A 57,671-nucleotide genomic window follows, 5' to 3' on the forward strand; every position below is an offset into this window, starting at 1 on the left:
CTTGATGACGTCGGCCCCCAGATCAGCCAGCATCATCGTCAGATATGGCGCGGCCAGGATCCGACCGAAATCCGCCACCACAATCCCGGCCAGGACTCCCGCCGTTCGTTTCTCGTCCGTCATACCCGACACTCCACCACGGCCGGCCTCGATCGGCGATAATTTGAACCAGTCCCAGCAGGGTGCGGTACGTGCGGAAGGGATAGGTCATGCAGCATAGCGCCGCAGTACAGACCGTCGAACGCCGTCCTCGGTCCAGCCTCGAACGTGCTGCCCTGTGTGTCGTGTTGCTGTTGCTCCTCGCCAGCGGATGCGCGACGCAGCCACGCGACACGGCTTTCCGCTTCGAGGTGAACGAGGGACTGAATCAGAACTACCTGATCCGCGACGGCGACACCGCGGCACACCTGTTACTGCGTTCGGGGCGAAATCCACGCATCCTGACGGCCTTCCCCGCCGGGAACAGCGGTACCGGGGTGTGGTTCGGACCACTCGCGGAACCGGCCGATTGGCTGGTCGAGTCGCCGCCGAAAGCAAAGGCCGCCAGGGACTCTCGCGACCGTCTCCTGTCCGGGATAGAGTTCGAAGCCGCCATCACCGCACCGAGTCTGACGCCCAAGCAGGCGGTGCTGTCCAACGTCCGGGTGCTGCGCGACTACGACCAGTACGCACTGGTACCCGCCGAACTCGTCGTCGCCCCGGCAGCTTCGGGCAACACGGTGACATGGGCGCGGGACCGCCTCGACGGCGCGCCCGGCTATCTTCTCCGCCTCGATGTCCTCGACGGCGCGGTGACACCGGCGGGAACGATCACCGCCGGGGCGGACGGCCAGATCAAGCTCAGCGTCACCGCGGCGACCGGCGACACTCCCCTGACCGCGTTATCCGGATCCGCGCTGCTGAATGGCCGGGAGCGAAAGCTGGACGCCGCGAAGAACACTCTCACCTTCCTCAGCTACCGGGAGAAGTTCCTCGCCGGATCATGGCGCTTCAACACATATTTCGGTCGCGACACCCTGATATCGATGATGCTATTGAAGCCGGTACTGGCCCCCGAGGCGATCGAAGCGGGGATCCGCTCAGTGCTGGCTCGACTCGGCCCACGGGGTCAGGTCGCCCATGAGGAAGCCGTCTCGGAATTCGCTATGCTCACCCATCAGCGCGAAAACGGCACATTAAGCGACGCACCGATATTCGACTACAGCATGGTCGACGAAAACTTCCTGCTGGCACCCGTTGTCGCCGCCCATCTGCTCGACGATCCAGCAGGCGTCGAACGGGCCGCCGCCTATCTGCGCGCGCCCCTGGACAACTCATCGATCGGCCAGGAATTGGTCCGCAATCTGCGCCTCGTAGCCTCGAGCACAGCGGCTTTCGCACACGACCCTCGGTACGGCAACCTGATCGCCTTGCAGGACGGGCACGACGCAGGCCAATGGCGGGACAGCGGAATCGGTCTCGGCGGCGGCCGCTATCCCTACGACGTCAACGCCATTCTCGCGCCCGCCGCCCTCGAAGCGACCGCCCGGCTGCTCGACAGCGGAGCACTCGCTCCATTCCTCAGCGCCGACGACCGAATCCAGTTGTCCGACACCGCCGCCGCGGCGAAGACCTGGCGTGCCGAAGCGCCCCGACTGTTCACTGTGACCCGCGATGCCGAACAAGCAAGAGCCGCAATAGATTCCTACGCCGCGAAGATCGGCGTGCCCGCCCAAGCCGCGCTCGCCGCGCTCGACCAGGGCCCGGTCACCTTCCCCGCCGTCGCCCTCGATGCCAACGGCACACCCATTCCGATCCTGCATTCCGACGACACCTTCGACCTGCTGTTCGGCTCCCCGCCACCCGAGGTCCTCGACAAACAGGTCGGCACCCTGTTCCGGCCGTTCCCACTCGGGTTGATGACCGGGGCGGGGCTGGTGGTCGCCGATCCGGTGTTCGCCGATCCCGGCCTCCAGGCGCGATTCACCAACCACGACTACCACGGCACCGTGGTCTGGTCCTGGGTGCAAGCCGCGCTCGCAAGCGGTCTCGGACGCCAACTCGGCCGCACCGACCTACCCCAGCCCGTCCGGGACCGCCTGCTGGCCGCCCAGCACAGTCTGTGGCAGGTGATCGACGCCGCCGAGTCGATGGCGAACTCCGAGCTCTGGAGTTGGCGTTTCGAGAACGATCGGTACCGGATCGCGCCCTTCGGGGCCACCGAGGGGGACGTGACCGAAGCCAATGCGGCACAACTGTGGAGCAGTGTGTATCTGGCCGTCACGCCCCCGCCGTGAGCCTCAGGTCTGACGCAGCAGCACAGGCAACTCGACCAGCCCGCGGATCAGCAGGCTGGGTTGCCATCGCAGCGGGTCGCTGCGCGGCGCCAGCGAGAGTTCCGGGAATCGTTGCAGGAGTGCGGTAAACGCTATTTCGGCTTCCACGCGGGCCAGTGGGGCACCGACGCAGAAATGGATGCCGTGGCCGAAGGCCAGGTGGCCGGCGGAGTCGCCGGTGAGGTCGAGGTTCTCGGGGTCGTGGTAACGGGCGGGGTCGCGGTTCGCGGCGGCGAGAGCGACGTACACAAACTCGTCGGCCGGGATTTCGGTGTCGCCGACCAGGATCGGTTCGGTGGTGTAGCGCACGGTGGCCCAGTCGACGGGGCTGCCGAAGCGGAGGAATTCCTCCACCGCGGCGGGCACACCCGCCGGGTCCTCGCGTAGCGCGTCGAACTGAGATTTGTTGCGCAGCAAGGCATATGCGCCGTTGGCGATGAGGTTCACGGTGGTCTCGTGTCCCGCGATCAGCAGCAGGAACGCCATCGCGATCAGTTCCTGCTCGGTGAGCTGGTCACCGTCCGCGCGCGTTTGGGTCAGCCCGGAGAGCAGATCGTCGCCCGGATCGGTCCGTTTCGTCTGCACCAGCGCGGCCAGATACTCCGACATCTCGGCCGTGCAGCGCGTCCGCTCCGCCAGGTCGCTGCCCACCCCGACCATCACCTTCGTCCACCGCTGGAAGTCCTCTCGGTCCGCGAAGGGCACGCCGAGCAGTTCACAGATCACGGTGACCGGCAACGGAATCGCGAAGGCCTCCAGCAGATCGACCTCGTCGCGCTCGGCCATCTGATCGAGCAGGTCGGCGGCGATCTCTTCGATACGCGGCCGCAGCGCCGCTACCCGGCGGGTGGTGAAGGCCTTGTTGACCATCTTGCGCAGCCGGGTGTGGTCGGGCGGATCCGCGTTGAGCATGTGCGCGCTGAGTGCCGTCGCCTGCGAATCCTGTTGTATTGCCGGGTCTTTCTTGCGCATCACCTCGATGATCCCGGTCATGCTCTTGTGCAGGCGAGGGTCGGCGAGCACCGCCCGGCCCTCGGCGTATCCGATGACCACCCACTGCGGCATGCCCTCGGAAAACTGCACCTGCAGCACCGGTCCCCGCGCACGCCAGCGCCGGTAATACACCTGCGGGTCGCGGAAGAAGTCCCCGCCCACCGTCTCGATCCGGCCCTGCGCCTCAGTGTCGGCCATGCTGCCCTCCCTGCTAATCGCGACCCGGGATCGATCGCGCCCGCCCGTGAGCCGCCGACGGCAGGTCTCACGTCAACCACCGTACCGAACCGATCGGCCAATCCTGTTGGTCGCCAAGGGATTAACCTCCGGCACCGGACCAATGGATGACGTGTGAATTAATAGTCGATATTGCGCTAAAAAAACGACCGTATGGAATTATTGCACCGTCAAAAGCGCACGTGTTATGAAACCGACCGCCCGCCCCCTCGCGGCCCCGAGAAGTATGGGGCCGCCCCACTTCCAATTCCATTGCCGCCGTGCTGCGCCCGATGGTAGGGTCGCGATAGACGATGAGGTAAGTGCACCTCGAGGCAGGGGATGGTTGTATAGATCACTTGCCATATCGATGTAGTCGGGGGGTTCGAGCATGCGCGATAGCGACACGCGCGCATTTTATCACTGCGTCGGCATCGGGGTCGGTCCGGCAAATTTGAGTCTAGCGTCGTTACTGTATAACCACTCGGATATCTCGAATTTGTTTCTGGACAAGCGAGATTCGTTCGATTGGCACGACGGACAACAGCTTCCGAATGCGAGTCTGCAGGTCTCGATGCTCAAGGATCTGGTAAGTCTCGCGGATCCGACGAACAAGTTCTCCTTCCTGTCCTATCTCCACTCGAACGGCCGCATCTACCATTACATCAACGCGCAGTTCGATACGATGCCGCGCCGCGAGTTCCGCAACTATCTGAAATGGGCCAGCGACCTCAACAAAAACATCGTGTACGGCGAACGGGTCATCGGCATCGACTTCGACGACACCTTCGTCGTACGCACCGATCGCCGTTCGGTGCGCGCCGCCAACCTTTCGATCGGCATCGGCAGCCGTCCCTGGGTGCCGACCATTGCCGCAAATGTGCTGGGCGAGAGCCAATTCCACGTCAGCGAGATCGTGCGGCGCGCACAGCGGCTCGGCGGCAAGCGAGTCTGCGTCGTCGGCGGCGGACAGTCGGGCGCCGAGGCGGTGCTCGACCTGATCTCCCGCCACGAAACGGAGCGGCCCCGTCGCGTGTCCTGGGTGACCCGGCGCCGGAACTACTTCCCGCTCGACGACTCGCCGTTCACCAACGACTTCTACATGCCGAGCCATTCGGATTATTTCTCCACCCTGGAACGTAGCACCCGCCAGGAATTCAACGAGCAACACATACTCACCAGCGACGGGATATCCGAGGCGACGCTGCGCGAGCTATACCAACGCATCTACGTGCACCGATTCGTCGACGGCCTCCCCGATCTCACCGCACTCTATCCGAATCGCGAGGTCACCGACGTCGTCCGCGGCAATTGCGACGATTGGACGCTGCGCGTCTCGAATAAGAATCACCACGGCACCATCGGGCACATAGACGCCGACGTGATCATTTGGGCGACCGGTTTCCGCCCGGCCGCCATGGATTTCCTTGATCCGATCGCCCACCGGCTCGACCGCGAAGGCGACGAATTTAAGATCGATAACCAATTCGCGGTGCAATGGGACGGGCCCGCCGATCGAAATATCTTCCTGCACAATGCGGCCGCACAACAGCGCGGATTGCCGGACCGCAATTTGAGTTTGATCGCCTGGCGCAGCCAACGCGTGGTCGACCGCCTGCGTGGTATGCGCAGCGATGAGCAACTCGCCTCCTTCCTGGAATGGTCGGCGAAGCTGGCACCCGAGGACGTGGCGAAGGTCGTCCGGCGATGATCGACACCGACGTGGCCATCGTCGGCGGCGGCATCATCGGCTGCCTCATCGCCCGCGAACTGGTCACTCGCGCACCAGGTATGGCGATCACGCTGCTCGACCGCGATCTGGTGGGATCCGGCGCCAGCCGTCGCGCGGCCGGACTGCACTTCCCGCGCTGGGCGACCATGCGGGTGCGTGCGATAACCGCCGTCAGCCACGCGACCCCGCCGAGGCCGTCGCCGCGAGCGCCACGCATCGGCGGCGGTTCGACGAGCGCCCGGTCTTCGTCTTCTCCACTCCCCCGACCCCGAACGGGGACCTGCCCTTATCGGGAGCAGCTGCAACGGTTCTTCTCCGCGGTTATCCGGTCCGAAGCAGCGAATCCCCAAGCGGCACGGGCACTCTTCGACCCGAACACCGGAGCGTATCTCTACGAAGGTGCGGTCACCGGCGGCTGCACCGGCTGTGGCGCCACCACCGCGGGCAATATCTGTGAGCAGCGTGGCTGGACCGGATACCGACCGCGTTGGCGGTGCTGGTCGGCTGCGTGATGGCCGGGGCGGGCTTCGTCAGCCTGCGCTTGGTCACCGGGCTGCCGATGACCGCGCTGTCGCTGGGTCTCGCGGGCGTCGGGATCTCCATCAACGCGTTGGCCCTCAAGCAGCTCGCGGCGGCCGCCTCGGATCGGATGGCGAACCGGTCCAGGCTGTTCGCCCTGGTCAGCATCAGCATCAATATCGCGGCGGCCGTCGCGGCACCGGTCGCGCTGTTCTTTGTCGAACGCAAGCAGCACGGTTACGTGCTGCTTGCGGTGGCGGCCCTCTATTGCCTTGCCGGACAGGTGACGTTCGCGAACCGGGCCGCGCTGCCGATGGGCAAACGCGCCACCCGCGCCTGGTCGATCGGCGTCTATCTCGCGGTCCTGCGGGAGCCCGGCCTGCGTCCGTTCTTCGCCATCAACACCTTCTACTGGTTCATGTACGGCCAATTGTTCAGCGTGCTAGCGCTTTTCGTGACCGATACGCTGAATTCCCCCGGCCTCCTCGGCCCGCTGTACACCGTGAACGCGCTGATGGTGGTCACGCTGCAACTCGGCATCACCCGCCTCACCGGCCGGTGGACGAAGGGCAGTCACCTCAGCGCCGTTGTGCTGGCCAACCTCGTGTTCGTGCTCGCCTTCCTCACCGCGTTCGCACTGCCCGGCATCAGCGGCGCGATCGTGTTCGTCGTGCTGTTCACCACGGCCGAGATGATCTTCATGCCGAGCGGGGACGTGTTGATCGTCGGGCTGATCCGGGAGCAGAACCGGGCCGTCGGCTACAGCATCTTCGCGATCAGCACGGCGATGGGCGAGGCGCTCGGCGGCGGCGCGGGTGTCGCCGTCTACCGATGGCTGGCCGATCACGGCCACGCGCACCAATTCTGGCTGGCCGCCGCGATACTCGCCGCGGCGTTCTATGTGATTACCCAATGGTTGCGGCGAACCGACGCGGGCAAACACATCGAATGAACTACCTGATGGCCTTTCCGGCGGACCGAAGGTCGTTGTACCACTGCATATTTCGACCGAGCGCCTGGTTTTACGGACCGGCGCCGTCATCGTTCGATCATCGGTGAGGCGCCCGCGCTGACCTTTCCGGAAACGGACGTCATCGAAACATCATCGCGGCCTTCGGTGCCGCATGCCTCGCCCATTCGCGCCATAACATCTGCCCCGGAGTTCGACCGAGGCGAGGAGATCCGGTGAGTGCTGCCGGTGAGGCATTCCGATCCGATGTGAATGACGGGATGTGGGAGTCCTTTGCTGAGCAGGTGAGTCGGCAGCCGGGAGCGGCGGCACTCATCGATGGCGACGCCGCGCTGACCTATGCCGAGCTGGCCGAGCGGGCCGACGACTTCGCGGAGTGCTTGCGCGCCAACGGAGTTCGAGCCGGTGACCGGGTGGGTATTCAGCTGGCCCGTAGCCGTGCGGCGGTGGTCTCGATCCTGGGCACGCTCCGCGCCGGAGCGGCGTATGTGCCGCTCGATCCGGCGTATCCGGCGGCCCGGCTGGCGGCAATGATCGACGATGCCCGGCCTGCCGCGCTGGTGACCGCGGACGGTGTGGTCGCCTTGGCGGGTGGCGTTCCGCAGCCCGGCATTGCCTACGTGATCTTCACGTCGGGGACGACCGGGCAGCCGAAGGGTGTGCTGGTGTCGCGGCGGGCGCTCGCGGGCTTCTGCGCGGCCGCGATCGACCGGTACGGGCTCGGTGCCGATGATCGGGTGCTGCAATTCGCGTCGTTGAGTTTCGACGCCAGCGTCGAGGAGCTGTTCCCGGCGCTGAGTTGCGGTGCGGCCGTGGTAATTCGGGACGACGACATGATCAGCCGGCCGGATCTGTTCCTCGACCGCTGCGCGGCACTCGGGGTCACCGTGCTCGACCTGCCGACGGCCTATTGGCACGAGTTGGTCGCCGCGCTCGATCGCGGCGAGGCCGCGCTGCCTGCCACGGTCCGGCTGACCATCATCGGCGGCGAGGCGGCGCGACCCGATGCGGTGCGGCGCTGGCAGTCGGTGGCGGGTGCGGCGACGCGCCTGCTGAACACCTACGGCCCCACCGAAACCACTGTCGTCGCGACCGTCGCGGACCTCACCAGGTGGGTCGGCGAGGCGGTACCGATCGGCACGCCGCTGGACGGCGTGACCTGTCGAGTTGTCGATGCCGACGGCGATCCGGCCTCGACCGGTGAACTGCTGATCGGCGGGCGGATGGTCGCCGACGGCTACCTGAACCGGCCCGAGCTGACCGCCGAACGATTCCGGCCCGGACCCGACGGCACGGAATACCGGACCGGCGATCGCGTCCGCTGGCGCGGCGGTCAGCTGGAATACCTTGGCAGGCTGGATGATCAGGTAAAGATTCGCGGGTTCCGGGTCGAGCCGGGCGATATCGAGACGGCTCTGCGGGCGCTGCCCGCCATCGATGACGCCGTCGTGTCGGTCCATGAGCGGGCCGGGTTGCCGGTACTGATCGGCCATGTGCTGACCGCACTCGACACCGACCTGGCCGCCGTGCGAACGTCCCTGCTGGCGACGTTGCCCGCTTACCTCGTGCCCGCCGAACTCGTTCGGCACGTGCGGTTTCCGTTGACCCCGCAGGGCAAGATCGATCGCGCCGCACTGGTGCCGATGGTGGAAAACACCAAGCCGCCGTGGACGGGTACGGCGGACCAGGCGACGATCGCGACGCTGTGGGAGTCGCTGCTCGGCGTTCCGGTCAGCGGGCCGGACGACGACTTCCTTACTCTCGGTGGCGATTCGCTCAGCGCCGTGCGCCTCTGTGCCGCGTTGCGCCATGAACACGGTGTCGAGCTCACCCTGCGCGAGTTGTACGCGGAGCCAACGGTGGTCGCGGTCGCGGCACGGCTGGATCGGCGCGTCAGCACGGATGCGGGACCGAGCACGACCTTGCCGGAGAACGTGCCGCTGCCGCTGAGTCCGTGGCAACGCGACTTCTGGGTCGCCGAGCAGGTGTGCGCCGGGCTACCCGCGCACACGCTCGGCATTCGGTATCGATGGAACGAACGAGTCGAGGCGGCACCGCTCACCCGCGCGCTCGCCGAGCTCGCCCGTCGTCATCCGATGCTCAGATCCCGCTTTCCGGACGACGGTTCGGAACCGAGCATGGTGATCGATTCCGCGGCGACCATCCCGCTGATCGAAGCCGCGCCGGACACCGACGGCGTCGATCTGCGCCACGGTCCGATCGCCCGGGCGTTCCTGGTCGGCGACGACGAGATGGTGCTCGTCGTGCATCATCTCGCCTTCGACGGCTGGTCGGCGGGCGTCGTCGGGGCCGAACTCGCACAGCTGTATCCCGCCGCCTGCACCGGCACCGGCACCGGCCTGCCCGCCGCCACGCCGCTGCCGGACCTGGTCGCCCGAGCCGCCGCCGCGAAGTCCGATCCGTCGTTGACCGCCTACTGGCAGGCACGCTTCGACGACGCGGATCTCGACCTGGAGCCGCCCGCCGACCGTCCGCGGCCGGTCGCCCGATCCTTCGCGGCGGCACGGGTTTGCGCCCGCGTCGATCCCGAGCTGCTCGATCGAGTCCGGGCCTACGCGCAGAGTCGGCGAGCGAGCCTGTTCATGGCACTGCTGGCAAGTGTGCAGACCGTGCTGTCCCGCTACACGCGCCGAACCGACATCACCGTGCTGTCCCCGGTCGCCTGCCGGACCGCGAGTGGTTCGGAAGGCGTGGTCGGTCCGCTGCTGAACATTCTGCCGATGCGCGGCGACGTTTCCGGCGATCCGACGTTCGACGAACTGATCGACCGAGTGCGCGACGCGGTACTGCTCGACTTGGAGCATCAAGAGCTGGCCTTGCCGGATCTGATTGCCGCACTTGCCCGTCCGGGCAGCGGGAACCGGAATCGGCTCAGCCCGATCATGCTGACCGTGCACAACACTCCGGAGCTCGGCGATCACTCCGTCAGGTACGCGGGTGAACTAGCGCCCGCGGCGACGATGATGGATCTCGCTGTCGGGCTGGACTTCCCGGCCGATGGCGCGGTACTGAGCATCGACTACGCGACCGAATTGTTCGATGCCGCACGGATAACGGCGATGCTCGGCCACCTACTGACCGTGCTGACCGCCGCCGTCGACAACCCGGTCGTCCCGATCACTCGGTTGCCTCTGCTCACCGAGGCCGAACGGCGCCGGATCGTGCACGAATGGAACGACAGCGCTCGCCCCCAGATCGATGCGTCGACCATTCATCAGCTGTTCGAGCGTTGTGCCGCAACGACTCCGGACGCACCGGCCCTCACCTTCCGCGACAGCACCATCAGCTACGGCGAGCTGAACCAGCGGGCCAACCGGCTCGCCCGTCGGCTGTGTGCTGACGGGGTCACGCCGCGGGAGCGGGTGGCAATCCGCCTCGATCGTGGCTTCCAGCTGTTCACCGCGATGTGGGCGGTACTCAAAGCCGGTGCGGCGTACGTGCCACTCGACCCGACGTACCCCCGGGACCGGCTCGACTACATGCTCGCCGACTGTGGCGCGAAGCTCGTCATCGACGACGCGTACCTGACCGGCGAAACCCCCTCTGACAGCGACAATCTCCCGCTGCGCAACACTCCGGACGATCCGGCCTATCTCATCTACACCTCCGGCTCCACCGGCAAACCCAAGGGCGTGGTGGTGAACCACGGCAACCTGGTGCACGCGGTGGGGATGTGGCGGCACGCTTACCATCTGCGCCCGGAGTGGACGTATCAGCAGGCGGCCAGCTTCTCGTTCGACATGTTCGTCGGTGAGACGCTGCGCGCGTTGACCACCGGGGGCCGGCTGGTGATCGTGCCGAGGGAGACGCTGCTCGATCCCGCCGACCTGTACGAGTTGATGCGGTCCGAGGGTGTGCAGTGCACCGAACTGGTCCCCGCGGTATTGCGCACGCTGCTCACCCATGTCGAACAGCTCGGGCAGCGGCTGGATTTCGTGCACGTGCTGATCGGCGGCGGTGACGAGTGGCGGGTCCGCGAGTACGCGCTGGCGCAACGCCTCGTCGGCCCGGCGAACTCGGTGGTCAACGCGTACGGCGTCACCGAGGTCAGCGTCGACAACGTGTGGTTCGCCGGGACGGTGGATCATCTTCCCGGCAATGCCCCGCTGCCGATCGGAATCCCGTTCGCCAACAACAGGGTCTACGTCCTCGACGAGCATCGCGAGCCGGCGCCCGCCGGGATCGTCGGCGAGCTGTACCTCGGAGGCGCTGGCGTCACGCCGGGCTATCACGAGCGGCCCGCGCTGACCGCCGAGCGGTTCGTCACCGATCCGTTCGCGCCCGAACCCGGGGCACGGATGTATCGCACCGGCGATGCCGCGCGCTGGCGGCTCGACGGGCAGGCCGAGTTCCTCGGCAGGCTCGACGGGCAGGTGAAGGTCAACGGCTACCGGGTCGAGATCGGTGAGATCGAGGCGGCGCTCGGCGCATTACCCGAGGTGCTCGCGTGCGCGGTCACCCTGCACGCGCCGCCGTCGGGGCTCGCCCGGCTGATCGGTTACGTCGTCACCCGCGACGGCACCGACGCCGACGAGGCGGCTATCCGCGACGCACTCGCCGCCGAGTTGCCGACGCACATGGTGCCCGCGCGGGTCCTGACGTTGCCCGCGCTGCCGCTGACGCCGAACGCGAAGCTCGATCGCCCTCGGCTCCCGGCACCGCCCGATGACCTCGGATCGAGTGCCGGTCCCGCACCGCACACCCCCACCGAGCGGCACATCGCGGCGGTGTGGAGCGATGTGCTCGGCGTCGGCGAATTCGGCATCGACGACACATTTTTCGCGCTCGGCGGTGATTCGTTTCAGGCACTGAAGGTAATCCGGCGGATCGAGCCCGCGCCCGCGCTGATCGAGCTCTACCAGCATCCGACGGTTCGACGATTGGCCGCGCTGCTCGTCGAGCGCTCCCCCGGCGCGGTCACCGAACGTCGAATGTTGCACCGGCTCACTGACTCCGACGCCACCGCCGAGGGCGTCACGGTGGTCGCGGTGCCGTACTCCGGCGGCAGCGCCATCGCCTATCAACCGCTGGCCGAAGCGCTTCCGGCGCACTGGGCGCTCTACGCGGTGGAACTGCCCGGCCACGATCGCGCCCGCCCGGACGAGGAGTTGCTGCCCGCCGCGGCAGTCGCCGAGCGCGTGCTGGCCGAGCTGCCCGCGATCGCCGGGCCGATCCTGTTGTACGGGCACTGTCTCGGCGTCGCGGCGACAGTTGAGCTCGCCCGGCAAGCCGAGGCCGCCGGTATCGAGCTGATCGGTGTCGCACTCGGTGCGGGGTTCCCCACCGCGCGGCTGCCCGGCCGATTCTTCGACTGGTTCTACCGGCTCGTGCCGACCGACCGGCTCACCTCCGATCGCGAGTACCTGACCTATCTGCGCGGCCGGGGTGGGTTCGTCGACATCGACGACGCGGAGCAGCAGGCGTTCGTGCTGCGCAATGTCCGCCACGATGCCCGCGACGCCGAGGAGTACTTCACCGCCGCGTACACCGAACCGCGGCCTGCGCTGCACACTCCGGTGCTGGCGGTTGTCGGTGCCAAGGACCGGGTCACCGAGCACTACACGGAACGCCATCACGAATGGCGACATTTCAGCGATGGTCCGCTCGACCTGGCCGTGCTGCCGAGGGCCGGGCACTTCTTCGTGAAAAGTCACGCGAAACCGCTGGCCGAGGCGCTGGTTGGTTTCGCCGAGCGCGACAGCAAACCCGTTGCGCCGGTGCCTGTTCCGGCTGAGGGGCCGCCACCCAGTCTATCCAAGTTCGCCCTGGTCGCGCTCGGTCAGTTTATTTCCATGGTCGGCAGCGGGCTCAGCGCCCTGGTGCTCAGCATCTGGGTGTTCCAGCAGACCGGGTCGATCACCGACTTCGCCGTCGTCAACGCGATCGGGTTGTTGCCCGGCATCTTGGTCAGTCCGATCGCGGGAGCCGCCGCCGACCGCTGGGATCGACGCCGGGTGATGCTGATCAGTGATGGTGCCGCCGCTCTCGCGATGAGTGTGCTTGCGGCGCTGGTGTTTACCGGCGGTCTGCGACTGTGGCAGATATTTCTGGCGGTTACAGTCACCTCCGTCGCCGGGGCCTTCCAACGCCCCGCCTATCTCGCCGCCGTCGCCCAACTCGTGCCCAAGCGGTATCTCGGACACGCCAACGGCATCAGCCAACTCGGCGTCGGTGTCGGGCTGGTGTTCGCGCCGATGCTCGGTGCCGGGCTGATCGGGCTGATCGGGATCGCGGGCGTAATCCTGCTCGACATGCTGACTTTCACCGTCGGCGTCGCGACCCTGCTGCTGGTCCGGTTCCCGAATCTGATGTTCCATCGCCGGGAGGAGACGTTCCGCAGCGAGATCGTCAACGGCTGGCGCTACATCACCCGCCGCCCCGGCATGCGGGCCGCGCTGCGCTTTTTCGTCATCGACCACGCGTTCTACACCCTCGGCTTCGCCGTCATCACGCCGATGCTGTTGCTCGAACAGTCGCCGACGGTGCTCGGAATCGCCCTGGGCGCAGGCGGATTCGGCGGGCTGGCCGGAAGTCTCGTGATGGGTCTGTGGGGCGGCACCGTGCGCCGGACCAACGGGTTGATCATCTTCATGGGCATCGGCAGCCTCGGCATGACCGTCGTCGGGCTCGGCAGCTCCCCCGCCTTCGTCATCGCGGGCATGTTCCTGTTGACGTTCGGCGAATCGCTGGCCGAGGGGCACTGGATCGCCGTGGTGCAGACCAAGGTCGGCTTCGAACTGCAGGGCCGGGTGCTGTCCATCTTCATCACCGTGATGATGCTGACCATGCCGCTCGGCTACCTGCTGGTCGGCCCGCTCGCGGAACGCCACGTGCAGCCGCTGCTCGAGCCAGGCGGCCCGCTCGCCGGGACCGTCGGCCAGCTCATCGGGGTCGGTCCAGGCCGCGGATTGGCGCTGCTCGTCGTCCTCAGCGGGCTGTTGCAACTCGCCTGGGCGGTGCGCGGCTGGCTCGACACCCACCTGCGCCTGCTCGAAGACCATCTGCCCGACGCCCTGCCACCCGCCGAGATCGACTCGCGGGACGACCTGCAACGCCTTGCCGACGCTCAACTTCTCCGCTGAAAGGCCGACCGTGCCCGCCTCACCCCTGACCACCGCGCCGACCGACGCGTACGCCACGCCGCTCATCGACGCCGGTGCGCTCGTGCCAGGAACTCGGATCCTGATCAAAGATGAAACCCGTTACGCCTCAGGCAGTCACAAGGAACCGGCCGCCCGCGCGGTCGTCGCCCGTGCCCTGGCCGAGGGCTACCGGCGGGTCGTCATCGCGACGTGCGGCAACTACGGCCGCGCCATGGCCATGGCGTGCGCCGCGGCCGACATCGCCTGCACCGTCGTGCTGCCCACCGGATGGAGCGATGGCGGGACGTTCATGCGGGAGGCGGGCGCCGACGTGCACCTGGTTCCCGGCACCTATGAGGACGCCGTCGACGAATCCCGCATCCTCGCCCGCACCGAGGGTTCGATCGACGGAAACGTGGACGGTCCGTACGTGGACGCGGTGTTGGAGGGGCACGGTGTCGTCGTACACGCCCTGCGCGCCGCGCTCACCGAACCGCCTGCCGCACTCTGGATTCCGGTCGGCAACGGCACCACCATCATCGCGGTGCACCGACAGCTGCGCGCCATCGGCTGGTCGGTGCCGATCAACGGCGTCGGTTCCGCCGCCAACAATCCCGTGGTGACCAGCTGGCCCGGCGAATACCAGATGCTGCCCGCCGACGGCGTCGTCACCACCGATCACAATCAGCCGCTGGTCAATTGGCACGCACTGCAGGGTCCCGAGGCAATGGCCGCGGTGGCCGAGACCGGTGGCGCGGTGTTCGGGGCCGACGACACCGAACTGCTCGCGGCCCGGGATCTGCTGGCCGAGCACGGCGCCCGGCCGACGCCCTCCGGCGCCGTCGCCCTCGCCGGGCTGCTCGGCCATGCCCGAGATACGGCCCTCACCGGAACCCATGTCGTCCTGCTCAGCGGCCGCTGAGCTAAGTCGAGAAGGTCAGATGACCCACCCCGCCTCGGGCCTGCTGTTCGCGCGCGCCCGGACCACTGTTGCCGACGAGCGCGTTTTCCTCAGCAAACTGGTTTTACTCGCCGTGCTCGCCGCGCTCGGCGTGGTCCTCGCGCTGCGGCCGGAGCCGCTGGCGCTGATCGCCGGGGTGCTGCTGTTGGCGGCTATGTACACCCACGCCGTCGAATTGCAGCATCAAGCATTGCACCACTCCGCTTTTCGCGCCGCGTGGCCGCATCGACTGGTCGGCGTGCCCCTCGGCCTGCCGCTGTTCGTGGTGTACACCAACTATCGCGTCCGCCACCTACAGCACCATCGGTACCTCGGAACCCCAAGGGACACCGAGTTCTTCGGCTTCGATACCCGCAAGCCGCTCACCGTCGGGCTACTGCTGCGCGGCATGTTCGACTACGCGCGAATTGTCTTCGTCGTCCGCGACGTGCTGCGCGCCTCGACCGGGCGCTGGCGCTACGAACACGGCGACATCAGCGCGACCATGCGCCGCCGAGCCATCACCGAACATCAGATCCTAGGCGCGCTCCTCCTAGCCGTCATCGCCCTCGCGACAACCGGCCACCACGACCTCGTCCTGCGAATCTGGCTGCTCCCCTTGCTGTTCGCCGTACCGATGCACTTCCTCGTCGAACTCCCCGAACACCTCCTCTGCGACCCCGACACCACCGATGTCCTCCGCAACACCCGCTCCATCCGCGGTAGCCGCCTGAGCACCTGGTTCACCAACGGCAACAACCTGCACGTCGAACACCACGCCGCGATGTCGGTCCCCCTCAACCATTTACCCGCCCGCCACGACGAGGTCCGCCGGCGCGCACTCCACGTCGAACGCACCTACCTCGACTTCTACCGAACCCTGTGGCGAGCGATCCGTCGTTCCACAGTGCCGCCCTCGCCAGATCCCGCCGAAGACTACGGGACCAGCTCGGCTCCCGCCGACCCTGGTCGGTTGATGCGCACTGTGACCGATGCGGAGCCGTTGCCTTCGACGGTGACTATCCGCGCTCCGGGTGCCGACGTGACGGTGCCGCCGTCGGCGCGGACCTCGTAGCCGTTCGGGTAGTGCAGGTCGGAGACATAGATTTCGGTCGGGGCGGAAGTGGGTTTCGGGGTGTAGGTGTAGGCGAAATCGCCGGTGGCGGCGTCGAAGACGAGTCGGCCCGGGGTGCCCGCGGTAGCTCGAGGGTAGGTGCGGACCAGGTCGCGGCCGATGTCGCCGAGGAACGGGTCGGGTTTGGGGGCGCCCGGTCCGAAGATGGAGGCGTAGTGCCAGTATTGCCAGCCGATGAATCGTTCATCGGCTCGCAGCAGGGTGTTGCGTAGCACTGTTGCGTCGCCGTCGCCGAATTCGGTGACCAGCGTGGGGATTCCGGTTCGGTGGGTGAATGCGTCGATGTTGCCCCAGGTTTTGTCCTGCTGTACCGGGCAGAGCCCGCGTAGCTGTTCGGGGAGGCCGAGGTAGATCGCCAGTTGGCTCGGGATGCAGTAATCGTGCGGGGCGAAGACGATGTCGGGTGAGGTGATCGGCGGGTTCTTGCCGAGGTTCGACGGCATGGTCTCGTTCCAGGTCACGTTCGGCTCCCAGAACACCGGGATGCCGGCATTGCGGGCACGGACCGCGTCGGTCAGTTTCTGCATGGCCGCTTGATATTTGGTGTCGAAGCCGGGGCAGCCGTTCGGGAAGCAGGTGTGAAACGCCGAGCCGGGCCACGGCTCGTTCATCAGCTCGATGCCGAGCACACCGGCGCGTCCGTTCACCTTCGCGGAAAGCGCCGCGAGCGCCGTGCCGAGATAGTCGAGCACACCATTGCTGTTGTCCCACACCTCATCCCAGCCCCGATTCATGCTCGGCATCAGGTAGTACAGCGGGAAACCGGGATTGGGTTCCCAGACGGCCGGGCGCGATCGCAAAGACCATTCCGGGAATCCGTTGCCGCCCCAGATCTTCGACAGTCCGTCCTGATGGTTATCGAGCAAGGTGTAAATGCCGTGTGCCGCAAGCGTATCGATCACCGAGCCGATGCGATCGAGATAGGCCGCGTCGACGACACCGCGCGTCGGCATCAACCCGTCGAAACTCACACCGAGCCGCACGGTGTTGAACCCATGTCCCGCAAGCAGAGTCGCGTCCGCATCGGTCAACGTGAAGCCGTCGCCAGGTTCGATATACGGCGCCTGCTTATCGACGTTGTTGACCCCGTGCAGCAACACCTTGCGCCCCATCGCGTCGACGAGATAGCTCCCCTCGGCCTGAAGCCGGCTGATCGAAGCCCCCACCGGAGCAGACTGCGCCGGACCCGGAAGCGCAACCAGGCCCGCACACCCGATCACCGCCACCGCCGCCCCCACCGCCCATCGCCGCCCACGCGCCCGCACCCCGGCCATCGCCGTTCTCATGACTCCGCGCATTGGCATCTCCGCTCACGTGACCGATAACGCACTTGATGGTCACACGTCCAGTTCAAGCGAACATAGCCACAGCTACTCCCCAGTCGTCTGGGGACATCCCGGCCCGTTTAGGCTTGTTCCCCAAAAGCTTTCAGAAATGTCGCCGCCGCAGCATCGGCGATGACATGCAATTCGGCGTCGGGGACCTGGCGGGTGCCGACTCGCGATCGAGCGTCGATGCCGCCGGTGAGCAGCGCGGCGAATTGCATGGCCGCCAGTTCCGGATCATCGATCTGCAAGCTGCCCGCAAGCGAGAGCCGGGCAAGCCGGTCGGCGAGGGCCTGCGCGATCTGGCGCGAGACGTCGTCTACGACGTCGAGCAGATCGGGGAACTGCGGCGCCTCGGCGGCGATCAGCCGCCGCAGTGCGCGGGATTCCTCCTCGCAGTAGCACCTCGCCAGCCGGAATCCGACCTCCCGCACCACGGTAGGCAGGTCGCCCCCGTCATCCACCAATCGCGCGACGACCGCGAGGTTGGCCGCGAGAGCGGTGTCCGAAAGTGCCTGCACCACTTGCCGGAACAGCGTCTCTTTGTCTCCGAAGTGGTTGTAAACGGTGGCCTTCGCGACCTTCGCCTCAGCGGCAATCTCGTCCACTCGGGCCTGCGCGTATCCCGCACGAGCGAACACGGTGAACGCGGCGGCGAGCATGGCCTGCTGCTTGTCGATGCGGCCACGGGGCGTGGACGGCCGCTCGCGGGACGATTTCAGGGCCGCACTCATCCGCCCATCCTAAGACCGCCCTGCCGGGATTGGACACATGGTCCTGTTTATTTATACCCGTGAGTCTGACTAGACTCGCGGGTATAAATATCTGTACTTGTGAGTGCGTGAGGAGATCCCTGTGAAGACCGTGGTCATTACCGGCGGGACCGATGGAATGGGCAAGGCGCTCGCGCTGATCCACCTACGACGCGGCGACCAGGTTGTCGTCGTCGGCACCAACGCCAAGAAGGGGCAGGCGGTCCTGGATGCCGCCGACGAACTCGAGGCGGGCGGGCGCGCCGAGTTCATCCAGGCGGATCTGAGCCTGGTGGCCGAGAACCGGCGAGTGATCACCCAGATCGCCTCGACACATCAGACCGTGGACACCCTGGTGCTGGGTGCGCGATACTTCCGCGCGACACGATTCGTCACCGCAGAAGGCTTCGAAGCCAACTTCGCACTGTTCTATTTGAGTCGATACCTGCTCGGGCACGGCCTCGTGGCGCAGCTCGAGCAGACCAGCACGCCGGTAATCCTCGACCTATCCGGCCCCGGCGGCGACCTCTCCCGAATCCGCTGGGACGACCTGCAATTCGCACACGACTACCACCCCGACGAGGCTATGGGGCAGTGCGGGAAGCTCAGCGACCTACTCGCGGTCGCGTTCACGCGCCACTATCCCGACAGCCGCGTTCGATACGTTCTCCTGCACCCCGGCCTCACAGCGACCGCGTTCACCGGCGAATACGACACGGCAAGTGCCGAATTGGTGACCCGCATGCGAGAACGCGGCCAGCCGGTCGAAGCCGCCCTCGTCCGCATTCTGCGGCATCTCGACAACCCACCGCCCGGACCGCTGACCGCGTTCATGCAAGACAACCCGGTCGACGTACACGGCGAACCGTTCGATTCCGCAGCCGCCGACCGACTGTCCGAGCTCACGTCGAAACTGTTGCGTTGAGCCCTACGCCGATTCGCAGACTATTGGTCACGGGTCCAATTCATCTGAGTCGAATACAGGCGGTCAGAAACTGTGAAACCGACGCGGTCCATGGACCAAAATAAGAGCGAACACGACGTGAATACCGGTGATACACAGTCGGCCTTCGGTTTCCGTCGATGACATTTACCAGAAGTTTGCCCAATTTCTTATTGACAACTCATGGGATGTTTGTTTGCCTTGCTACACAATCGCTTCGGACCGCACGACGGTGACGGCATCAAGCACCACCACCTGCTAGACACGGTGACTCGCAGAACAAGATAGGACCCGATGCCAGCCCTGAGAAAGCGGTCACGACCGTCCGCACACGTCGATCCGGGTAATAGCGGAGCATGCTCGATACGTCTCGATGAATCGTCATGCCACCAGGTTGCGCACCGAGATCCGCTGTCCGCCGACGCATTGTTGGCGAACTTGCCCGCAATGAACGCCGCCGCCGATGTGCGCGAACTCGCCAAGTCGTTTCGGCAATTGGTGTGGCGTGCCCGCGAGGTGGAACTGCTGCAGGTACCCGACCGGCTCGCGGCAATGCGGGATGCCGGGATGTTCCTCTCGTCGCTGCAGCGGCACGGCGTCGAGCCGCTCGAGGCGGTGCCTGAGGCCACCGACACACTGCTGTCATGGGGGCTCTCGGTGGACATGGTCCCGCGCGACACGGTGCTGCACTACGGCGTCTGGAACCCGCGGGGCAAGCGTCAGCGCATGTTCCTCGGCGACCGTCAGGAGAACGTGCTGATCGATGCCGTCCGCGTCAGCACCCTGCTGATCGATGAAATCGCCCCGATGCTAGCGGGATCGGCCGAACTACGGCCGAGCGACGCCGCCTTCGGCGAGATCTGTCACGCGGCGGCGGACCAGTTGGAAACCCTGCCGGAGGTGATGAACGACGTCTATCGCAATGTCGACCCGGTCAAGTTCTATGCCGCCCAACTGGGTCCGTTCATGACGGACGTGACCGTCGCCGACCGCCAGTATTACGGCCCCGCACCCGTGCACGTCCCGCTCTACCTGATCGACCGCCTCGTGTGGTCCGCCGATCACGGCGACGCCGACCTCCGATGCTTTCAGAATGATCTCGTGAAATACGGCCTGCCCCAATGGCGCCGGTTGTTCGAGCTCACCGAGGGCTCCCCCTCGCTGATCACCCGGCTCGTCCGCGAATTCGACCGTCCCACCGGTCCCCCGGCCACCAGGGTCGCCGACGCGATGGACGGTGCGATCCGAATCATGAACGCGCTGCTCACTTTTCGCGGCAAACACAATCTCATGGCGGGCGGCGCCTACGCCGACACGTCCCGCTACGCGACCGCGTCGGCGGGCGTAAGCCCCGGCCTTCTCGACCACATCCTCACCCTCACCCGCGATGCCACCCACCACGCCCGCTCCCGTCGCACCGGCACCAGATCCTGAACGCGTTACTCGGCGTCCTCGTCCGCCCACCGCACGTGCTCCTGCTCCGCCCAGCTCTTCCTGACTTTCCCAGTGAGCATGCCGCGCATGGCTTCCGCGTCACGCAGCGCGTACATGAGGTGGCCGACGACGAGGATGCCGAAGGCCAGCGCGAACCAGTCGTGCATCAATGTCGCGCCGGTACGCCAGGCCAGGCGGGTCCAGTCCGGGAAGAACATGATCACGCCGGTGCCGAGGAGTACGAAGATCGAGCCGGCGCTCAACGCGGCGTTGAGTTTCTGGCCTGCGTTGAATTTGCCGACGTCTTCGCCGGACAGGCGGCGACCTTTGAAACGCAGCCACAACCAGTCGGCACGGGTGAAACGGTTGAGTCTCGACAGGTCGGAACGGTAAGCACGCGAAGCCAGACCGACAACGAGCGGCACCGGTAGCGCGAAACCGCAATAGACGTGGATGATTTCGACGATGTGACGGTTGCCGACCAGCACCGCGAGCGAACCGTTGTACAGGATCGCGGCGGTGAGGATGCAGATCACGACGAGCACACCGGTCAGCCAATGCACCCAGCGCTCGGCGCGGCTGAAGCGATGCAGGTCGCGCTCGGTCGGGTCAGCTGGTGGGATCATCGCTGCGCCCGTTCGACTGACCGACCCATCCGTCGATGGAGTAGCCCCGATGTTCCCAGTAGCCGGGAACGACGTCTTTGGTCAGCTCGATTCCGGAGAGCCACTTGCAGCTCTTGTAGCCGTACATGGGTGCCACGTACAGCCGAACCGGTCCGCCGTGATCGTGGGTGACCGGGGCGTCGAGCATTTCCAGCGCGACGAGCACGTCGGCGCGCCGGGCCTGCTCGAGCGTGAGGCTCTCGGAATAGGTGCCGTCGAAGGAGGTGAATCGCACCGCCTTCGCGGTACCGCTCACTCCGGCGTCGTCGAGTAGATCGACGAGCCGGACACCGCGCCAACGCACCTCGGGCACCCGCCACCCGGTGACGCATTGGAAGTCGCGCACCAGTTCCTGCTGCGGCATCGCCCGCAGATCGCCGAGCGTGTAGCTTTGCGGCGCGTCGACCAGGCCGGTGATGTCGAGCCGATAGTCGGACGCGTCGCGGTGCGGGACGCTGCTGGTGACGGAGTAGAAGCGAAAAGTGTTGCCCAGCGGGAAGAGTCCGACCAGGCCGGTCGGATCGCGGTTGCCGATCGGGCCGAGCACGGCCGAGAGCCCCTTCTGTATATATGTCCCGCCGAGCACGCCCGCGGCACCGGCGGCGAGCAGTCCGAACACCACCCGCCGCCCTACTGGCGCGCCGAGGCGCTCGGGATCGGGACTTTCCACTATGGGCACCTCTCCACTATCCACCGACTACCCTGGCAATGGACTGAGCGGCGCAACGAAAGGCAGCCTTATGCGCAGCCCCATTCTCGTCGCACTCGGCGTCATCATCGGACTCGCCGGACTCCTGTGGTCGTTGCAGGGCTTCGGCGTCGTCTCGGGCAGCCCGATGAGCGATACCGTCACCTGGTCGATCATCGGCCCGATCGTGCTGATCGCCGGGGTGCTGCTGGCCGTGTGGGGCTATAGAGGACGAGCTTCCCGCTAGCCATCTCTGGCCGAACATTCTTGCGCTACCAGCACATTCGGCCACTTCCCTGGCGAATTCGGCACTGGCGGTTGACGATGATTCAAGAGTGAGTGTACAGTCACTCACATGACAAAGCGCGGAGCGACCCTCTCCACCTCGGAGGTTCGACGGGACGCGGTTGTCGATGCGGCGATCACCGAGTTCGCACGCACCGGCTACCACGGCACGCCGATCAACAACGTGGCCGCGAAGGCGACGATCTCGCCCGCCTACGTCTTCAAGCTGTTCCCCGGCAAGATCGCCCTGTTCGTCGCGGCCATCGACCGCTGCTTCGAACTGGTCGAGCAGGCGCTGTCGGCCGGCGCGGCCCGCGCCGACGGTGCGAGCCCGGACGAGATCCTGTATGCGATGGGCGGCGCATATGCGCAGCTGATCGCGGACAAGAGCCTGCTGATGCTGCAGGTACACGCCCAGTCGGCGGCGGATATCCCGGAGGTCGCGGACGCGATGCGCCGAGGACTCGCCCGGGTGACGAACTTCGCCAAGACGCGTTCCGGCGCCGAAGACAGTGCCGTCCAACGTTTCATGGCCTACGGACAGCTCTGCCATCTCATCGTCACCCTCGAACTGGACAAACAGGATGGCGACTGGGCCGCGATACTCGCCGACGGCATGCGCCACCCCCACTAGATCTACCGAGCCCCGACCGCGGGGCGCTTTTTTCAGCCCACCGAGTGACTGACCAGTCACACACTAGGAGTTCCGATGAGCACGAAGCCGACCACCGCAGTCGAGATCGTCCTGCCCGGCCAGGTAGCGCCCGAAGGCCTGCAGGTCACCCAGCGTCAGCTGCCGCCCCTCGGACCCGGCCAGGCCCTGGTCCGTGTCGAAGCCTCCGGCGTCTCGTTCGCCGAGCAGCAGATGCGTCGCGGCAAGTACTACGACCAGCCGGCGTTCCCCTTCGTGCCCGGCTACGACCTGGTCGGGACGGTCACCGAGATCGGCGCCGCGGTCGATGCGGCATTGATCGGCCGTCGCGTCGCGGCGCTGACCAAGGTCGGCGGCTGGAGCAGCCACCTCGTGCTCGACGCCGCCGACCTCATCCCGGTGCCGTCGGCGCTCGATCCGGCGGAGGCGGAAACCTTTGTGGTGAACGGGATCACGGCGTGGCAGATGCTGCACCGGATCGCGAAGGTCGAGCGGGGCCAGACCATTTTCGTGCACGGCGCCAACGGCGGTGTCGGCTCGACCCTGGTTCAGCTGGCTCGGGCCGCCGGTATCCGGGTGATCGGCTCGGCCTCGGCGCGCAACGCGGGGGCGGTCGAGGCGCTCGGCGCCAGCCCGGTCGACTATCGCGGCGATGTGGCGCAACAGGTTCGGGCGCTGGCGCCGCAGGGTGTCGACGCGGTATTCGATCATGTCGGCGGCCCCGGCATCGTCGATTCGTTCGAGCTGCTCGCGCCGCACGGCACGCTGGTGGCCTACGGCACCGCCTCGACCAAGAACGACGAAGGCAACTCGCGACTGCCCGTGTTGAAGCTGTTCGGTCAGCTGATGCTGTGGAACACGCTGCCCAACAAGCGAAATGCGCACTTCTACAACATTTGGGCGGGCAAGCGGAACCTGACCCGCTTCCGCAACCACCTCGCCGAAGACCTCGGCAAGGTCCTCGACCTCGCCGCCAACGGCACGCTGCACGCCCAGGTGGCCGCCCGAATCCCGCTGAGTCAGGCAGCGGACGCGCTCACCCTCGCCGAATCCGGCACTGTCACCGGCAAAGTCGTGATCGTGCCCGACCCCCAGCTCTGAAACGCGGCCGATGCTCGGGCACCACGAAAGCCGCGCGAGCAGTGACTCGTCCGGCTTCGCGGCGTCTTCCCCAGTCGTTCTCCAGTCGAGTTGACCGCCTGGATGGGGGTCTACTTAGGTATGACTTCGGTACTTCGGAGCGCGGCACAATTCGCCGGTGCCGCCGTGATCGCTGTAGCGGCAACCATTTTCGTTGCCTTGCCCAGTCCCTTCGCGCAGCCGGTTGTGCCCGCTGGAGTCCCGGACCTCAACGCCCCCGAGGAGCTGGCTCGCGATATAGCCGTGCCATGGGGGCTGACGTTCCTGCCGGGAGGTGACGCACTGGTCGCGCAGCGCGATACCGGGGTGATCTTGCGGCTCACGCCGGGCGCCAAGCCCACGCAGGCTTATCGTGTCCCGGGTGTGGTGGCACGCGGCGAGGGCGGACTGCTCGGCATCACGGTGTCACCGAAGTACGCCGAAAACGGTTATGTCTATGCGTATTTCACTGCCAGCGGCGACAATCGAATCGTGCGATTTCGCCTCGACGGGCAGCCGGAGGTGATCTTCAAAGGAATCGCGAAGGCCACTATTCACAATGGCGGCCGCATCGCCTTCGGGCCCGACGGCATGCTCTATGTCGGAGTCGGCGACGCCGGACAGTCGAGTAGAGCGCAAGATCCGGCGAGTCCCAATGGGAAGATCCTCCGCCTGGACGCCGACGGGAAACCCGCGCCGGGAAACCCGACCCCGAATTCCCCGGTCTACACCCTCGGCCACCGTAACGTGCAGGGCCTGGCGTGGGATGCGACCGGACGCCTCTATGCGACCGAATTCGGTCAGGACACCTACGACGAGATCAATCTGATCCAGCCGAATCGCAACTACGGCTGGCCCGTCGTCGAGGGCAAAGGCGACACCCAGGGCGGCCGATACACCAATCCGCTGATCACCTGGCCCACCAGTGAGGCCTCACCCTCCGGCCTAGCGATCACCGCGAACACGTTGTACGTCGCGGCATTACGCGGCGAACGACTGTGGACGATCCCCCAGAAACCAGACGGCACCCTCGGCACCCCCTCGTCCCAACTACGTGACCGCTACGGCAGACTGCGCACCACACAGGTCGCACCGGACGGCGCCCTCTGGCTCACCACCTCCAACACCGACGGCCGCGGCGACGTCCGCCCCGGCGACGACCGAATCATCCGCTTCCCAGCCCACTGACCCCGTCGACGACCACCACCCGCACACCCCCTCTGTCAGCCGCTCACCGTTTCTGTGACCCGCACACCCGCTATACCTGATGTGCGGGTCACAGAAACGGTGAGCGGCCAAAACAAGCGGTGCGGATACGGTGAGCGGCCAGGAACAAGCAGTGCGGATCGGGAACCCCACAGGCCCAAAACGCCTACCGGACATGCTCACTCTTCCGAAGCGCTCGCGAACAGCACCACAGCCAGATGACCACGCTGGAACCCGACACCACGCACCTGACCGATAACTAAGGCCGGGGACCCCACCTCACGTGCCCAGCACTACTCCGGTCATCCCACGGACTAGTCGAAAACCCCGAGGCCAGTACACTCTCGGAGGTCTCTCGGTATACGAATCCGGATCAGTACACGCAGAGATCCCCGTCAAGGTGTACCGATCCGGGCAAGTGCTACTTAGGACTCTAAAGGTGGACAGTCCCAAGAAAGCTGAAGACCTGTCCACGTTTTCCCGTGAAGTAGTGCTGAGCGCGCCGCCTGCCGTACCCGGCTTTAGTCACCAGTCAGGCGCGCAACCTCCAGCTCCAGAGGTGGTCACCTGGCTGTGGTTGCGTCTCAAGCGCTTTGGACAAGAGAGGTCGGTCAGCGCCGGATGGGTCGTCAACAGACCCGCGAAAGCGTGCCCCCGCCGGTACCACTGAAAATCCGCACTCTTCCTCGGGATACGCACCCGGAATAGGGCCCTAAAGTCAGTGCGGGACCCGAGATAGGGTGCGGATTTGCGGGGGTCAGCATTCGACGACGGCTACGGCTAGGCCGCCTCGGGAGGTTTCCTTGTATTTGTCGAGCATGTCGGCGCCGGTGGCGCGCATGGTTTGGATTACCTGGTCCAGGGATACGTGGTGGATGCCGTCGCCGCGGATTGCCATGCGGGCGGCGGTGATTGCTTTGACGGCGGCGATGCCGTTGCGTTCGATGCAGGGGATTTGGACCAGGCCGCCGATGGGGTCGCAGGTGAGGCCGAGGTTGTGTTCCATGCCGATTTCGGCGGCGTTCTCGATCTGCTGTGGTGTGCCGCCGAGCACGGCGGCGAGTCCGGCGGCGGCCATGGCGCAGGCGGAGCCGACTTCGCCCTGGCAGCCGACTTCGGCGCCGGAGATCGAGGCGTTCTCCTTCATCAGTTGGCCGATGGCGCCTGCGGTCAGCAGGAATTCGACGACGCTGTCCTCGTTGCCGGTGATGAAACGCTGAATGTAGTGCAGCACAGCGGGAATGATGCCCGCGGCACCATTGGTGGGCGCGGTGACGACGCGGCCGCCCGCGGCGTTCTCCTCGTTGACCGCCATCGCGTACAGCGTGACCCACTCCATCGCGCGTAGCGGATCGTTCTCCTCGGCTTCGGTGGCGAGGCGCTCGAACAGTGTCGCGGCGCGGCGTCGCACCCGCAGGCTGCCCGGCAGCACCCCGCCCGTCGACATCCCGCGTTCGACGCAGCGCCGCATGACCTGCCAGATGTCGATCAGCTCCGCGCGCACCTGATCCGCACTGCGCCAGGACATTTCGTTGGCCAGCACCACCGAGCTGATCGACAGCCCGGTGGCGGCGGTGATCGCGAGCAGCTCATCGGCCGAACGGAACGGGTACGCGACCGCGGCCGGTGCCTCGACGGCGCGCCCGTCGATCTCCTCCTCGTCGAGGACGAAACCGCCACCGACCGAGAAGTATCGGCGCTCGAGCAGTACCCGCCCCGCCTCATCGCGCGCGCTGAACAACATCCCGTTGGTGTGGAACGCCAACCTCGTCAGCCCGAGCAGTTCGATGTCGCTGTCGACGCCGAACCCGATCGACTGCACGCCACCGAGATACAACCGGCCGGCGGCCCGCGCCGCGGCGACGGTAGCGGTCAGCGCGTCCGGATCGATGCTCTCCGGCTGCGCACCGGACAACCCGGCCACCACCGCATCGACCGTGCCGTGGCCGCGCCCGGTCGCGCCGAGCGAACCGTACAGCTGAACCCGGATCGCGGCCGTGCCGTGCAGCACGTCGGCGTCCTTCAGCCGCTCGACGAACGCGGCCGCGGCCCGCATCGGCCCGACCGTGTGCGAACTCGACGGCCCGATACCGACCCGGAACAGGTCGAAGACGCTGATCGTCACGCCGGGTTCCGCAGCCCGAGGTACAGCGGGAACCGCTGGGCCAGCGCGTCCACCCGCGCGGTCAGCGCCGCGGCGTTCGCACCACCGCACAGGGCTGTCGCGATGATGTCGGCGACCTCGGCGAACGCGGCGGTGTCGAAGCCGCGCGCGGCCAGCGCGGGCGTGCCGATCCGCAGCCCCGAGCTGATCATCGGCGGGCGCGGATCGAACGGAATCGCGTTGCGGTTCACCGTGATTCCCAAGGTCTGCAGCAGATCCTCGGCCTGCTTGCCGTCCAGTTCGGCATCGCGCAGATCGACAAGCACCAGGTGCACATCGGTGCCGCCGCTGACCACGCCGATGCCCGCGGCCCGGCAGTCCGGCGCCAGCAGCCGGTCGGCGAGCACGCGCGCGCCGATGAGCGTGCGCTCCTGCCGCTCGCGGAACGCCGGTTCGGCCGCCATCTTGAACGCGACCGCCTTCGCGGCGATGACATGCTCGAGCGGTCCGCCCTGCTGCCCGGGAAAGACCGCCGAATCCAGCTTCTTGCCCAAATCCGCTGTGGCGAGGATGAATCCACCGCGCGGGCCACCCAGCGTCTTGTGTGTGGTCGAGGTGACGACGTGCGCGTGCGGCACCGGCGAGGGATGCAGCCCGGCCGCGACCAGCCCGGCGAAGTGCGCCATATCGACCATCAGGTACGCACCGACTTCGTCGGCGATCCGCCGGAATTCGGCGAAGTCGAGGTGCCGAGGGTAGGCCGACCAGCCCGCGACGATCAGCTTCGGCCGATGCTCGCGGGCGAGCCGCGCCACCTCCGCCATGTCGACCAGCTGGTCGTCGGCCCGAACATGGTACGCCGCAACGTCATACAGCCGACCGGAGAAGTTGGCCTTCATACCATGCGTGAGGTGACCGCCGTGGTCCAGCGCCAACCCGAGGATGCGGTCACCGGCGCGCAGTAGCGCGTGCATCACCGCCGCGTTCGCCTGCGCCCCCGAATGTGGTTGCACGTTGACGTATTCGGCGCCGAACAGCGCGCGCAGCCGCTCGATGGCCAGCGTTTCGATCTCGTCGACGTACTCGCAGCCGCCGTAATAGCGGCGTCCGGGATAGCCCTCGGCGTACTTGTTGGTGAGCACTGTGCCCTGGGCCTGCATCACCGCGAGCGGCGCGTAGTTCTCCGAGGCGATCATTTCCAGTCCGCGCTGCTGGCGGTTGGTCTCCTGATCGACCAGAGCGGCGACGACCGGGTCGAATTCGCGCAGCGAGACGTCGAGTTCGGTGCGGAGGGCAGAGCCAGGATCAGCCATGGGGAGCCTTTCGTCGACGCGTATGCGCTGGGTGTGGCTCCTCCCGCTCTGTCCTAGGGCCTGAGAGATTCACGCGTTGCGCGTTTGCCCCGTCGGCGAGTGCGTGGTGCACTACTTTTCAGAGTTGCCTTATGCGCGGCGGTACTGGGCCTGAGAGATTCCCGGGAGGTGTTGCTCCTTCGGCTCTCCGTCACGTGGACGGAGATCTCCCGCTGCGTGTGCGGCGTATTCAGTTATTAGTTGAAGCCAGTTGTTGTTGCGCATAGCGCAACAACTGCGTGACACGCGACTCAGTATTGTCGGCGGCCGCGCGCGTTGTCAATGGCGAACGATACCCCAGCTGGTCAGCCGAAGTAGCCCAGCCGATGGCTGATTTCCGCGGCGCTCGCGATCGCCAGTTCCGCCGTCGGCGCGAAGCGCTCGGGACCCAGCCGATAGGACGGTCCCGAAACACTCAGTGCCGCAACCATCACCCCGCTGCTGTCGAAGACGGGGGCGGCGACGGCGTTCAGCCCGATCTCCAATTCCTCACGCACACTTGCCCATCCGCGCTCCCGGACCGTCACCAACTGCGCCGCGAGATCCGCGACCTTGGTCAGGGTGTTGGCGGTATACGCCTCCAACTTCGGGCCGACCTGCTTGCGCAGCGCCGCCGGTTCGAGACCGGACAGCAGCACCTTGCCGCTCGAGGTGGCGTGCGCCGGGCAACTCTGCCCGACCCAGGACCGCAGCGCGATCGAGCCGGTGCCTGCTGCCTCCACGATGTTGATGATCCGATTACCGTCCAGCACAGCGATATTCGTGGTCTCCCCCGTTTCGGCGGCCAGCGCGTTGCACGCGTCCTGGCTCTGCCCGACGAGATCGACCTGCGCGCTGGTGGATCCGGCCAGCCGGACGATGGAGAAGCCCAGCCGGTACTTGCCACGGTCGGAGAGTTGCTCGACGTAACCGCGCGATTCCAGCACGGCGATCAATCGGGAGACGGTAGATTTGTGCACACCGAGTTCGGCGGCGATCTCCGTGACACCGGCCTGGCCCAGCTTGGCGATGATCTCCATCACCAGCAGTGCGCGGTCGACCGACTGCACCGCAGCGGTCCGGCTCGTGTCCTCACCATCCTGTTTCGCCATGACGCCGTCATTCTAAGCCGAGGTGATCGCGATACCTCGAACGCGTCGCTGCACGGCCGCGATCTCGCGCAACGCGTCGTTGAGCAGGCTCCGATTCAACGGCGACAATTCCGGCATCAGCACGATGTCGCCCGGCCGATGCCCCGCGGCCAGTTGCTCAACCTGATGCACCATCCGCATGCACTGCAGCATGACGAACACCTCGGTGAGCACCGCGGCGTCGCGCTCGGCGATGACACCGGCGGACGCGGCGGCGGCCAACCGCACCGGCGTCGTCGCGGCGGTCACCCCGGCCGCCAGCCCGCCCCACCGGGCGAGGTTGACGATGGGGACCAGCGCGTGACTCTTCAGATCGAACGTGCCGCCGCGCCGGGACAGCACATCCCGCAGCGACCGCGCCCGCACCCGCCCGGACAACGCGTCGAGCAGCTGCAGGCGCAACGCGTTCGGATAGTCGGCCCGCATCCGGCCGAACGCGGCGGGCACCGCGTGCAGCGCGGGATCACCCCACACCACCCGCCCGTCGATCAGCAGTGACGACATGACCAATCCGCGATCGATCAGCGGATCGTCCAGCCAACGGGCCGCCGCCTTCATCCAATCCGACCGGGACCGGGCGAATTTCGGTTTCGCGGCGATCGCCCCGTTGCTGTCCGCGGGTAACCCACACGCATCCAGAATGGCGTGCGTCCGCTCGGCGATCGCACGCAGTTGGCCACTGGCGGTGGACAATTCGTCGGCCCAGGACAGCGCGCTGTCCACGTCCGAGGACGGCATCGCCTCGCGCCTGGCGATACTGCCGAGCGTCAACCACGCGAACCCGACACTAGGCGCGTCGGCGGATTCGGCGAGCGCCAATTCGAGGGCTTTGCGGATCACCGAGTCGATGACGACGGAGAGAATGCCGCTCGTCGCCGACGCCTTGGTCCCGTTGCGGAACAGATCGACCGTCGTGCCCGGAATGTCGCGAGCGGCTCGCTGCAGCTGGGTCGCGTCCGTTGCCGCACCGATCGCACGGCGCAGCACGAAGCTCTGCCGCGCCGAGGCCGCCAGCAGCTCCGAGTCGTCGAGCACGCCCAGTACCTCGCCTCGCCGGGAGACCACCGGCATGTGCCGCAGCCCGGCCTCCAGCATCTCCATCAGCACGGTCTCGGCGGGCAGGTCCGCGCTCACCCGCCGGGCCGGCGCGCTCATCGCCTGCGCGATCGGCACGTCCACCGACAGTCCGGCCGCCACCACCTTGACCCGCAGGTCCTGGTCGGTGAAGATGCCGAAGTCGCCGTCGGGCAACCGGATCAGCACCGACGAGGCGTGCCGCTCGGTCATCCGGATCACCGCGTCGCGGACGCTGGTGTCCGGTGTCACGAAAACCGCGGCCGCCGTGACGAGTTCACCCGCCGGACGGGCGCCGAGCACCTGCGCCATCGGGGTTCGGTTGCCGGACACCGTCTTCCACGCCGACGACGCAAGAAACGCCAGCCCATCCGGTTGCGCGAACTGCGCGCGGACGAGCGCGCCGGGCAATCGGATCAGCACGCTGGTTTCGGCTGCCAGCGCGACGAATTCGGCGCTGCCGCCGGTCAGCAACGGCACATAGCCGAAGATTCCACCGGCCTCGATCGTATCGATCGTGCGACCGTCGTCGGACTGCGGCGACGTGGCGGCGTCAGGACCGCTGCGACGCAGGATGACTCGGCCGGACCGCACCATCCAGATGTCCTCGGGCACCTGCGTCGAGTAGTCGCTGATCACCGTGCCCGCCGCGAAGTCGTGCAGCGACGACGCCGCGGCGAGGCGGTGGAGCTCGGCGGTCGGCATCGACTGGAACGGTGCGTGCCCGCCGAGGACCGCCGCTAGTTCGCCCTCCGCAGGCATCTCCCGCTCACGTGGTCCGCAGGAGATCCGCGCATTTCTCCGCCATGGCCATGACAGTAATGTTCGGGTTCACCGCGGGCAATTTCGGCATCGCGGACGCGTCGACCACCCGCAGCCGCGACACCCCCTTCACCCGCAGCTCGGGATCGAGCACCGCCATCGGGTCGTCGACCGCGCCCATCCGCGCTGTGGCGGCCGGGTGGTAGACGGTGTTGTGGGTGGCGTGGATATAGCTGATCAGCTCGTCGTCGGTTGTCGCGTCCGGTCCCGGCGCGAGTTCGGCGGCGATCCACTCGCGCAGCGGCGCCTGCTCGGCGATCTTGCGGGCCAGCCGGACGCCGGCGAGCATGACCCGCTCGTCGTGCCCGTCCGGGTCGGTGAAGTACCGGGGGTCGACCTTCGGCCGGTCCCGGAAGTCGCGACTGCGCAACCGGATCGTGCCGCGCGAGCGCCCCTGCGTGACGTTTGGTGTCAGGCAGAAGCCGTTGTCGGTGGTCGGGTAGCCGCGGCGCAGGGTGTTCATGTCGAACGGCACGCTGCCGTAGTGCATCATCACGTCCGGCACGCGCAACGCGTCGTCGGTCGTGGCGAACAGGCCGATCTCCCACCACTGCGTCGAGGTCCGCACCATGGGCCGGGCAGCGTCCCAGAACACCAGCCCTTCCACGTGGTCGTCCAGGTTGGCTCCCACGCCAGGTGCGTCGACCAGCACCGGAATGCCGATCTCGCGCAGATGGTCGGCGGGCCCGATCCCGGACAGCATCAACAACTTCGGCGTATCGATGGCACCGGCGGTGACGATGACCTCCCGCCGCGCCGAGGCCGTGTCATAGCCGATGCCATCGGGACGTTGATACCGCACACCGGTCGCGCCGCGCGCCTCGTCGAACAGGATCTCGCTGACCCAGCAGTCGGTGCGCACCTCGAGATTCGGGCGCGAATCCAGCACCGGGTGCAGGTAGGCATGCGATGTCGACATGCGCGTGCCGTCTTCGGCCGCGTTGATCTGGAACCAGCCCGCACCGTTGCGCACGGTGGCACCTCGGTTGAACTGCACCGTCGGCAATCCGACCGCCGCTGCCGCCGCGAGTACCGCGACGCCGCACGGGTCGTCCGGCGGCACGTCGCGCAGCCGGACCGGGCCGCGGCGACTGTGCTGATCGCCGGGCGCGTCGTTGTTCTCCAGCCGGGTGACGTAGGGCAGCACGTCGGCCGCGCCCCAGCCCTTGGCGCCCAGCGCGGCCCACTCGTCCAGATTCTCCGCGGGCGGCCAGAACGCGATACACGAGTTGTGCGAGGAACATCCGCCGAGCACCTTCGCGCGGGCATGGCGCAGATAGCTGTTCCCGCGTTCCTGCGGTTCGACCGGATAGTCCCAGTCGTAGCCCGAGTCGAGCAGATGCATCCACTGCGCGAGTTCGAGGATGGCGCGATCGCCCACATCGGACGGGCCGGCCTCCAGCAGGCACACCGAGACGTCCGGATCCTCGCTGAGCCGGGCGGCGAGCACACACCCGGCCGTCCCGCCGCCCGCGATCACATAGTCGAACACCGTGTCAGACATTGCCGCGCACCTCCACTGCGTGTGATGCCAGAGTGCCGATTCGCTTGCGTCCCTTGATCCCATACCAGGCGAGCCCGGCGCCGAGGATCACGCCGATGTAGACGAACGCGCCCCAGGTGTTGTACCAGGGTGTGCCGTAGACGGATTCGCGCGGCCAGGCCAGGTTGGTCGCCATCCCGACGCCCCACACCACGGCGATGATGTTGACGAGCATCCCCCAGCGACCCATGGTGAAATAGCCGCCCGCCGCAAGCTCTTTCGGCGGCCACTGACCCTGGAACCGCTTCTTCAGCATCGGCCCGGTCACCATCAGGTAGGCCAGGTAGATCATGATGATCGCGATCGAGGTGAGCACCGTGAAGATCTTCGGCTGGCCGATATTGATCACCAGGATCAGCGCGGCGAGCACGCCGATCAGGATGGCGGGCACCACCGGCGTCTGGGTCTTGGGGTGCACCCGAGCGAGCTTCTCGCCGAAGGGCAGCGCGTTGTCGCGGGCCATCGCGAAGGTCAGCCGGATGGCGGCGGTGTGCACGGCGAGCGAACACACCGTCACCGCGATCACAATGCAGCACAGGAAGATCCTGCCGAGCGGACCCCACATCACCTGTTCGACAATGTATTGCAGGCCACCGCTCGAGCTGCCGATCTGCGGATCGTCGAGGTCCGGTGCCGCCATCACCGCGAAGACCAGGATCGCGCCGCCGATGACGAACGACGCGAGCACGGCACGCAGGATGGCCTTGGGCGCGGTGCGCCGCGGCTCCACCGTCTCCTCGCCGAGCGAGCTCGCTGTGTCGAAGCCGTACATCACGTAGCCGGAGGCGAGTGAGGCCACCAGGAACGCGCCGAGGTAGCCGCCGGACTCGCCCGCACCGTAGCCGCGGGTGGAGAAGAACACCTGCGGACCGCGAGTCGCGTTGGCCGCCAGGATGATCGCGATCAGTACGGCGGCGATGAGCTCGATGAAGACACCGGCACTGTTGATCATCGACATCAGCCGGACGCCGAGCGCGTTGATCGTGGTGGTGAAGACGATCATGATCGTGCCGAGCAGCACCGCGTTGGTGGCGTAGTCGTATTCGCCGCTGCCGTCGCCGACGATCTGGAAGCCGCTCCACAACCGGGGCAGGTTCAGCTGGAGCGCGAGCACGACCGCGGCCAGCGTCACGATCGAGGCGGTCAGCATCAACCAGCCCGACGACCAGCCGACGATTCTGCTGCCGAGCGATTTGGACCAGTTGTATACCGACCCGGCCACCGGATAGCGCGCCGCGAGCTCCATGAAACACAGTGCGACGGCCAACTGTCCGACGAAAACGATCGGCCACGACCACAGATACGCGGGACCCGCACTGTGGAAACCGAAATAGAACAGCTGGAACGTGCCGGTGAGGATCGAGATATAGCTGACCCCCGCCGCGAAGCTGGCGAATTTTCCGATACTGCGGTCGAGGGATTCCTTATAGCCGAAATCCTCCATTCCGCTGTCGTCGGACACTCCATGTTCTTTGACCACCATTGCTAACCGTGCCTTCCGCGGGCGGCCGTACGGGCTGTCCGGCCGAGATTGTGTAACCAACGATCAGACGCCCTTGAACCACTCCGCCGGCTTAGGTGCCGTGTTGTGCCAAATGTGTTTGATTTCCTGATATTCGGCCAGGCCGGTCGGGCCGAGTTCGCGTCCGTTACCGGACTTCTTGAACCCGCCCCATTCCGCACCGGCGGTGTAATAGCCGAAGTCGTTGAGCCATACCGTGCCGTGCCGCAGCGCGCGCACCACCCGCTCGCCGCGGGCCGAATCCGAGGTGCGCACGCCGGCGGCGAGGCCGTACTCGGTGTCGTTGCCGAGCCGGATCGCCTCGGCCTCGGTGCTGAATCGCTCCACCGTGAGGATCGGGCCGAAGGTCTCCTCCTGCACGATGCGCATCGTTCGGTCGCATCTGTCGAAAATCGTTGGCAGGTAGTAACTTCCGTCCCGCAAGGCGGGGTCGCTCGGCCGGGTGCCGCCGGTTACCAGTTTCGCGCCCTCCGAGATACCCAGCGCGACATAGGCTTCCACCTTCGCGCGGTGTTCCTCGGAGACCATGGGGCCGGTCTCGCTTGCCGGGTCGAGGCCGGGGCCGACCCGGATCCGTTCGGCGCGGCTCGCCAGCTCGGCCACGAAATCCTCGGCGATGGATTCCTCGACGATCAGCCGGGTGCCCGCCGAGCAGACCTGACCGGAGTGCAGGAACACGCCGGTCAGCACGTGGTCGACGGCGCTTTCCCAGTCGGCGTCGGCGAACACGATGTGCGGGTTCTTGCCGCCGAGCTCCACCGCCACCTTGGTGACGTGCTCGGCGGCGACCCTGCTGATGGTCCGGCCGGTGGCCAGGCCGCCGGTGAACGAGATGAAGTCGACGTCGGGGTTGTCGGTGAGCGCCGTACCGAGCACCGCGCCGCTGCCCTGCACCAGGTTGAGCACCCCGGCGGGCACCCCCGCCTCCTCGGCGAGCCGCGCGAACTCGATCGTGGTCAGCGGCGTCACCTCGCTCGGCTTGAGCACCATGGTGCAGCCGGCGGCCAGCGCGGGCGCCACCTTCCACGACATCTGCAGCAGCGGATAATTCCACGGCGCGATGAGCACGCACACCCCGATCGGCTCATGCACCACCCGGCTGATCACCGCCGGGTCGCCCACATCGATCAGCCGGTCCGCCTGCACCGCAACGGCGTTCGCGTAATAGCGGAAGACCGAGATCACATCGTCGATGTCTATCTCGCTCTCCACCAACGTCTTTCCGGTGTCCGCCGTCTCCAGCCTGGCCAGCCGGTCCTTGTCGCGGGCCAGCAGGTCGGCGATCCGGAGCAGCAATGCCGACCGCTCGGCGACCGGCGTCGCAGCCCAGCTCCCCTCGTCGAAGGTCGTGCGCGCGACGGCAACGGCGGCGCGCGCGTCGTCCGGCGTTGCCTCGTCCACCGTCGCCACGACCGCACCATGGGCCGGGTCGATGATCTGCCGCACCCCGCCGTCCGCGGCATGCGTCCATCGACCGCCGATGAGCAGATCCGGATCACCATTCATCACACGTCACCTCACGTCACCGATACGACAGGACAACCACTCGTGGAACTCCGCGATGTGATGCTCGGCGGGCACCAGCACCCCGCCCTTACGGTAGGCGCGCGACGACATTGTGGGTTGCGTTCGCTCGCATGCCGCGAAATCCTGCTCGTTCACCCGGTGGAACAATTCGACAGAACGGGACACATCTCGTCCCGCGGCGACCACATCCTTGGTGTACAACCAATCACACTCGACGATAGTGCGGTCCGCGGACACGGGGAACATCCGGTGGAAAATAATGTGGTCCGGGACCAGATTGACGAAAACCGTCGGCCGGATCGTGATGGCGAAGTAGCGACGGTCCTGTTCCGGAGTAACCCCCGGCAGCCGATCGAAACCCGGCGAACCGTCGACGGTGAACCCGGCGATATCGGCGCCGAATTCCGCACCGTGGCCGACGAACACCTGCGCGGCCAGGCCCTGGGCGAATTCGGGCAATACCTCGGTGAGCTCGGGATGGATGGTCGCGCAGTGGTAGCACTCCATGAAGTTCTCCACGATGAGCTTCCAGTTCGCGGCGACGTCGTAGACGACTCGGCGGCCCACCTCGAGGGTGTCGATCTCGTAGGCGTCGATCGCGGCCGGCTCGCCGAGGCGTTCGGTGACCGCGCCCATCACCTCGCGCTCGAAGACCGGGGGCTCGTCGGCCAGGCAGACCCAGGCGTAGCCGAGCCACTCCCGCAGGGCGACCGGGACCAGGCCGTAGGCGACCCGATCGATGTCTGCGCCGGTGGCGTCCTTCAGCGCGGCCATATTGGGTGCGGCGAGCAACTTGCCGTCGAGTCCGTAGGTCCAGGCGTGGTACGGGCATTGCAGGTTGCGGCGCACCTGGCCCTGATCCTCGGTGCACAGCATCGCGCCGCGGTGGCGGCAGATGTTCAGGAAGGCGCGCAACGCACCGTCGCGGCCGCGCACGATCAGCACGCTTTCGCGGCCGACCTGCACCCGTTTGAACTGACCGGCCTGGGCGAGATCACCGGTTCTGATGGCGCAGAACCACATTCGCTCGAAGAGCTGTTCCTGTTCGGCCGCGAAGATTCGTTCGTCGACGTACCACTTGCCACCGAGGGTTGGGATCAAAGCCGGTGACGTCACCGGCATGTCCGCCGTCGCCCGACCACCTGACTCGTTATGCGCTGCCGTTTTCACTGCTCACCAGCCTCTGCGGGTCGAAAAGTGCGATCGGGTGCTCGGTGGTCGCGTCGATGACCAGGTCGGCCAGGATCTCCCCCACCACCGGGACGAATTTGAAGCCGTGGCCGGAGAAGCCGCAGGCGATGGTGACGCGGGTGCCGCCGGGGTGGCGAGCGATGACGAAGTGCTCGTCGGGGGTGTTGGAGTACATGCAGGTTGCCGTGTGGACGCAGGGACCGGCCAGCGCCGGGAGCAGGGCGGCGACTCGGTCCCGCATCTCCTCGATCTCGTGCGGATGCACGACGCGATCGATGGTGTCAGGCGTGCAGACGATGCCTTTGCGGAAGAACGCCATCTTGACGCCGCCTGCGGGCCCATCGATGGCGGGGAAGCCGTAGATCTGCGTGCCGGAGTCGTCCTCCGCGACGTAGATCGGCTGGTCCTCGAAGGCCGTGGTGCCACCGATCGGATCGAGCCAGTACAGCACCTGGCGTTCGATGGTGATGGGAATACCGAAGTCGGACAACAACTGTGGCGCCCATGCGCCGGGGCAGACGACGAGCTGGTCCGCGTGATAGGTGGCCCTGGCGGTTGTCACCGTTACGCCGGAAGCGGTTTCCGCCCAACTGAGCACCTCCTCGCCGAACGACAGGGTCGCACCGGCGCGCAATGCCAGGTCGATGTGCGCCCGCACCGTCAGTTCCGGGCGGGCGAATCCGCCGTTGGACTCGTACACCGCGATGTCGTCGTCGGCGGGGGTGAAGTTCGGGAAGCGGCGCCGGATCTCGGCAGCGTCCAGGACCTCGTGCGGCAGTGACCATTCGCGACTCGCCCGCAGGTTGCCCGCGACCGTCAGGCTGTCCGGCGGGCCGAGGTACAGGCCGCCGGTGAGCCGGACGACTTCGCGGTCGGCATCGGCGGCCAGCTTCGCCCAGAGTTCGTAGGAGCGCAGCAGCAACGGAACGTAGGCGGGGTCCTCGAAGTAGGACTGGCGGATGATGCGGGAGCCGCCGTGGCTCGAGCCGCGGTTGTGCGCGGGGGTGTACTTCTCCAGTCCGAGCACCCGCTGTCCGCGCGCCGCGAGGTGATAGGCGGCGGCACTGCCCATGCCGCCGACGCCGATCACGATGACGTCGTATCCCTTTGTCGCCGTGGTCATGTCGTTACCTCCTGATCCTGGACATCTCGGGATCGACCACCGGCTCGGCGTGCACCGTCGCGGTGTGGCGGGTACCGAGGTACTCGACCTCGACCGCGTCGCCCACGACGACGGACGCGGGCAGCCACGCGTAGGCGATGCAGCGTCCGATGGTCGCCGAGTAGCCCGCGCTGGTGACATATCCCCCATACAAGCCGTAGACATAGACCGGCTCTTTGCCGAGTACCACCGCCGATGGGCTCTCGAAGACGATGCTGCGCAGCAGCTTTGCCGGTGCACCGGCCTGTTCCAGCGCGGCCTTGCCGACGAAATCGGGCTTGGTCATCCGCACCGCGAAGTCGAGACCCGCCGCTACCGGCAGGTGTTCCGCGGTCATGTCGGTTCCCCAACTGCGGTAGGCCTTTTCGATGCGCAGACTGTTGAACGCGATGCGGCCCGCAGCGATGACCTGGTAGGCGCTGCCCGCCTCCCACAGCAGATTCCACAGCGCGTTGCCGTATTCGGCGGAGGTGTAGATCTCCCAGCCGAGTTCACCGACGTAGGACACTCGCAGCATGGTGACCGGAATGGGGCCGAGATAGGTGTGCAGCGCGCGGAAATACTTGAACGACTGATGCGCCAGGTCGTCGGAGCACAAGGGCTGCACCAGGTCCCGCGCGTTCGGTCCCCAGACACCGACACAGCAGGTGCTGCCGGTGATGTCGCGCAGCGTCACCGAGCCATCGGCGGGCAGGTGGCGGGTGAACCAGTCGAAATCCATCGGTCCGTTGGCGCCCACTTGGAACCGTTGCGCACCGAGCCTGGCAACGGTGAGATCGCTACGGATACCGCCGGTTTCGTCAAGGAGCAGCGTGTAGGTGACCGAGCCGACGCTCTTGTCCACGTTGTTCGTGGTGAGCCGCTGCAGCAGGTCGAGCGTGCCGGGACCGGCCATCTCGTATCGGGTCAGCGGTGTCATATCGAACATCGCGACGCGTTCCCTGGTCCAGCGCGCCTCCGCGATGGAGATCGGCGACCAGAACCTACTCGACCAGTCGTCCCGGTCCGGGAACGGCATACCCTCGTCGCGAAGTCGCTGCGTCAGTGCGGCATTGGCCTCGTACCAAGCGGGCCGCTCCCAGCCACCGCCCTCGAAAAAGAACGCGCCCAACTCCTGTTGCCTGGCGTAGAAGGGACTGGTACGCAGACCGCGCAACGCGGTGCGATATTGGTGCGGGTGGATGATGTCGTAGACCTCGACGAAGGCCTGCGAACTGGTCTCCATGATGAATTTCTCGCTGCGCGCTACGTCTTCGAAGCGATAGAGATCGCACTCGTGCACGTCGGTACTCGGCGCACCATCGATGATCCATTCGGCGGTCGCTTTCGCTACCCCGGCCGAATGGGTGACCCACACGGCCTCGGCAACCCAGAAACCCGCGAGATCTCGGTGTTCGCCCATGATCGAGAAACCGTCGGGGGTGAAGGAGAATATCCCGTTGAATCCCTCCTCGGGCTTCGAATCACCCAGTGCAGGCAGCAATTCCATGGACTCGTGCCAGGCAGGGGCGAAGTCGGCATCGGTGAAGGGCAGCATCGACGGCATCGCCGCGCCCGCGGTGGCCGATGCCAGGGTGGACATGTCGACCGGCATCGGCCGGTGACCGTAGTAGCCGATGCCGATCCGGTCGTCGTGTACGCGAAAGTAGAGGTCCTGATCCTGATGGCGCAGGATCGGCAGGCGCGCTGCGGCGGCACGGTCCGCTAGTGCCGCCAGCGATCCGGTCTTGGCGTACTGGTGCGCCATCGGCACCAACGGCAGCACCAGCCCCACCTGCTTCGCCAGCTCAGCACCCCAGAATCCGGCCGCGCACACCACGATGTCCGCGGCGATGACACCGTCGGCGGTCCGCACCCCCGCTACTCGCCCACCGCTCTCGGCGATGCCGAGCACCTCCTGGTTGGGCAGGAACCGTGCGCCGCGGGCGATCGCGGACCGCGCCTGCGCTTCGACCGCGCGCACCGCATTCGCCAAACCATCTGCGGGAGTGTGGAATCCGCCGATAACATGGTCGGCATCGAGCAGTGGATACAGGGCAGCACATTCGGACGCGTCCAGCAGGCGCCCCGCGATCCCCCACGACTGCGCCCAGCCGAATTTGCGGTGCAGATCCCGCCAGCGCTCCGGCGTGGTGGCCACCTCCAGTCCGCCGACCGGATCGAACGCGGGTCCCGCCGGATGATCGAGTGCGCCGAACTTCTCGGTGGTGTAGCGGGCGAACTCGGTCATCGTCTTCGACGGGTTGGTCTGGAACACCAAACCCGGTGCGTGCGAGGTGGATCCGCCCGTCGTGAACAGCGGTCCCCGGTCGAGCACGGTGATGTCGGCCCAGCCACGGGCGGTCATTTCGTCGGCCAGCGATGCCCCGACGATCCCGGCTCCGATGATGACGACTTTCGGGTGAGCCAAAGGGTGCCTCCGTTGTTGCTAGTAGCGCAACGAATTCGTATTACGCAACAAATAGTCCGCCTGTCGAGGCACGCTGTCAACCGCGGGAAACCACGTGTCAACAGGGCTATTCGGGGGCTTGACGACGCCTCGGCCATGTCGCACACTGTTGCGTATCGCGATATCTGTTGCGCTCTAAGCAACTCATGGAGGGTTGATGGAATCCCTTGCGAAGCACCCCGCCGCCGGGACCGAACTGTTCGTCGCACGCCTCGCGGACCTGCCGGTCGGCGAGGTGGCCACCGTGCGGCCGGACGGCGGAACGCCGATCGCGGTATTCCATACCGACGACGGCTTGTTCGCGATCGATGACACCTGCACGCACCAGGATGCGTCTCTCGCGGATGGCTGGGTCGAAAACTGCACGGTCGAATGTCCTTTGCACGAGTCATGTTTCGATCTGCGCACCGGTCGAGTGTCCGGGCCGCCCGCCAAGATCGCCGTGCGCACGTATGCGGTGCGGATACTCGACGGCGATGTCGTGGTCAGCAGCGTGCCGTCATGAGCTGGCGAATGGTGGAGTCGTGAGCGTGGTGGTCGTCGGTGCGTCACTGGCCGGGTTCTCGCTGGTACGCGACCTTCGGGAGCGGGGCTACGGCGACAGCATCACCGTGGTCGGCGATGAAGTCCATCCGCCTTACGACCGGCCGCCGCTGTCGAAGGAATACCTGCACGCCGACGTCGATATCGCGTTGGGCGACACCAACGATCCTGGCACCCACTGGTCGCTCGGACGCCGCGCGACCGGAATCACCTCCACCGCAGCCGGTCCCGGCGTCACCCTCGACGACGGAGCAGTGATCGCCGGGCAATCGCTGGTCCTCGCCACCGGCGCCCGCGCTCGCACACTACCCGGCGCGCAAGCACTGGCCGGCATCCATACTTTGCGCACCGTCGATGACGCCTACGCGATCCGCGCCGCATTGCACACCGCGCGCACCGTCGTCATCGTCGGCGCGGGACTCATCGGTTCCGAGATCGCCTCGACCGCAGCAACTCTCGGCGTGCGGGTGACGATCGTCGAACTCGCGACCGATCCGCTGTCCGGCGTCTTCGGCCCACACCTCGGCGCATTGTGCGCGGATCTGCACGCGGCCAACGGCGTCCGGTTGCGCACCGGAGTGGCGGTGGCCGAATTCCTCGGCGACGCACGGGTCAGCGCGGTGCGCCTCACCGATGGCACGCTGCTCGCCGCCGACGCCGTGATCATCGGCATCGGCGCGGTCCCCAACACTGAATGGGCCCAGGATTCTCCGCTGCGCATCGACAACGGTTTCGTCACCGATTCACAGTGCCGCACAACAATTCCCGACATCTACGCCATCGGCGACTGCGCCCGCGCCTATCAGCGCACCTCAGGGACCCACCATCGCAGCGAGCATTGGTCGAACGCCACCGCCCAGGCCCGGATCGCGGCGGCGGCCATCGTCGGCGCACCGGCCGCGAACATCCCGACCACCTATTTCTGGTCACGGCAGTACGGACGGATGATCCAGTTCGCGGGCGACCGCCGACCGGACGACGCGGTTCGCTTCATCGACGGCGACCCGTCGACGCCCTCGTGCACCGCACTGTACGAACGCGACGGCGAGCCGGTGGCCGTCTTCGCCATCGACAACGCCCGCCTGTTCACCCGTTACCGCAAGCAGATCGAGCGACGGCCCGCGGCCTTCGCGACCCCGTAGGAGGATTCGTGTCCGAAACCGTGCGCGGCGTCATCGCGCGCCGCAAAGCAGCGCCGGTCGAGATGGTCGAGGTGGTCATCCCCGACCCAGGGCCGCACGATGTGGTGGTGCGCGTGCAGGCGTGCGGGGTGTGCCACACCGACCTGCACTACCGCGAGGGCGGCATCAACGACGAATTCCCGTTCCTGCTCGGCCACGAGGCCGCCGGAATCGTGGAAACGGTCGGCGCCGCCGTAACCCATGTGACGGTCGGCGATTTCGTCGTACTCAACTGGCGCGCCGTCTGCGGGGAATGCCGAGCGTGCCGCCGCGGCCGCCCCTGGTACTGCTTCGATACCAGCAACGCCAGCCGGCGCATGACGCTGTCCGACGGCACCGAGCTGACGCCCGCCTTGGGTATCGGCGCCTTCGCCGACAAGACCTTGGTCCACGAAAAGCAGTGCACCAAGGTCGATCCCGACGCCGACCCCGCCATCGCGGGTCTGCTCGGCTGCGGCATCATGGCGGGCATCGGCGCGGCGATGAATACCGGCAACGTCTACCGCGGCGACAGCGTGGCCGTGATCGGCTGCGGCGGCGTCGGCGATGCCGCCATCGCCGGAGCTCGCCTGGCCGGCGCGAAATCCATCATCGCCATCGACCGCGACTCCCGAAAGTTGGCCTGGGCCGAGGAATTCGGCGCCACTCACCGCATCGACGCCAGCACCGAGGATGCGGTCGAACGGATACAGGAACTCACCGACGGCTTCGGTGCCGACGTGGTGATCGATGCGGTAGGGCGCCCGGAAACCTGGAAGCAAGCCTTCTACGGCCGCGATCTAGCGGGCACTGTGGTCCTGGTCGGCGTGCCCACCCCGGACATGACCCTCGAAATGCCGCTGATCGATCTGTTCTCGCGCGGCGGGGCCCTGAAGTCCTCCTGGTACGGCGACTGCCTACCCGAACGCGACTTCCCGATGCTGATCGACCTGCACCGGCAAGGCCGACTCCCCCTGGAACGCTTTGTCACCGAACGCATCTCACTCGACGAGGTCGAAAAAGCCTTTACCGCCATGCATCACGGTGACGTGCTGCGCTCCGTCGTGGTGTGGTAAACGTTCACCGTTGCGGCAGCAGGCCGTTCACGATGGCCTCCAGGCCCTTCCGATGAATATCGCGGGAGGTCAGGCCGCCCCATTGATCGCCGATGGCCGCAAGCGTGGGAAGGTCGGCCGGGTCCAGCTGATCAACGCCCGCCTCGGCGGACGACGACGCCTCGAGTCGCGCCCGCCGACGGTCTCGGTTCACCCGGATGATCAGATCGCCCATGATGTAGTACCAGATGGTGCGATACAGGTCGACGGCCTCTTCGGTGCTGCACCCGTAGGTGACGGCGGCGGCCACCAGCGTCTCGACGATCCCCATGGCCGAGGGAACGATCAGCGGGTCGGAGGTCAGCACCTCGATGATCCACGGTCGCTCGGCGAGGCCTTCGTAGAGGGCGAACGCGGCCTCGAGCAGCCGCTCACGCGGATCGTCGGAGAATTCCCACCGCGGGATCTGCTGTGCGTGCGACTCCAGCAGCAGCAACAGCAGCTCGTCCTTGTCGCGCACATGGTGATACAGCGCCATCGGCGTGCTGTCCAGTTCCTTCGCCAGCCGCCGCATCGACAAGCTGTCCGCACCATCGGTCCGCAACACCTGATCCGCGGCCGCGACGATAGCCTCCCGCGAGAGACGCGGCGGTCGTCCGACCTTCCCTGGGCGATCCGTTTGTCTGGGCACCGAGCCATCCTCCCCTATCCGCTGGCGCGGCCAACCATGCGTATGCCCAGCAGCGACGCCCTCGTGGTGATCACAGGCGGTCTCACCGTGGTTCAGCCCGATGGTCGAATCTGCCGCACGGGGTGTCGCACCGATGGCGGATGGGCAGGTCGGGCTTGCTCACCCGCACAGCGCGTGGGTGAGCAAGCCGCGGATATCGGTGGTGGTGGGTGTCCCGGTGTAGGAAATGGTGACCGCACGCCCAGCGGCGGTGGCGCCGGAGATGGCAGAGAAGCCGTGGATACCTCCGACGTGGCCGACATATCTTGCGCCGCAAGCTAGTTGGGTGTAGCCGACGCCGAGACCGTAGGAGAAGCCGTCGCCGTGGCCCCTGTCGACACCATCCAGCATCTGCTGCCGGACGGGCTCCGGCACCACCTGCCCAGCTAGCAGGGCGGTGTAGAAGCGGTTCAAGTCGGCGCCCGTGCTGACCAGTGCGCCCGAGGCCCACAGCAGCGACGGCTCGATGTGCGTCTGATCGATGATGGCGCCTTCGACGGTGGCGTAGCCGCTCGGATGCGGATCGCGCAAACCGGTTTCGCCGGTGGACGGGAGATAGGTGTCCGACAGGCCCAACGGGATGAGAATGCGGTCATGCAGTTCATCGGCGTAGCGGTGTCCGGTCACCGCCTCGATCAGCATGCCGGCGACGATGTAGTTGGTGTTGGTGTATTCGAACCGGGTGCCGGGGGCGAACTGCGCGGGATACCGTAAGGCGACCGCGATCTCCTGCGCGGGGGTGTAGGTGAGGCCAACCTGGGCCGCCTGGTATTCGTTCGTCTGCGGGGATTCGGGCGCTTGGGGCAGTCCGCTGCGGTGCCCCAGGACCTGGCGGACGGAGATGGCGTGCCCGTCGACGCCGTCGCCGCTGAGCAGACCGGGCAGGTAGGTGTCGATCGGCCGGTCGAGGTCGATCCGGTGTTCGGCCACCAGTTGCAGCACGATCGCGGCGGTAAAGGTCTTGGTAATGCTGCCGATCCGGACGTACTCGGACGAATCGGTCGGCATCGGGCTCCGCGCGGCGAGATCGGCGAGGCCCGCGATGACAACCGTGCTGGCGCCATTGTCGGTGAGCGTGGCGAATGCCCCGACAGCGCCGGAGCGCACCATCGCCTCGAGGTCACCGCGCACCCTGTCCGCGCGGGTGACCGCGACCGGTGGTGCGGAGGCGGGCCTGGCTGCGTTGGTCGTGCAGGCGCACACCAGCACCGCGGCCGCGCAGAGCGGGAGAACGAAGGCTCGTACATTCATGACCCGACCGTAAAACCCCAGGCCCGCAAACGCATTGGACCGCAGTACTACAGCACATCCAACCCGAGTGCCAGCCCAGCCGAGGGTGGGCGATTACCTACCGCGTCGGATTGCGAGTCCGAATTACTCGCTATTCGGCTACTTTCAGACGGTCGGTTGCCGTCGCGATGATCAGGCCGCACAGCCGATCTGGAACGTGCCGGGCACTATATTCGGCCGAACGACTGCTTGGAATCGATCATCTAGTGGCCGCGTGCACGGCGGGACAGCAGTGACTGCAGCACGACGAGGGCGCCGAGGATGAGTACGGTTACGCCGATCGTCCGTAATCCTGTCGCCGCGCCCGAGATGAACGCGGTGACAATGTCGTTGGTGCGGCCGGTGGTGGTGGCGAGGGCTTGGGCTACGGTGTGTGGATCGTGGGCGGCGCGGATGTCCGGAGGGAGCGCGGCGACGAAGCGGGCGGTGAGGACGGTGCTGATGATGGCGACACCGAGGGCGCTGCCGAATTCGCGGGTGGTGGCCTGTAATCCGGCGCCGACTCCGGCCTGGGCGTGCGGTAGTGAGCCCGCGATGGCGCCGGACAGCGTCGGAAGTGCCAGCGTCACGCCGATTCCGGTGACCACGAGCCAGGCGGCATAGGTGAGGTAAGACGTGTGTGCGTCGCTCATGGACAGGCCGAGTAGTCCGCCGCCGACGAACACGAAGGCGAGTGCGATCGTCGCGTCGATGCCGATGCGCTGGGACAGGCGGCCGACGTGCCGGGCGGCGAGGATGATCGGGATGGTCAGTGGGATGATGCCGAGACCGGTGCGCAGCACACTGAATCCCATGCCGTACTGCAGGAATGACGCGTTGACGTAGAACAGCGCGAACATGCCGAAGAAGACCGTCGTCATGCCGAGGCACGCGCTGCGCAGGCCGGGGACGCGGAACAGGCGCGGATCGAGCAGTGGGTGTTCGACTTTCAATTCGACCACCGTCCACACCGCGAACAACACTGCGGCACAAACGAACCCGCCGATGACGACCGGGCTCCCCCAGCCGGACTCCGGCCCCTGGACGATGCCGAGCAGCAACGCGACCGACGCCGCGACGAACAACACCGCGCCGGGCAGGTCGAGGGCGCGATCATGACGCGGCGATAGCGGCGCGATGCGCCCGACCAAGGCCACCAGCACCAGCGCGATCGGCAAGGCGGCAACGAACAACCAGCGCCACGAACCGCCCGAAAGAACCGCCCCGCCACCAACATTGCCGACCACGCCACCGATACCCGTCATCGACGCCCAGACCGCGATCGTCGGGCCCTTGCGTTCGACCGGAACAGCGTGCAGCAGCACCGCGAGCGTGTTGGGCAGCACCGCGGCCGCGCCGACACCGGTGATCGCGCGACTGACCAGCAGCACAGCGACATTCGGCGCGACCGCCGACAGCAGCGCACCCACGGCGAACAGTCCGAGGCCGGCCAGCAGAACACCCTTGCGCCCGAAACGATCCCCGGCGGCACCACCGGGAATCACCAGGCAGGCGAAGAAGATGACGTAGGTATCGACGATCCACACGAGTGTCGACGCGGACGGATGCAGTGCGCTCGCAGCAAGCATCGGGACGGCCAAGTTGATCGCGGCGACCATCCCGACGACAAGCACGACGCACGCGCACATAACGGCGAGCAGACCGCGGGGCGCGACGGGACTGGCCGGCCGCGCGCGGGACGTCGGCGGGCGATCACGGGTCAAAACATTGAATGGCATGGTCACGACGGTATGAAGTGGGTGGATTCCGTGCCACGCAACTTTGACAATAGTGACTTGCGTAGCATGCAACTATGTCCGAGCAGCTCGACCTGAACCTCCTTCGCGTGTTCGACGCGCTACTCCAGGACAGCAGCGTCACCGCGGCGGCCGAACGCCTGCACCTGTCCATCCCGGCAACCAGCCGGGCGTTGGGCCGGCTGCGCCGCGCGATGCACGATCCGATCCTGGTGCGGGCCGGTCGCGGGATGGCACCGACGCCGTTCGCGCTGCGCACCGCCCCGCGCGTGCGTTCCCTGCTCGACGAAGCATCGGTCCTGATCAGCGCCGACCGAGAAGTCAGCATCGCCGAGCTCGAGCGCACCTTCACGATTCGGATCAACGACGGTGTGGCGGTGACACTTTCGGCCGTGGCCGCCGAAGCCACTGCCGCGGCCGCGCCCGGCGTGACGCTGCGTTTCGTCGCGGAGGGCAGCGAGAGCATCGAAGCCCTGCGCGACGGTTCGGTCGATCTCGACATCGGCGCCAGTGATGTCACCGCGCCCGACATCCACGAGGCCCTGCTCTACCAAGAACACATAGTCGGCATCGTCCGCGCCGACAGCCCGCTCGGCAAACACCGCCGCCCGACGTTGTCCCAGTTGTGCGAGTACCCCCACGTCTCGGCTTCCCGCCGGGGCCGCGCGCGCGGACCGCTCGACGCCGTACTCGACGCCGCGGGCCTGCAACGACGGGTCGCCGCCGTCGTGCCGACCGCCGCCGTGGCGGCGCTACTGGTCGCCACGAGCAACTACGTCGGACTGGCCCCGCGGCGCCTGGCCGAGCAGTACGGCGAAACGCTCGGCATTCGCTGGTTTCCCATCGCCGGCCTGCCCGACATCGACGTCCGGCTGCTCTGGCACGCCCGGCTCGACGCCGACCCGGCCCAGCGCTGGTTACGTGCGACGATTCGCGACGCGCTCAACGGCAGCCGCACCAGTTCTGACTTCCCGCACCCAGACTCGCCGCGCTGACACGCGTACGTGTCTCAAAAGTGCGGGGCCAACCCCCTACGCGTCCGCGTCCGCGTGCTCGAGTTGCGAGACGTTGCCGAACACCGCGACCGCTACCGCGCCGCCGATGGCGAGGACGAAGCCGAGCCCGGCCAGCCAGCCGAGCCCAGGTCGCGACGTGTCGCCGAGCACCAGCACTCCGATGATTCCCGGAATGACCGTCTCACCGACCACCAGCGCCGCGGTCGCCCCGTTCACCGAACCGAGTTGCAGCGCAACGGTATGCAAGTAGAAGCCGCCGATACCGGCGATCGCGATCGTCCAGGCGGCCGGGTCGGCGAGCAGTGTCGTGACGTGCAACGGATCGATCCCCTGCACAATGCGTACCGCGATCGCCAAGGCCCCGAACAACATTCCGGCGGCCAAACCCGCGGCGACCGCGCCTCTCGACCCCAAGCGCCGCACCACGAGCTGACTGACACCGAACAACACCACCGACGCGATCAGCACACCCCAGTGCATGACCGGGTTATCGCTACCGCCACCCTCATGCCCCGCGGCCGCACCCAGCGCGGCCAACGCGAGGATCACCGCACAGATCGCCACCCAGTCCCGCAGGTGCAGCCGGATCCCGAGCACGAAGATGCCGAGCACCGCGGTGATGATCAGGTTGGCACTCATGATGGTCTGCGACAGGAACAGCGGAATCAGCCGCGCCGACACCGCATTCCCGGCGAACCCCACCACATCGAGCACGCTGCCGACGATGAACCACACCGTCAACACCGCCGCGACCGTGGAAGCGACCGTCGGCGCCCCGGTGTCGGTCAACTGCCCACCGGCGCCGCGCGCCGCCGCCACCGCGGCCGACCGGCGCGCGGCATACGCCTGCAGCACCGACGCCACCCCATACCCCACGCACGCGAGCAGCGCGGCTACCAGACCGATCAGCACACGACCAACCCCGAACCCACCATTTCAGCCACAACCGACGATAACGTCCGCGGACCCGGGCGTGGGTCACCGGCTCCGCGACGACGCCGTCGAGCGAGGCGAAGATCACCCGAGCTCAACGCAGGTCATGAACTCACCCCGGAGGCTAAATGGACAGAGCGACCGGTTAGGCCGTAGCCTTCAGGCAGCTGGAAGTGGACATATCGTCCGCTTGATTGGAGACGATGAGATGACCGCAACGATCGGCGCCGTGGACACCACTCCCCTTGCCCGCGAACACTTTCCGGCCGCACGCCGGTGGGCATACCTCAACCACGCCGGAATCAGCCCCCTGCCGCAGCCGTCGGTCGATGCAATGGTCCGGCGGGCGACTGAGGTTTCGCTGGATGGCGAGTTCACCTATGCGGCGCACAGTGCCGAGGTCGAGCGGGTGCGTTCGGCGGCCGCACGGCTGATGGGGGTGCCGTCGGCCGATGTCGCGTTCGTCAAGAACACCACGACCGGACTAGGGATGATCGCCAACGGTCTCGACTGGGCTCCCGGCGACCGGGTGATCGTGCCGGATCTGGAATTCCCGTCCACCCTGTATCCGTGGCTGGCGTTGGCGGATCGCGGCGTGCTGGTCGATCGGGTACGGCCGGAGGGGCCGGGTGGACGGCTCAGCGTCGAGGCATTCATCGATCGGATCCAGGCCGGGCCGCCGCCAAAGCTGGTCGTCACCAGCTGGGTGCAGTTCGGCCGCGGCTGGCGAGTCGACTTGGCGGAGCTGGGGCGAGCGTGCCAGCAGGTCGGTACCTTGTTGTGCGCGGACGTGATTCAGGGGATCGGCGTGCTGCCAGCCGAATTGGCGCGCTGGGACGTCGATTTCGCGATGGCCGACGGGCACAAGTGGCTGCTGGGCCCGGAAGGCTGCGGCGTGCTGTACGTGCGGGGTTCGCGGCTGGAGTTGCTGCGGCCGCTGGAACCCGGCTGGAATTCGGTGGCGCACCGCGAGGACTGGGACAACCTCGAGCTGGTATTCGACGACACCGCACGGCGTTTGGAGGGTGGCATGCCGAATGTGACCGGCATAGCCGCGCTCGGCGCCTCGATCGATCTGCTGCATGACGCGGGCATCCCGGCGATCTGGTCCCATGTCGATCGCCTGTGCGATCTGGCGTGCGCGGGCCTCACCTCGATCGGCGCGACCGTATTGTCGGACCGCTCGGCCGAGGGACGTTCCGGCATCGTCGCGGTGCACCTCGATGGCCCGCCGATGCCCTTGCTCGCCAAGCAATTACAAGCCGAGGGTATCGCGGTGTCCGCACGTGCGGGCGGGCTGCGCATCTCCCCGCACGGCTACAACAACGACGAAGACATCGATCGACTGGTCGACACGACGGCCCGGCTGATCAGCAGCTGAAAACCGCTGAACCGGGCACCCCCGGTGCCGCATACTCATGACCATCCCCTGCCGAGGACCCGTCATGAGCGAGTTGCGTGCTGATCCCCCGCATTTCACCGCCTACGGTCCTTGTCTTTGCCCAACCCGTAGGAGTTCCCATGGATCTCGCGGCACCCCTCTGCGTCGTCGGCGCCGGCCAGAGCGGCATCTTGGCCGCCGCGAAGCTGCGCGAGCTCGGCTTCGAGAACATCGACATTCTCGAGGCGGGCCCGCAGTTCGGCGGCTACTGCCAGACCGTCGACGTCGACGGTGACATCTACGATTTCCAGTCGCATCTGGTGATCCAGCAGTCGTTCGGCGCGGATATGGCGGGCACCGCCATCGACGAACTGCTGCGCAATCATCCGGTGCCGACGAAGACCGAGGCGCTGTACTTCGTCGGCCGATCCGACTCCGGCAAACCGCAACTCGGCGTGCCGCCACATCTCGTGCCGCTGTTCCAGAGCATGACCGCTGAGCAGCTGATCGACCAGCTGGTCGAGGCCTGGAACATCATCGAACAGGCGGCGCGGAACAGGCACGCGCCCGGACAGAGTGGATTAGCGTTCGATGGCGTCCCCGGCGAGACCTGGGAGACCTATCGCGCGCGCCACGCACCGCTGGTCGGCGAGGTGTTGCAGGGGCTGACGATCTACGCCAATATGCGCCGTCCGCGCCAGCCCGCCGAAACCATCATCAATATCAACGCGCACATCAATGGGCACGTTTCGCAGCTGGCCAAGCTGTTCCTGTCGCTGTATCCGGCCGAGAAGCAGTCGTTGCTCGCCAGGATGCCGCAGTCGTTGCTCGCGCAATTGGGTTCCCGTCGACCGGTCAGCCTGAGCTTTCAGGCGGGGTTCATCAGTTTCCTGCGCCGGATCGCCGATGACCACCGGCTCACAGTTGCCGTCGACAGCCAGGTGACCGGCATCGAACCCATTGGGCCGGACGGGGTTCGAGTCGCCTGCACCGTGCACGGCGAGCAGCGCAGCGCGATCTATTCGCGCGTGGTGGTGACCGCGCGGCCCGCGCAGATCCGAGAGATGTTCCCCGCGGGCGACATCCACGATCTGTTCGCCGAACAGAACTGCCCGCGCGCGTGGACACGCAGCTACCTCGTCCGGGTGCGCGAAGAGCTCCTCGCCTACCCGCGTCGGCTGGATTCCGGTGAACCCCTCGGCTTCTGGGTGATCGATCCCTACGGCAGCTACACCGACTCCGATCCCGAGCAGGCGATGCATCGCATCACCGCGGCCAACAAACAACATCCGGGGCCGTACTGGGTCTGCTTCAGCAACTCCGACACCTCGATATCGGACGCGCGGGCCTGGTCGCTCGCCAAGGAGAGCCTGTTCCTGTTCGCCGACCCGGAACTGGTCGCCGAGACGATCGCCGAATGGCCCGCCTACCCGAGCGCGGCCGCGGTCCGCGACGGCTGGTTCGATCGGGTGGCGGGCATCCAGGGACAGCACGGCATCTACTTCGTCGGCGAGATTCTGTCCGGTCCGACCGCCGAATGCATCAGCTCCTTCGTCCGTGCGGTGATCCCGCAGTGGTTCGAACCGAGCGATACCACGTGGCCCTCGTCACATTGATACCTCGCAAGCAAACTCCCGGTTACTGACAGTCACCGCTAAACTTCGCGGAGAACGCGTTTTGTCAGGCGGTATTCAACAGACCGGAGATTGCCAGCCGGAGGCGGTGGCTCGGTGACAAGCAGTCGATCGATGGTGCGCGCCTGGTGGCGATACCGGGTCGATTACCGATGGCTGATCGAAACGCTCCAATCCCACTCCGCGCTCGAACCGTTGAAGCTGATGGTCGGTGCGGGCGGCATCGTCATGGGGTTGATCACCGTGCTGGCGCTGAATTCGCAGGCGGGTCAGAGCAACACCGCCGGGCAGGTGCAGGCCCTCCTCGTGGTCGCGATGGCGAGCGTGTGGACGGTGCGCTGGTGGTTGTTGCCGTGGCCTGGCGAACTCGAATCGCTGCTCTGGGTGGCGGGTGTCGATCTGGCCATCACCGCCAACAATGTGATGATCCAGGATCGGCTCCTCGGTGCGCTGGGCTGCGTGCTGCTGGTGACCAGCGGTGCGTACGTCACGATCTTTCACAGCCCGCAGGTCCTCGCGCTGCATCTCGGCTGGTCGGCGCTGTCGATTGTGGCGCTGGCGGCAATGATGGTGCTCGGCGTGCCGACCAGCAATGGGCATGGGCAGGGCGATGTCGCGCTGGGCATCGTGGCCGTCCTGGTGGTCATCGCGGCGACCGGCGTGGTGTTGCCGATCACCCAGTTCTGTAGCTGGCTGCTGCGGGTGGACGCGCTGTCGGATCCGCTGACCAAGCTGCTGAACCGCCGCGGCCTCGACTCGCACCTGCCACGCTTCTTCGGACGACGCTGCCGCGAAGGCGTCTACGTGGTGACGCTGGATCTCGATCGGTTCAAAACGGTCAACGACACCTTCGGGCATTCGTTCGGCGACGAGGTGCTGGTGCGCACGGCCGACCGGCTGCGGGCCGCGGCGCTGCCCGATGCCATCGTGGTGCGCACCGGTGGTGAGGAGTTCATGGTCGTCGGACATCTGCACGGCGCGGACATCGGTGCCGTCGCGGAGCGACTGCGGCACGCGGTCGAAACGATCCCCGGCCTGCCGAGCACGATCACCGCCAGCGTCGGGGCGGCGGAATTCGAGCCCGACCGCGAGGGCGAACGGCATCCCGCGACCACACCGCGTCAGGTGTTCCGCAGCTCGGATTCGGCCATGTACCGGGCAAAGCAACTGGGCGGCAACAACGTTGTGATCGCCGACCCCCGGGACGCGATCCCACCCTTGCACGACAGTCGCAACCTATCGTGAACGAGTGCCCCTGATCGCTGATCCGCCCGGACCACGAGAAAGGTCCAGCCCCAACCGATTCCTGCTCTGGCTGGTGATCAGCCAACCCCGTCGGGTCCTGCTCGGGGCAACCCTGGGCAGCCTGTGGATGGTGGCGCTCACCATTCCGCCCTACTTGCTCTCGCGCGCCATCGACGACGGTCTGGCCGAGAACGACCTCGCGGCGCTCACCGGCTGGGTGGCGGCATTGTTCGGTATCGGCGTTGTCAACGCGGCATTGGGCATCGCGCGCCACCGGACCATGTCGAAGATTCGCATGGAGGCGTCCTTTCGGATCGTGTCGACCACCGTCGAGCATTGTGTGCGGCTCGGCACCGATCTGTCCCGCCGCATCGCCACCGGCGAGATCGTCGCGATCGGCGGCGGCGATGTGCGGGTGATCGCGCAATCGTTGACCGTGACGGGGCCTGGTATCGGCGCCGCCGTCGGGTACATCGTCGTCGCGGTCGTGATGTTCGCCATCTCGCCGCTGCTCGCGGTGGTGGTACTGGCAGGCGTACCGACCCTCGCACTCACCGTCGGCCCGCTGCTGCACCGAATCGAGCGAGCCGGTGCCGGTTACCGCGAGCAGCAGGGCACGCTGACCACCCGGCTCGTCGATGTGCTCAACGGCCTCCAAGTGCTGAACGGTCTCGGCGGCAAATCCGGGTATGCTGCTCGGTACCAGCGTGATTCGCGAGCGCTCGTCACCCAGGAGTATCGGGTCGGCGTCGCCACCAGCTGGGTCGACGCGCTCGCCACCGGGCTGCCCGCGGCCTTCCTCGCGGTCGTCACTTGGCTGGGCGCCCGGATGGCGGCCGAGGGATCGATCAGCGTCGGCGGACTGGTCGCCGTGTACGGGTATACGGCCATGTTGGTCGTTCCGGTGTCGTTCTTCATCGAGGGTGCGGGCGATATCGCGCGCGCTCGCGTTGCCGCGCGTCGGGTGACGCAGTTGCTCTTGATCTCCCCGGAAAGCCGCACCGGCACCGTCGATGCTCCGGCAGGGCCGTCGATGCTGCGCGATCCCGCGTCTGGTGTCGAGGTGCGGCCGGGGCTGTCGACCGTGCTGGTCAGCGAACGTCCCGCCGACAGTGCGGCGGTCATCGATCGGCTCGGCGGGTTCACCAAATCGGACGTCACGTGGGGTGACATTCGGCTCGACGTCGTTTCCGCCGGGCAGCTCAGGGGTCGAATCCTGGTCGCGGACAACGACGCCCACTTGTTCACCGGGAGTGTCCGAGACGTCATCGCGGGCCGCCACGAGCCGGATGAAGTTCGGATCCTCGACGCACTGCACACCGCGGTGGCCACTGACGTGGTCGATGCCATGCCCGACGGTCTGGCCTCGACAATCAATCCGCGAGGCCACAATCTGTCCGGTGGGCAACGTCAACGGCTTCGGCTTGCTCGGGCCGTCTACGCGGATCCCGAGATACTGCTGGCGGTGGAACCGACCTCGGCCGTCGATGCGCACACCGAGGCCACGATCGCGACCCGGTTGCACGACGCGCGACGCGGACGAACAACGGCTGTCACCACCACCTCTCCGCTCGTCCTCGATCGTGCGGACAGCGTGCTCTACCTGGTCGACGGTGCGGTGGTGGCGGCAGGTACTCACCGCGAGCTGCTGCGGACCGAACCCGGCTACCGCGCCCTTGTATCGCGCGATACCGACGAGGGAGCACACCGATGACGACCCAACTCCCAGTCGCGGACGCCGCCCAGATCCGGCGTGCCGCTGTGCACGAGATCCGCGCGGACAGAATGGTATTCATCGCGGTGCTGGTGCTCAATGCGCTCGCGGTCGCCGCCGGTCTGGCCAGTCCGTGGTTGCTCGGCAGGATCGTGGACGCGGTCGGCAAGTCCCCCACACACGCGGTGATCAGCACCGTGGACCGGCTGGCCCTCGCGATCCTCGCCTGCACGGTCGCGGAGATCGTGCTGACCCGATACGCCCGATACGTCGGTTACCGGTTCGGTGCGCGCGCCGCGGCCCGCATCCGCGAACGGTTCCTCGATCGCGTCCTCGCCTTGCCCGCCGCGGTCGTCGAACGCGTCTCCGGCGGTGATCTGATCGCGCGAGGCACCACCGACGCGCCGACTATCACGGCGACGCTCCGGACAGCCGCGCCCGAGGTTTTCGTCGCCGCCCTCATGGCCGTGTTCATTATCGGCGCGGTATTGGTGCTCGACCCGGTTCTGGGTTTGTCGAGTCTCAGCTGCCTGATCGTGGCAACCATTGTGCTGCGCTGGTATTTGCGTAGATCCCGGGAGGCCTATCTCACCGAGGCCGCCAGTGGCTCACAGCTCGCCGAACTCATCGCGACCAGCGCAGCCGGGGCGCGGACGATCGAAGCGCTCGGTCTGGCCGAACGACACCGTGCGACAACCACTTCCGCGATCGCCACGGCGCGCGGCGCGCGGTTGGCGACCTTGCGGCTGCGGACGGTGTTGTTTCCGTCCCTGGAGGTTTCCTATGTCCTGCCGCTGGTCGCGGTCCTGTTGATCGGCGGCGCGCTGCACAGTAGAGGAGCCGTCAGCCTCGGCACCATCGTCGCCGCGGCCCTTTACCTGCGACAATTGGTCGCCCCGCTGAACACGGTCATGTTGTGGGTGGATGGCGTGCAGACCGCGATCGCGTCCTACGCGAGATTGGAAGGGCTCGCCGCGGCGCCGACCGCGAAACCGGCCACCTCGGCGACGCCCGCGGACAACCGGATTCGCCTCGCGGGCGTGCGTTACGCCTATGACAGGGGCGATGTGCTGCACGGCGTTGACCTCGAGATCCGACCGGGTGAGCGGCTCGCCGTGGTCGGCACTTCGGGCGCGGGCAAGACCACGCTGGCGCGGCTGCTCGCGGGCGTCGACGCACCACGAACCGGCTCGGTACACCTTGGGGGCGTACCGATTTCGGGTTTGGACCCAGACAGTCTGCGCCACCACATCGCCCTGGTAACGCAGGAACAGCACGTATTCAACGACACGGTTCGGGGGAACCTGCTCATCGCCAGGCCCGCGGCGACTGATGATCAGTTACGCGCCGCGCTCGCCGCAGTAGGTGCCGATTGGGCCGAGGATCTGCCGAACGGTCTCGACACGACGCTGGAAGACAACGGGTACCGCCTCGATGGCGCACAGGCACAACACCTTTCGCTGGCCCGCGTGGTCCTCGCCGACCCGCACACCGTCGTGCTCGACGAAGCCACCGCGCAAATGAACCCCACGTCGGCGCGAAACACCGAGCGAGCACTGGCCGTTGTCCTCGAAGGACGCACAGTGATCGCGATCGCGCACCGACTACAGACCGCACACGATGCGGATCGAGTCGCGGTGATGGACGCGGGCCGCATCATCGAACTGGGTACCCACGCCGACCTGGTCGCGCGCAACGGGACCTATGCCGCGCTATGGAACTCATGGCATGGATAAAACAGGAGCATCGAGGTGCTTGGCGAGCCAGGCCAGTGACATCGGGTAGCGGTAGTCGATCCCGCCGTGTGTGGCGTCGAATAGTTCGAAGTTGATGATGTCCGCGCTGACGCCGACATCGAGCAGGGCCTGCTGGAAGGCTTCGGCGCCGAGGTCCAGATACCACTCGTCGCGGGTGCCGGCGTCGATCCAGATCGCCCGCATCGATTGCATCGCCTCGGCGTGCATCGGCACCATGCGGACCGGGTCCCAGTCCAGCCATCGTTGCCAGACATCAGGTTTCAGTGCACCGGTGCGCAGATCGAAGGGTAGCTCCGGCAATCCATCGGGACCCGGCGAAAAGCATGCCGCCACGCAATACAACTCGACGAGTTCCTTGTCTTCCGGTTTGGTGAACGACACCCGGTTCTGAAAGTCCGCCCACCATCGGTGAATATCGCCGTCATAGGCGCGGAGCTGGCGCACGACGTCGGCGAATTCGGGCAGGTAGGAATACTCGAAGAGCGCGTCACCGGCATGAGTTGCCAACGCGCCGAAGATATCTGGACGGAGCATCGGCGTGATCATCGCGCCGAAGCCGCCGCTGCTTTTGCCCATGATCGCGCGGTGATCGCGGTCGGCCACCGTGCG

42 protein-coding genes, 1 pseudogene and 1 riboswitch (2 of these 44 only partly in view) are annotated in these 57,671 nt (G+C 66.7%); of the genes and pseudogenes, 22 read left to right on the plus strand and 21 right to left on the minus strand.

What is annotated here, in order from left to right:
• A protein-coding gene (locus ACIBCN_RS24130; RefSeq protein ID WP_396993874.1) for a CaiB/BaiF CoA transferase family protein crosses the window boundary here: on the minus strand, window positions 1-123 show its beginning. It extends 1,035 nt beyond the left edge of the window; 123 of the gene's 1,158 nt are visible here — the first part of the coding sequence; it begins with the start codon at window positions 121-123; the stop codon falls past the left edge of the window.
• 86 nt (window positions 124-209) lie between these two features.
• Between ACIBCN_RS24130 and ACIBCN_RS24135 the strand changes: the two genes are divergently transcribed.
• Window positions 210-2,276 carry a hypothetical protein gene (locus tag ACIBCN_RS24135; RefSeq protein ID WP_396993875.1) on the plus strand — a complete coding sequence of 689 codons (2,067 nt, stop codon included), beginning with the start codon at window positions 210-212 and terminating at the stop codon, window positions 2,274-2,276.
• A gap of 3 nt (window positions 2,277-2,279) precedes the next feature.
• Here the strand turns inward: ACIBCN_RS24135 and ACIBCN_RS24140 are convergent, their stop codons facing one another.
• The gene (locus ACIBCN_RS24140; protein WP_396993876.1) at window positions 2,280-3,506 is read right to left on the minus strand and encodes a cytochrome P450; all 1,227 of its coding nucleotides are present in this window, start codon (window positions 3,504-3,506) and stop codon (window positions 2,280-2,282) included.
• 409 nt (window positions 3,507-3,915) lie between these two features.
• Here ACIBCN_RS24140 and ACIBCN_RS24145 point away from each other — a divergent pair, with 409 nt between their 5' ends.
• The 6 genes and pseudogenes from ACIBCN_RS24145 to ACIBCN_RS24170 form a co-directional block, all read left to right on the plus strand.
• Window positions 3,916-5,235, plus strand: a complete 1,320-nt coding sequence (locus tag ACIBCN_RS24145; RefSeq protein ID WP_396993877.1) for a lysine N(6)-hydroxylase/L-ornithine N(5)-oxygenase family protein — start codon at window positions 3,916-3,918, stop codon at window positions 5,233-5,235.
• Window positions 5,232-5,768, plus strand: a complete 537-nt coding sequence (locus ACIBCN_RS24150; RefSeq protein WP_396993878.1) for an FAD-dependent oxidoreductase — start codon at window positions 5,232-5,234, stop codon at window positions 5,766-5,768. The genes ACIBCN_RS24145 and ACIBCN_RS24150 overlap by 4 nt, the downstream gene beginning before the upstream one ends.
• Window positions 5,750-6,727: an MFS transporter gene (locus tag ACIBCN_RS24155; RefSeq protein ID WP_396993950.1), complete on the plus strand. Its 978-nt coding sequence runs from the start codon at window positions 5,750-5,752 to the stop codon at window positions 6,725-6,727. Before ACIBCN_RS24150 ends, ACIBCN_RS24155 begins: the two co-directional genes overlap by 19 nt.
• A 233-nt stretch (window positions 6,728-6,960) precedes the next feature.
• Window positions 6,961-13,848 (plus strand): amino acid adenylation domain-containing protein, encoded by a 6,888-nt coding sequence (locus ACIBCN_RS24160; protein ID WP_396993879.1) that lies wholly within the window; start codon window positions 6,961-6,963, stop codon window positions 13,846-13,848.
• A 10-nt stretch (window positions 13,849-13,858) separates the two neighbouring features.
• Window positions 13,859-14,770 carry a pyridoxal-phosphate dependent enzyme gene (locus tag ACIBCN_RS24165; RefSeq protein WP_396993880.1) on the plus strand — a complete coding sequence of 304 codons (912 nt, stop codon included), beginning with the start codon at window positions 13,859-13,861 and terminating at the stop codon, window positions 14,768-14,770.
• A 19-nt stretch (window positions 14,771-14,789) separates the two neighbouring features.
• Window positions 14,790-15,635, plus strand: a pseudogene (locus ACIBCN_RS24170) (fatty acid desaturase family protein); the annotation flags it as partial.
• 89 nt (window positions 15,636-15,724) lie between these two features.
• Here the strand turns inward: ACIBCN_RS24170 and ACIBCN_RS24175 are convergent.
• A complete protein-coding gene (locus ACIBCN_RS24175; RefSeq protein WP_396993881.1) occupies window positions 15,725-17,209 on the minus strand; it encodes a cellulase family glycosylhydrolase in 1,485 nt (494 codons plus the stop codon).
• 119 nt (window positions 17,210-17,328) lie between these two features.
• The gene (locus ACIBCN_RS24180) at window positions 17,329-17,982 is read right to left on the minus strand and encodes a TetR/AcrR family transcriptional regulator (protein ID WP_396993882.1); all 654 of its coding nucleotides are present in this window, start codon (window positions 17,980-17,982) and stop codon (window positions 17,329-17,331) included.
• Window positions 17,983-18,103: 121 nt separating this feature from the next.
• Here ACIBCN_RS24180 and ACIBCN_RS24185 point away from each other — a divergent pair, with 121 nt between their 5' ends.
• Window positions 18,104-18,925 (plus strand): SDR family NAD(P)-dependent oxidoreductase, encoded by an 822-nt coding sequence (locus ACIBCN_RS24185; RefSeq protein WP_396993883.1) that lies wholly within the window; start codon window positions 18,104-18,106, stop codon window positions 18,923-18,925.
• A 465-nt stretch (window positions 18,926-19,390) separates the two neighbouring features.
• Window positions 19,391-20,377, plus strand: coding sequence for a monodechloroaminopyrrolnitrin synthase PrnB family protein (locus ACIBCN_RS24190; RefSeq protein WP_396993884.1), 987 nt, complete (start codon window positions 19,391-19,393; stop codon window positions 20,375-20,377).
• A gap of 5 nt (window positions 20,378-20,382) precedes the next feature.
• Here the strand turns inward: ACIBCN_RS24190 and ACIBCN_RS24195 are convergent, their stop codons facing one another.
• Both ACIBCN_RS24195 and ACIBCN_RS24200 read right to left on the minus strand, forming a co-directional pair.
• Window positions 20,383-21,003, minus strand: coding sequence for a cytochrome b/b6 domain-containing protein (locus tag ACIBCN_RS24195; protein WP_396993885.1), 621 nt, complete (start codon window positions 21,001-21,003; stop codon window positions 20,383-20,385).
• Window positions 20,987-21,712: a molybdopterin-dependent oxidoreductase gene (locus ACIBCN_RS24200; RefSeq protein ID WP_396993886.1), complete on the minus strand. Its 726-nt coding sequence runs from the start codon at window positions 21,710-21,712 to the stop codon at window positions 20,987-20,989. The genes ACIBCN_RS24195 and ACIBCN_RS24200 overlap by 17 nt, the downstream gene beginning before the upstream one ends.
• 70 nt (window positions 21,713-21,782) lie before the next feature.
• Here ACIBCN_RS24200 and ACIBCN_RS24205 point away from each other — a divergent pair, with 70 nt between their 5' ends.
• The 4 genes from ACIBCN_RS24205 to ACIBCN_RS24220 all read left to right on the plus strand — a co-directional run bounded on the left by ACIBCN_RS24205 (window position 21,783) and on the right by ACIBCN_RS24220 (window position 24,974).
• A complete protein-coding gene (locus ACIBCN_RS24205) occupies window positions 21,783-21,977 on the plus strand; it encodes a hypothetical protein (protein ID WP_396993887.1) in 195 nt (64 codons plus the stop codon).
• 108 nt (window positions 21,978-22,085) lie between these two features.
• Window positions 22,086-22,649 carry a TetR/AcrR family transcriptional regulator gene (locus tag ACIBCN_RS24210; protein WP_396993888.1) on the plus strand — a complete coding sequence of 188 codons (564 nt, stop codon included), beginning with the start codon at window positions 22,086-22,088 and terminating at the stop codon, window positions 22,647-22,649.
• A 75-nt stretch (window positions 22,650-22,724) separates the two neighbouring features.
• A complete protein-coding gene (locus ACIBCN_RS24215) occupies window positions 22,725-23,768 on the plus strand; it encodes a medium chain dehydrogenase/reductase family protein (protein WP_396993889.1) in 1,044 nt (347 codons plus the stop codon).
• Window positions 23,769-23,888: 120 nt separating this feature from the next.
• A complete protein-coding gene (locus ACIBCN_RS24220) occupies window positions 23,889-24,974 on the plus strand; it encodes a PQQ-dependent sugar dehydrogenase (protein WP_396993890.1) in 1,086 nt (361 codons plus the stop codon).
• A gap of 775 nt (window positions 24,975-25,749) precedes the next feature.
• Here the strand turns inward: ACIBCN_RS24220 and ACIBCN_RS24225 are convergent.
• From ACIBCN_RS24225 to ACIBCN_RS24270, 10 genes are all read right to left on the minus strand, one after another.
• Window positions 25,750-27,117: an L-serine ammonia-lyase gene (locus ACIBCN_RS24225; protein WP_396993891.1), complete on the minus strand. Its 1,368-nt coding sequence runs from the start codon at window positions 27,115-27,117 to the stop codon at window positions 25,750-25,752.
• Window positions 27,114-28,409: a serine hydroxymethyltransferase gene (gene glyA / locus ACIBCN_RS24230; RefSeq protein WP_396993892.1), complete on the minus strand. Its 1,296-nt coding sequence runs from the start codon at window positions 28,407-28,409 to the stop codon at window positions 27,114-27,116. Before glyA ends, ACIBCN_RS24225 begins: the two co-directional genes overlap by 4 nt.
• Window positions 28,410-28,447: 38 nt before the next feature.
• Window positions 28,448-28,541: riboswitch (glycine riboswitch) on the minus strand.
• A 212-nt stretch (window positions 28,542-28,753) separates the two neighbouring features.
• Entirely contained in the window at window positions 28,754-29,539 is a 786-nt protein-coding gene (locus ACIBCN_RS24235) for an IclR family transcriptional regulator (RefSeq protein ID WP_396993893.1), read from the minus strand.
• 12 nt (window positions 29,540-29,551) lie between these two features.
• Window positions 29,552-31,414 carry a putative nucleotidyltransferase substrate binding domain-containing protein gene (locus ACIBCN_RS24240; RefSeq protein WP_396993894.1) on the minus strand — a complete coding sequence of 621 codons (1,863 nt, stop codon included), beginning with the start codon at window positions 31,412-31,414 and terminating at the stop codon, window positions 29,552-29,554.
• A gap of 7 nt (window positions 31,415-31,421) precedes the next feature.
• A complete protein-coding gene (locus ACIBCN_RS24245) occupies window positions 31,422-32,978 on the minus strand; it encodes a GMC family oxidoreductase (protein WP_396993895.1) in 1,557 nt (518 codons plus the stop codon).
• Window positions 32,971-34,500, minus strand: a complete 1,530-nt coding sequence (locus tag ACIBCN_RS24250; RefSeq protein WP_396993896.1) for an APC family permease — start codon at window positions 34,498-34,500, stop codon at window positions 32,971-32,973. The genes ACIBCN_RS24245 and ACIBCN_RS24250 overlap by 8 nt, the downstream gene beginning before the upstream one ends.
• 63 nt (window positions 34,501-34,563) lie before the next feature.
• The gene (locus ACIBCN_RS24255) at window positions 34,564-36,045 is read right to left on the minus strand and encodes an aldehyde dehydrogenase family protein (protein WP_396993897.1); all 1,482 of its coding nucleotides are present in this window, start codon (window positions 36,043-36,045) and stop codon (window positions 34,564-34,566) included.
• Window positions 36,046-36,051: 6 nt separating this feature from the next.
• Entirely contained in the window at window positions 36,052-37,188 is a 1,137-nt protein-coding gene (locus ACIBCN_RS24260; protein WP_396993898.1) for an aromatic ring-hydroxylating dioxygenase subunit alpha, read from the minus strand.
• A gap of 28 nt (window positions 37,189-37,216) precedes the next feature.
• Window positions 37,217-38,380, minus strand: a complete 1,164-nt coding sequence (gene solA / locus ACIBCN_RS24265) for an N-methyl-L-tryptophan oxidase (protein ID WP_396993899.1) — start codon at window positions 38,378-38,380, stop codon at window positions 37,217-37,219.
• A gap of 4 nt (window positions 38,381-38,384) precedes the next feature.
• Window positions 38,385-40,829 carry an FAD-dependent oxidoreductase gene (locus tag ACIBCN_RS24270; RefSeq protein WP_396993900.1) on the minus strand — a complete coding sequence of 815 codons (2,445 nt, stop codon included), beginning with the start codon at window positions 40,827-40,829 and terminating at the stop codon, window positions 38,385-38,387.
• 196 nt (window positions 40,830-41,025) lie between these two features.
• On the opposite strand from ACIBCN_RS24270, the gene ACIBCN_RS24275 reads away from it, so the two are divergent.
• Genes ACIBCN_RS24275 through ACIBCN_RS24285 form a run of 3 tightly spaced genes read left to right on the plus strand, consistent with a single transcriptional unit; the run spans window position 41,026 to window position 43,647 of the window.
• Complete coding sequence (locus tag ACIBCN_RS24275) at window positions 41,026-41,373, plus strand: bifunctional 3-phenylpropionate/cinnamic acid dioxygenase ferredoxin subunit (protein ID WP_396993901.1); 348 nt, start codon at window positions 41,026-41,028, stop codon at window positions 41,371-41,373.
• A gap of 19 nt (window positions 41,374-41,392) precedes the next feature.
• Window positions 41,393-42,553, plus strand: a complete 1,161-nt coding sequence (locus tag ACIBCN_RS24280) for an NAD(P)/FAD-dependent oxidoreductase (protein ID WP_396993902.1) — start codon at window positions 41,393-41,395, stop codon at window positions 42,551-42,553.
• A gap of 8 nt (window positions 42,554-42,561) precedes the next feature.
• Window positions 42,562-43,647: an S-(hydroxymethyl)mycothiol dehydrogenase gene (locus ACIBCN_RS24285; RefSeq protein ID WP_396993904.1), complete on the plus strand. Its 1,086-nt coding sequence runs from the start codon at window positions 42,562-42,564 to the stop codon at window positions 43,645-43,647.
• A gap of 4 nt (window positions 43,648-43,651) precedes the next feature.
• Here ACIBCN_RS24285 and ACIBCN_RS24290 read toward each other — a convergent pair whose 3' ends face one another.
• The 3 genes from ACIBCN_RS24290 to ACIBCN_RS24300 all read right to left on the minus strand — a co-directional run bounded on the left by ACIBCN_RS24290 (window position 43,652) and on the right by ACIBCN_RS24300 (window position 47,364).
• Complete coding sequence (locus tag ACIBCN_RS24290) at window positions 43,652-44,317, minus strand: TetR/AcrR family transcriptional regulator (RefSeq protein WP_396993905.1); 666 nt, start codon at window positions 44,315-44,317, stop codon at window positions 43,652-43,654.
• 159 nt (window positions 44,318-44,476) lie between these two features.
• Window positions 44,477-45,607 carry a serine hydrolase domain-containing protein gene (locus ACIBCN_RS24295; protein ID WP_396993906.1) on the minus strand — a complete coding sequence of 377 codons (1,131 nt, stop codon included), beginning with the start codon at window positions 45,605-45,607 and terminating at the stop codon, window positions 44,477-44,479.
• A 242-nt stretch (window positions 45,608-45,849) separates the two neighbouring features.
• Window positions 45,850-47,364, minus strand: coding sequence for an MFS transporter (locus tag ACIBCN_RS24300; RefSeq protein ID WP_396993907.1), 1,515 nt, complete (start codon window positions 47,362-47,364; stop codon window positions 45,850-45,852).
• A 74-nt stretch (window positions 47,365-47,438) separates the two neighbouring features.
• Between ACIBCN_RS24300 and ACIBCN_RS24305 the strand changes: the two genes are divergently transcribed.
• Window positions 47,439-48,377 carry a LysR family transcriptional regulator gene (locus ACIBCN_RS24305; protein ID WP_396993908.1) on the plus strand — a complete coding sequence of 313 codons (939 nt, stop codon included), beginning with the start codon at window positions 47,439-47,441 and terminating at the stop codon, window positions 48,375-48,377.
• Between the two features lie 36 nt (window positions 48,378-48,413).
• On the opposite strand, the gene ACIBCN_RS24310 is transcribed toward ACIBCN_RS24305, so the two are convergent.
• Window positions 48,414-49,310 (minus strand): hypothetical protein, encoded by an 897-nt coding sequence (locus ACIBCN_RS24310; protein ID WP_396993909.1) that lies wholly within the window; start codon window positions 49,308-49,310, stop codon window positions 48,414-48,416.
• A gap of 229 nt (window positions 49,311-49,539) precedes the next feature.
• Between ACIBCN_RS24310 and ACIBCN_RS24315 the strand changes: the two genes are divergently transcribed.
• The 5 genes from ACIBCN_RS24315 to ACIBCN_RS24335 all read left to right on the plus strand — a co-directional run bounded on the left by ACIBCN_RS24315 (window position 49,540) and on the right by ACIBCN_RS24335 (window position 57,041).
• Window positions 49,540-50,712 (plus strand): aminotransferase class V-fold PLP-dependent enzyme, encoded by a 1,173-nt coding sequence (locus ACIBCN_RS24315; protein ID WP_396993910.1) that lies wholly within the window; start codon window positions 49,540-49,542, stop codon window positions 50,710-50,712.
• A gap of 140 nt (window positions 50,713-50,852) precedes the next feature.
• Window positions 50,853-52,328, plus strand: coding sequence for an FAD-dependent oxidoreductase (locus ACIBCN_RS24320; RefSeq protein WP_396993911.1), 1,476 nt, complete (start codon window positions 50,853-50,855; stop codon window positions 52,326-52,328).
• 114 nt (window positions 52,329-52,442) lie between these two features.
• Window positions 52,443-53,591 carry a diguanylate cyclase domain-containing protein gene (locus ACIBCN_RS24325; RefSeq protein ID WP_396993912.1) on the plus strand — a complete coding sequence of 383 codons (1,149 nt, stop codon included), beginning with the start codon at window positions 52,443-52,445 and terminating at the stop codon, window positions 53,589-53,591.
• Between the two features lie 4 nt (window positions 53,592-53,595).
• Window positions 53,596-55,305, plus strand: a complete 1,710-nt coding sequence (locus ACIBCN_RS24330; protein ID WP_396993913.1) for an ABC transporter ATP-binding protein — start codon at window positions 53,596-53,598, stop codon at window positions 55,303-55,305.
• A complete protein-coding gene (locus tag ACIBCN_RS24335; RefSeq protein ID WP_396993914.1) occupies window positions 55,302-57,041 on the plus strand; it encodes an ABC transporter ATP-binding protein in 1,740 nt (579 codons plus the stop codon). Before ACIBCN_RS24330 ends, ACIBCN_RS24335 begins: the two co-directional genes overlap by 4 nt.
• On the opposite strand, the gene ACIBCN_RS24340 is transcribed toward ACIBCN_RS24335, so the two are convergent.
• Window positions 57,027-57,671, minus strand: the 3' portion of a protein-coding gene (locus tag ACIBCN_RS24340; protein ID WP_396993915.1) for an alpha/beta hydrolase. 402 nt of this gene lie beyond the right edge of the window; the window shows 645 of its 1,047 coding nt (coding positions 403-1,047); its start codon lies off the right edge, out of view; it ends in the stop codon at window positions 57,027-57,029. The two genes, ACIBCN_RS24335 and ACIBCN_RS24340, sit on opposite strands and share 15 nt — an antisense overlap.

This window comes from Nocardia sp. NPDC051052 (genome assembly GCF_044456045.1).
Taxonomy (GTDB): Bacteria; Actinomycetota; Actinomycetes; order Mycobacteriales; family Mycobacteriaceae; genus Nocardia.

What these genes read in the sequence shown, in the direction of transcription:
- ACIBCN_RS24195 (WP_396993885.1), bottom strand. Translation starts at nt 21,003, where the DNA reads ATGATCCCACCAGCTGACCCGACCGAGCGCGACCTGCATCGCTTCAGC.
- ACIBCN_RS24295 (WP_396993906.1), bottom strand. Translation starts at nt 45,607, where the DNA reads ATGAATGTACGAGCCTTCGTTCTCCCGCTCTGCGCGGCCGCGGTGCTG.
- ACIBCN_RS24300 (WP_396993907.1), bottom strand. Translation starts at nt 47,364, where the DNA reads ATGCCATTCAATGTTTTGACCCGTGATCGCCCGCCGACGTCCCGCGCG.
- ACIBCN_RS24255 (WP_396993897.1), bottom strand. Translation starts at nt 36,045, where the DNA reads ATGAATGGTGATCCGGATCTGCTCATCGGCGGTCGATGGACGCATGCC.
- glyA (WP_396993892.1), bottom strand. Translation starts at nt 28,409, where the DNA reads ATGGCTGATCCTGGCTCTGCCCTCCGCACCGAACTCGACGTCTCGCTG.
- ACIBCN_RS24260 (WP_396993898.1), bottom strand. Translation starts at nt 37,188, where the DNA reads ATGCCGGTGACGTCACCGGCTTTGATCCCAACCCTCGGTGGCAAGTGG.
- ACIBCN_RS24220 (WP_396993890.1), top strand. Translation starts at nt 23,889, where the DNA reads ATGACTTCGGTACTTCGGAGCGCGGCACAATTCGCCGGTGCCGCCGTG.
- ACIBCN_RS24245 (WP_396993895.1), bottom strand. Translation starts at nt 32,978, where the DNA reads ATGTCTGACACGGTGTTCGACTATGTGATCGCGGGCGGCGGGACGGCC.
- ACIBCN_RS24205 (WP_396993887.1), top strand. Translation starts at nt 21,783, where the DNA reads ATGCGCAGCCCCATTCTCGTCGCACTCGGCGTCATCATCGGACTCGCC.
- ACIBCN_RS24240 (WP_396993894.1), bottom strand. Translation starts at nt 31,414, where the DNA reads ATGCCTGCGGAGGGCGAACTAGCGGCGGTCCTCGGCGGGCACGCACCG.
- ACIBCN_RS24315 (WP_396993910.1), top strand. Translation starts at nt 49,540, where the DNA reads ATGACCGCAACGATCGGCGCCGTGGACACCACTCCCCTTGCCCGCGAA.
- ACIBCN_RS24175 (WP_396993881.1), bottom strand. Translation starts at nt 17,209, where the DNA reads ATGAGAACGGCGATGGCCGGGGTGCGGGCGCGTGGGCGGCGATGGGCG.
- ACIBCN_RS24210 (WP_396993888.1), top strand. Translation starts at nt 22,086, where the DNA reads ATGACAAAGCGCGGAGCGACCCTCTCCACCTCGGAGGTTCGACGGGAC.
- ACIBCN_RS24180 (WP_396993882.1), bottom strand. Translation starts at nt 17,982, where the DNA reads ATGAGTGCGGCCCTGAAATCGTCCCGCGAGCGGCCGTCCACGCCCCGT.
- ACIBCN_RS24140 (WP_396993876.1), bottom strand. Translation starts at nt 3,506, where the DNA reads ATGGCCGACACTGAGGCGCAGGGCCGGATCGAGACGGTGGGCGGGGAC.
- ACIBCN_RS24145 (WP_396993877.1), top strand. Translation starts at nt 3,916, where the DNA reads ATGCGCGATAGCGACACGCGCGCATTTTATCACTGCGTCGGCATCGGG.
- ACIBCN_RS24275 (WP_396993901.1), top strand. Translation starts at nt 41,026, where the DNA reads ATGGAATCCCTTGCGAAGCACCCCGCCGCCGGGACCGAACTGTTCGTC.
- ACIBCN_RS24250 (WP_396993896.1), bottom strand. Translation starts at nt 34,500, where the DNA reads ATGGTGGTCAAAGAACATGGAGTGTCCGACGACAGCGGAATGGAGGAT.
- ACIBCN_RS24235 (WP_396993893.1), bottom strand. Translation starts at nt 29,539, where the DNA reads ATGGCGAAACAGGATGGTGAGGACACGAGCCGGACCGCTGCGGTGCAG.
- ACIBCN_RS24135 (WP_396993875.1), top strand. Translation starts at nt 210, where the DNA reads ATGCAGCATAGCGCCGCAGTACAGACCGTCGAACGCCGTCCTCGGTCC.
- ACIBCN_RS24320 (WP_396993911.1), top strand. Translation starts at nt 50,853, where the DNA reads ATGGATCTCGCGGCACCCCTCTGCGTCGTCGGCGCCGGCCAGAGCGGC.
- solA (WP_396993899.1), bottom strand. Translation starts at nt 38,380, where the DNA reads ATGACCACGGCGACAAAGGGATACGACGTCATCGTGATCGGCGTCGGC.
- ACIBCN_RS24305 (WP_396993908.1), top strand. Translation starts at nt 47,439, where the DNA reads ATGTCCGAGCAGCTCGACCTGAACCTCCTTCGCGTGTTCGACGCGCTA.
- ACIBCN_RS24215 (WP_396993889.1), top strand. Translation starts at nt 22,725, where the DNA reads ATGAGCACGAAGCCGACCACCGCAGTCGAGATCGTCCTGCCCGGCCAG.
- ACIBCN_RS24150 (WP_396993878.1), top strand. Translation starts at nt 5,232, where the DNA reads ATGATCGACACCGACGTGGCCATCGTCGGCGGCGGCATCATCGGCTGC.
- ACIBCN_RS24335 (WP_396993914.1), top strand. Translation starts at nt 55,302, where the DNA reads ATGACGACCCAACTCCCAGTCGCGGACGCCGCCCAGATCCGGCGTGCC.
- ACIBCN_RS24190 (WP_396993884.1), top strand. Translation starts at nt 19,391, where the DNA reads ATGAACGCCGCCGCCGATGTGCGCGAACTCGCCAAGTCGTTTCGGCAA.